We start from the raw sequence: 57,215 nt of genomic DNA, 5'->3' as shown, positions 1-57,215 counted from the left end.
GGGCGCAAAACGAACCCACTGTAGAGCCGAGCCTATGCTCGGCTCCGGGAAGCCACCGCAGCCGAGCGCGGGCTCGGCTCTACAAAAGTGGAGCACCCACCAAAGTAAAGCCCCTTACAACGGCTTCGGCGAGAACGTCAGGGTGGCGATCACGCCGCGCTCGCCGCCGGGGCGGACGCTCACCTGCCAGCCATACAGATCGCACAGGCGGCTGACGATCGACAGGCCGATGCCACCACCCTGCGAATGGCCGGCGTGCGTGCCGCGGTAGCCGCGCTGGAACAGTTTGGCCGCATCCTCTTCGCTCAGGCCAGGGCCGCTGTCGGTCACGGACACCGAATTGCTACCGACAAAGACGCGCACTTCGCCATCCTGCGAGTACTTCACCGCGTTGCCGATCAGGTTGCCCAGCGCCACCGACAAGGCCGCCTCCGGCGCATCGATCACCAGGTTGCGCTCGCCTTCCAGTACCAGCTCCAGCGGCTTGCCGCCCAGCTGTGCGCGGTGGGCGTCCAGCAGCTGTTCGGCCACGCGGGCGACGTTGCTGGTGCCCTGCCCGCGTTCGTTGCGCGACAGCAGCAGCAGCGCGCCGATCAGGTCGCTGCACTGCTGTTCGGCACGCTGGATGCGCTGCAGGCGCTGCAGCACCTTCTCATCCAGGCCGGGCCGGGTCAGCAGCAGTTCGGTGGCGCCACGGATCACCGCCAGCGGCGTTCGCAGCTCGTGGCTGACGTCAGCATTGAACTCACGGTCGCGCTGCACCACTTCGGTCAGCCGCGACGAATAATCATCCAGCGCCTGCGCCAGCTGCCCCACTTCGTCATCGGGGAAACGTGGCGCCAGCGGCTCGGGCTCGCTCGTGCCGCCGCGATAGGCGCGCAACCGCGCGGCCAGGTCCGAGACCGGCTTCATCACCTTCGAGGCCGACCACCAGCCCAGCACCAGCGACAGCAGGCTGAACACCAGCACGGACAGCACCAGCGCGCGGTTGAGCTGCTGCCCGCCGCGCACGCTGTCGGTCATGTCGTAGGCCAGGAATGCCCAGGCGTCGGGCGTCTTGCGCACGGCCAACTTGTAGGAATAGCGCTGGCCGCGCTCGTCCACGCCGCCCATGTTGTACAGGCCATCCTTGAACTCGTACCAGTCCGGCTCTTCCTCGCGCAGCGCCTCGAACTTGTCAGGCTTGATCAGGCGCGCACGCATCTGCTGCACGGGCAGGTCGGGGTTGCGATCCGGGCTCTCGTAGAACCGCCGCACGTACTCGTTGATGTTGCGGTTCATCACGTCTTCCACCAGCTGGTTTTCCACGCGCATGCGGGCCCAGTTGGTCGCGAACGCGAACAGTGTCGTCAGGCAGAAGCCCAACAACACGAACGAGACGATGATGCGGCTGCGCAGGCGCCGCCGATACGGCGAACGCCGGCGCTCCCCCTTGGTTGCCACGGAATCAGGCTTCCGGGGTGGCGATGCGGTATCCGATGCCATGGCGGGTCTGGATCAGCGGCACTTCAAACGGCTTGTCGACCACCGCACGCAGGCCGTGGATGTGGACACGCAGCGAATCCGAGTCGGGCAGCTCTTCGCCCCAGACGCGGGTTTCCAGCTCCTGGCGGGTGACCACGGCCGGCGCGGCTTCCATCAGGGCCTGCAGGATCTTCAGCGCGGTCGGATTGAGCTGCAGCAGCTTGCCCTGGCGACGCACTTCCAGCGTGTCCAGGTTGTATTCCAGATCGCCGGTTTCCAGCACGCGGGTCTGCACGCCCTTGCCGCGGCGCGACAAAGCGTTCAAGCGCACTTCCACTTCCTGCAGCGCGAACGGCTTGATCAGGTAGTCGTCGGCGCCGGAGTCGAAACCGGCCAGCTTGTTATCCAGCGAGTCGCGGGCGGTCAGCATCAGTACGGGAGTCTGCTTGCGCGCTTCGTTGCGCAGCTTGCGGCAGACTTCAATGCCGTCCATGCCCGGCAGGTTCAGGTCCAGAACGATGGCGTCGAACTCGTGGACCACCGCCAGGTGCAGGCCGGTCACGCCGTCGGCGGCGAAGTCCACGGTGTGGCCACGATCCTCAAGGTAGTCGCCAAGGTTGGCGGCGATGTCGCTGTTGTCTTCGATTACGAGAATGCGCACTGGGACCTCTGGTTCTTGAAGGGTCGTCGGGGGGCCAGGCCCACCCGCTCAGGATGCCCCTGTGCGGGTGGACGCGACGTCTACCTGCTGAACGATACAGGTTCCATTCTTAACATTTCGTACCGACGGGGCGACACCGGCAAATGCCCCCGGAGCGAGCGATCAGCGGCTGATGCGCTGCTGGTCGGTCAACGCCTGGCGGCTGTCTTCCTGGGCCTTGCGACGCTGGGCCACGGTCAGGCAGACGCTGGTCGGCATGTTGCTGCCGGTCAGGCGCTCGCGACGGCAGATCATGCGGCTGTCGGCCTGGGCGCGGGTCATGATGGTGTTGACGATCTCCTGCTCGTTGAACAGGTCGTTGCGCTCCTGCGCCGCCAGCTCATCCACCTTCTCGCGGCCATTCATCTTGATCCGGATCCGGTTCAGCGCCTGCTGCACGCGGCTCTTGTCCTCCAGCCCGATCTCGCTGTAGTCCTCGCTGCCCATGGCCGTTTCAACGCGGCGGATCTGTTCGGATACCGGGGTGAAGGAATCCATCTGCACGGTGTCCTTCTGCGCCTTGGCCTGCACGGTGGCCACCAGGCCGAGCGACAGCATCAGGGCGAGCGTAGTGGTGCGGTACATGACGAGCTCCATGTTCGTCCATGAATAGGGTCTCGACTTTACGGTTCCGCCGATGCGTCCACAAGGGACGCACGGCAGGGTGACCGATGGCGACCTGCGACCGGTCCAACCACGGTTACGGCTTGTAGTTGTTGAAGCGCTGGTTGTCGTTGAGCGTCTTGCGGCTGTCTTCCTGCGCCTTGCGGCGCTGGGCCACGGTCAGGCAGACGCTCTGCGGCATGTTGCTGCCGGTGGTGCGCTCGCGGCGGCAGACCATGCGGCTGTCGGCATGGGCGCGGGTCATGATCGTGTTGATCACTTCCTGGTCGTTGAAGATCTGGGTGCGATCCTGCGGGCTGACCTGTTCGATGCGTTCGTGGTCGGCCATCTTGATCTTGATGCGGCCCAGCGCCTGCTGCACGCGGCTCTTGTCTTCCAGCCCGATCTCGCTGTAGTCCTCGCTGTTGATGGCCGCCTCAACGCTGCGGATCTGTTCGGCCACCGGTGCATTGGCGTCGAACTTCACCTGTGCCTTCTCGGGCTTGGCGTGTCCGGTGGTGGCCAGTGCCAGGCCCAGCATCAGGGCGACGGGAATCATGCGCTGCATCGTTACCTCCAGGTTCTTCCATGAGTGGAACATCGATCCTGCGCTGCCGCCGATGCGCCGTCACGGCACGGTCGGCGAGGCCACAGGCCAGTGTGCGCTCAACGCCCGGCGGGCGGTGGGCTGAGCGTGTTGTAGCTGCGCTGGTCGTTGATCAGCGCCTTGCCTTTCTCTTCGATCCGGCGCCGTTCGGCCACGGTCAGGCAGCGGCTCTTGGGCATGTTGCTGCCGGTGGTGCGTTCGTACCTGCAGATCTGGCGGCTGTCGTCATGGCCACGCGCCATCAGGGTGTTGATGCGTTCCTGCTCGTTGAAGACCTCGGCCTGCAACTGCGGCGGCAGTTCCTGCACGGTCTGGCGCTCGCCCAGGTGCTGGCGGATGCGCGACAGCGACTGCTGCACCTGGCCGCGATCCTCGGCAGACAGCTCGGCATAATCGGGGGCGGCCAGGGCGGTTTCCACCTGGCGCATCTGTTCGGCGACCGAGCCCTGCCGGTCCATCTGTACAGCGGCTTTCTCCGGCTTGGCGGCAACAGCGCCAGACAGGCCCAGCAGCAACGCGATCGTCATGATGCGGTACATCGCCAACCTCCCGATCCATCCCGGAACGAAGGGCCAACTCTACGACCGTCACGCGGCCTCCACAAGAGACCTTGGGCACAGAGCCGACAGGCATAAAAAAGGCCCAGACGGTGAACCCGCCTGGGCCTGAAGTCGTATCCCGATACCGATCCTGCTGAGAGGCAGAGCTGCGGTTCGCTGAAGCCTACGCCGACGCCGATTAAAGCCTCGTTAAAGCCGTGGCTCATCCACCCATGAGAATCACAACCCCATGAATAATCAGGGCTTTTTGATCTTCTCTACGTGTTCGATGATGCGTGTGGCCACGTCGACTCCGCAGGCCGCTTCGATGCCTTCCAACCCGGGCGTGGAGTTGACCTCCAGCACCAGCGGGCCGCGCGCGGAGCGGATCAGGTCCACGCCGCACACCGACAGGCCCAGCGCCTTGGCCGAACGCACCGCCACCTGCTGCTCTGCACGGCTGGCCTTGGCCGCCACGGCGGTGCCGCCAGCGTGCAGGTTGGAGCGGAAGTCGCCCTCCGGTGCCTGCCGCTGCATCGACGCCACCACCTGGTCGCCGACCACGAAGCAGCGCAGGTCGGCCCCCTTGGCCTCGCCGATGAATTCCTGCATCAGGAAGTTGGCGTACAGACCGCGCAGGGCCTCGACGATGCCGCGCGAGGCACTGGCCTTTTCGGTCAGGATCACGCCACGCCCCTGGGTGCCTTCATTGAGCTTCACCACATGGGGTGGCGGACCGAGCATGGACAGCAGGTCGACGGTGTCATCGGGGTTGTCGCCGAACACGGTGACCGGCATGTCGATGCCCTTGGCCGCCAGCAGCTGGTGCGCGCGCAGCTTGTCGCGCGAACGCAGGATGGCATCGGACGGATTGGGCGTGCGCGCGCCCATCAGTTCGAACTGGCGCAGCACGGCGGTGCCGTAGCGGGTGATGGAGGCACCGATGCGCGGAATGACCATGTCCACGCCGGTCATCGGCCGGCCCTTGTAGTGCATGGAAAAGCCATCGGCGGCGATGCGCATGTAGCAACGCAACGGGTCGAGGATGCGCACGGTATGGCCGCGCGCGCGTGCCGCCTCGACCAGCCGACGGGTGGAATACAGGGAGCTGTTGCGGGACAGGATGGCGAGCTTCATCGCGGAGGGATCGGTCGGCAGGCGCGCAGCATAGCGCGGGCGTGTGGCGGGCGGATGATGCCCGTCGCCGACGATCTCGAGCGTTGTGGGTGAAGCTTCAGCTGTCCCGTTCAGTACTGACCTGGAAGCCACGGGCGGCCTCGCCCAGCGCCGCCACGCAGGCCATCTGCAGGGCGGAATTGCTGAACGCCTGCTGGTAGATCTGCTCGAGCAGTTCCGCGGCCCTGGGACCACCAGCACGCCCGAGCGCGCGCACGGCCTCAAGCTGCTTGTTCGAGCCGACGCCGGCGGAAAGAAAAATCCTGTGGATGCGCTCGACGACGTCGTCCCGGCAGTTCATGGAAGGCAGCTCCTGATCAATATCCGCTCACGCTAGTCGGTCAGCTCCGGCCTGCCCATGGGAAAAGTTTGAAGCGTTACGCGCCATCTCGGCAGCACCGCTTCCGCTTCGGCTGCCAGGGAGCGGGGAGGTTCTGGTCAGGAAACGCCCGTAGCACCTGCACATACAGTCGCCGTCGGGGACACCTGCCGGGCGCCGAGACCTGGGGCCAGCGCGCTCGCGGCGTAGTGAGGCACCCGCGTGAATGGCTGACATAGCGCTACAAGCCGAACGCCCGCGCCACATGCGCCGCCATCGAAACCCGGCTGGCCCCAGACGTTTGATCAGCGGGCACTGTGGCAATGTTCGGGCACCGCAGGCCCGAACAGTCTGTCCGCACCTCGGTTGGAGATATCCACCGCATGCCGGGCCCTCTCACGCATATCCGACTGGTACTGCGCCAGCGCATTCGAAATGGAGAGCGCGCCACGGTCGGCGTCCAGCATCAGCTCGGCCAGAGCGGCCGCGTCGGCGAGTGCAGTGTTTGCACCCAACCCACCTGCTGGCGTCATCGCGTGGACAGCATCGCCCAGCAGCGTTGCCGGCCCGACCGGCCATGGCACTTCAGGACGCCCACTGCGGATCGGGAGCATCGCGGTGTCCCCGACCTTGCTCTGCTGCAGGATTTCCCGAAGATCGGGGTGCCAGTCATCGGTCGCAGCCACTATCGCCTTGCGGATGTGATCCGGATCCGATCGATGATCCGACGCCACCCCGAAGCGGTCAGCGCGCCCGATCAGGCACCAATAGAGGTAGTCAGGTGTGGGCGTGACGCTGCAGCTGAGGTGAGCGCAGGCATGCTCCAGGAAGTGCCGGTCAAACTGCATCTGATCGAAGATGGCGGCGAATCTGTCTGCAAAGACGATAGTGGTTCCTTCGAGACGTGAATGGTTGCCGCCCAACCGGTCCAGATCTACTTTCCCGTAAATGCAGACTGCGCCGGTATCCACCGGCTGCGCATTCGGCGCCAGCTGGGAGCGGACCCGAGAATTGACACCGTCCGCACCTACCAGCACGTCACATGTCGACGCAGGACCACCGGACCGGAAACGCACTTCGGCCCTGCCATCGCTGGTCAATGCGTAGCGATCGAATGCGCGATCGAAATGGACACGGTCTTCGATCCCGCACATCAGGATCTCGCGCAGGGTGCGTCGATTGACGCTTACGTCCCCGCCCCCCTGTGCGCCATCGTCCACGCTGTCGGCCGAGCGCCAGCTATCGGGCTTGCGGCCCGGTGCAGGCAGCAAACCTGGCGTGAGAAAGCGCCCTGATGTCGCCGTTGTCGAAACGGTTCCGCGGAAGAGATCGTACAGTTCTGGGGGGAGCGTTCGCGCCAGGGCCCGTTGACCCTCGGCGTCGATCCGGATGCGATAGCCCTGTGGCCGCGAGTTGAGCGTCTTGTCCGCCTCGAACACGTCGAATGCAACCCCGCCGCGCTTCAGCGCCTGCGCCAGCGCCAGACCACCCAGACCGGCGCCGATGATGCTCACATGGATTCTGCTCACGGATTCTCCTGATAGTGGCCCCTCGGTTGCAGCTCCATGCCAGAGCCGCGAGGTGATGGCTGAAGGGTTGCACGCGCACCGCATAGCCAAGTAACGTCATTCGGACCACAAATAGTGAAATGCGGCCAGCATGAGCAATGGGGTTACAGGCGGCACGGCAGACTTCAGTGAGATGCCTGACGGCCCGCTTCTCGTTGGCCTCAGGGGAGACGACAGCCCGGCACATGAGTTCCGGCTGGGGACGCGCGAATACGACTGGCACCAGCATGTGCGTGGCCAGTTGTTCTGTGTTGAAACCGGGTTGATCCAGGTCAATACACCGCGGGGCTCCTGGCTTCTTCCTCCCTATCGCGCAGGGTGGATACCACCCGGTGTGCGTCATGAGGTTCGCGTGAGTGGCGCGCTGAGTGGCTGGACGTTGCTGATGGCGCCCTCGTTCTGCAGCAACCTCCCTGCAACACCCTGTTGTCGCAATCAGTGACGTGCTGCGGGCACTGGCGCAGAGGACCACGGAATGGGACAAGCGCGCTTCGTTGACGCCTGAGCAGGAGCGCATCGCCACAGTCATTCAAGACGAAATCCGTCGGGCTCCGCACGAGTCCTTGCATGTGCCGATGCCCAGGGACCCCCGCCTTCTTCGCGTGGCCCGCGCTGTCCTGCGGGATCCGGGAAATCCCCGTACCCTCGAGGCGTGGGCATCGTCCGGGGCAATGTCATCGCGCACCCTGCGCCGCCTGACGCTTGCTGAGACCGGATTGAGTTTCGGCCAGTGGCGGCAACAGGTGAAGCTGATGCACGGTCTGGAGATGCTCGCGCGGGGCGTCCCGGTGGCGGAGGTTTCGGATGTTCTTGGCTATTCTTCGCCGAGCAACTTCATTGCGATGTTCCGCAGAGCCTTTGGCGATTCTCCGGCGCGCTACTTCTCCAGCAGAAATCAGCATGGCGCCTTCCGCTGACGGTATGCGACCCACTGCATAAACGGGTCGTGCCCGGCATGCAATGGGACCTTGCGCTTCAGGAAGAGTGCTGACGTCAGTACCGACGTCACGGCTGCCGACGCTTCAAGGCGTGGCGGGATTGGAGCGGGCGATGGGAATCGAACCCACGTCAGTAGCTTGGGAAGCTACAGCTCTACCATTGAGCTACGCCCGCAGTGCGCGGTGAAAGTCTATGCGGTTGGGCCAGTGTTGCGCAATGGCAGCATGCCGCAATGGGGTCAGAGCCGTTTCCTGGCGGAAACGGATCCGACCCCTGGCGCAACAGGTCAGAGCCCTTTCCTAGGCGGAAAGGGCTCCGACCCCGGCGGTTGCTGCTTAGAACGTGCCGCTGAAGTTGGCGAACAGGGTGGCATCCTGCGCGCGCTTCTGGCCGGTCGACGCGCTCAGGCCGAAGTTGCTCTGCAGGCCGAACAGTTCGGTGCGGGCACCCAGCACGACGGTGGCGTAGTTCTTGTCGAACTTCAGGCCCGGCACGCGGTAGCTGCCCAGTTCCGGCAGGGTCTGCAGCCAGGCGCTGGCCTGCTTGGTGTCCTCGAACTCGTGATCGTAGGTCACCTGGGCGTACGGCTTGAGGGTGCCGCCATCGAAGCGGGCCTGCCAGCCGATGCGACCCACGGTCGAATCGACGTTCTGGCGGTCGTAGCCCAGTGCAGTGGCCAGGGTGCCGGCCGCGGCGCTTTCGGTGTAACCGTCGATCTTCACCTTCTGCCAGATCACCGAGGCGATCGGGCCGTGGCGGAAGCCGCCTTCGGTGCCGAACTCGTAACCGGCGTTCAGGGCCGCGGTCAGGTTGCTGCCGTCCGGCGAACCACCATGCTCGCGGGTGGCCGGGCCCAGCTGGACCTTGCGGTTCACGTCATAGGACAGCCAGGTGTAGCTGACCTGGCCGTTCACCCAGATGCGGTCGCCGTACCAGCCGGCGAACAGACCGGCGGTGGTGTCCTTCTGGGTGAAGTCGCCACGGCTGTTGCCGAAGTCGGCGTTGAGGCGGCCGAAGCCGGCGAAACCGCCGAACACCATGCCATCGCGGGCCCAGTCGATACCGAACAGGCCGGCCGGGGCCAGCCCGTCGTACAGGTCGGCGTGGTCGTAGCGCTGCAGGTCACCGCGCACGCCACCCCACCAGGACAGGCCGTCAGCCGCACGACCACCCAGGTGCATGCTGACCTGGTCGGCGCGCGAGCGGCCGATGGTCTGCGCCGAGTGGCTCAGTACCTGCTGCAGGCGCGGCGCTTCCAGCACCGACACGGCGTACTGGCCCAGCAGCTGATGGCCGGCGGTGGTTGGATGCACGCCATCGGCGAACAGGTAGGTGTTGGCCGCATCCGGGCTGACGTAGCTGGTCGGGTTGCAGGTCAGGATGCTCTGCGTCGAGTTGGCCGGATCGATCCTGCAGGCGGTGCTGGTGACGTTGGTGAAGCCGTACATGCCCGGGTTGGCGGTCACTTCACGCAGGATGCTGAAGGTGTCGAGCGGAATGAACTCGATGCCCGCCTGCTTCAGACCACCGTACAGGGCCCTGTTGTACCCGGCCGACAGTGCAGTGGCGGCGGCGGCGTTGGGGCCACGGAACTGCGGAGTGATGCCCACGTCCGGCAGATTCGGCACGAGCACGTACTGGGCACCGGCCTGCTTCAGGGCGCCCACCAGCGCGATCTGGTCGGTGACCGCGGTGCCGATGATGCCCTGCACCTGTGCCTGCGAGGCACCACCGGCCGCTGCGCGCGTGGCCGCGAACAGATCATTGGCACCGCCCCATACGGTGTACAGGGCATTGGCGTCAGCCTTTCCACCATTCGCAGCAAGGTAACGGGTCGCCTGCGACTTCAGCGACGGAATGGCTCCGAGGCCACCCGCTTCGTCGGCCGATACACGGGCGCCGCCGACGGCGTAGTTGTCACCGTTCTGGCCGTTGCCGTTGGCGGCGCCATTAAGGCCGTAGTAGTTGGCGACCTGCTGCGCCCACACCCAACCCGGGTTGGTGGTGAACTGGCCGGTCACCGGACGCACATCGGCCGGCAGCAGCGGGCGGAAATAGCCGGCGTCGGTCAGGCTGTCGCCGAAGAACACGGCCTTGGAATACGGGGATTCGCCTGCCATGGCCGGAACCGCGGCCAGCGCGATCGCGGCCGCCATCAGGGAGCGGATCGGGCGTTTGCTGAGCAGCATGTAAGAAACTCCTGTGGGGATATCGTTGAGAACCCGGCGCACGTACGCCGGCGCACGGTGAATGGTTTCACTGCGCCGCGTTTTGCTCACGCTGCGCCGCCGCATGGATTGTCGCCCGGCAGCGCCGGACAACGCTGTGCCGGGGCTGGCGGCCGAGGCAATTTGCAAGGGTTCCGATCCGCGCAGGCCATAGGCGACAATGCGGTGATGAACATCCAGCTCAACGGCGAACCCCGTACCCTGCCCGCCTCGGCGACCCTCCACGACCTGCTGCAGGCCGAGCAGCTGCTGCAACGCCGGGTCGCGGTCGAGGTCAACGGCGAGATCGTCAGCCGCAGCCGCCATGGCGAGCACGTGCTGGCCGAGGGCGACGTGGTGGAGATCGTGCACGCGCTGGGTGGGGGCTGAGACCTATCCGCGCAGTGCTGGCCGCTGGCCGGCAATCCGACGCTGTCAGGCACCCTGCATTTGCCGGCCAGCGGCCGGCACTACCCATACCGATCCGCGGCCGGCACGCCATTGCGTGACCCCATCTTCAGGCGGATAAGCGATAATCGCGCCATGAACGTTCATGTCTCCCCCGATTCGCTGGTAATCGCCGGCAAGACCTATGGCTCGCGGCTGCTGACCGGCACCGGCAAGTTCAAGGACCTGGAAGAAACCCGCCTGGCGACCGAGGCCGCGGGTGCCCAGATCGTCACCGTGGCCATCCGCCGCACCAACATCGGGCAGAACCCGGGCGAGCCGAACCTGCTGGACGTGCTGCCGCCGGAACGCTTCACCATCCTGCCCAACACCGCCGGCTGCTACACCGCCGAAGACGCCGTGCGTACGTGCCGCCTGGCCCGTGAGCTGCTGGACGGCCACAACCTGACCAAGCTGGAAGTGCTGGGCGACCAGAAGACCCTGTACCCGGACGTGATGCAGACCCTCAAGGCTGCCGAGCAGCTGGTCAAGGACGGTTTCGAGGTGATGGTCTATACCTCCGACGACCCGATCCTGGCCAAGCGCCTGGAGGAGATCGGCTGCGCTGCGGTGATGCCGCTGGCCGCGCCGATCGGTTCGGGCCTGGGCATCCAGAACAAGTACAACCTGCTGCAGATCATCGAAGACGCCAAGGTGCCGATCATCGTTGATGCCGGCGTGGGTACCGCGTCGGACGCGGCGATCGCGATGGAGCTGGGCTGCGACGGCGTGCTGATGAACACCGCCATTGCCGGTGCGCGCAGCCCGGTGCTGATGGCCAGCGCGATGCGCAAGGCGGTCGAGGCCGGCCGCGAGGCGTTCCTGGCCGGGCGCATCCCGCGCAAGCGCTACGCCAGCGCTTCTTCGCCAGTGGACGGGCTGATCGGCTGATGACCAATCCTTTCGACAGCGCCGGTTCCAAGGCCCCGCCCAAGCCCTTCACCGTGAACGAGGGTCGCCGCGAGGTGCGCAGCTTCGTGTTGCGCCAAGGCCGTTTCACTCCCGCCCAGCAGCGCGCGTTCGACGAACGCTGGCCGCGCTTCGGCCTCGACTACACCGGCCAGCCGCGTGACCTGGACGCCACCTTCGGCCGCCCGGCACACAAGGTGTTGGAGATCGGCTTCGGCAATGGTGCTGCGCTGCGCTTCGCTGCCCAGCACGACCCATCGCGCGACTACATCGGCATCGAGGTGCACGCGCCGGGCGTGGGCCGGCTGTTGAACGCGCTGGCCGACGACAACGCCGACCACGTGCGCCTGTACCACCACGACGCGGTGGAAGTGCTGCAGAACGAGATCGCCGACGGCGCGCTTGATGAAGTGCGCATCTACTTCCCGGACCCGTGGCACAAGAAGCGCCACAACAAGCGCCGCCTGCTGCAGCCGGCATTCGCCGAACTGCTGGTGCGCAAGCTGCGCCCGGGGGGCCGCCTGCACTGTGCGACCGACTGGGAAGACTACGCCGAGCAGATGTGGGACGTGCTCGACGCCACCGCCGGCCTGGTCAACCGCGCCGGCCCGCGGGGCAGCGTGCCGCGCCCGGACTGGCGCCCGCAGACCCACTTCGAGACCCGCGGCCAGAAACTCGGCCATGGCGTCTGGGACCTGCTGTACGACCGCACCTGACGATCGCCTGAGGACGCCGCGCCCCACATGGATACCGCGCTGACGCTGACCAACGACATGAAGCTCGTGCTCGGGCTGGTCGGCTTCACGATGGCGATGTTCCTGTTCGAGCGCATCCGCGCCGACGTGGTCGCGCTGGTGGTGCTGGTGGTGCTCGGTGTCACCGGCCTGATCGCGCCGGAGGAGATCTTCGGCGGTTTCTCCGGTAACGCGGTGATGAGCATCATCGCCACCACCATCCTCGGTGCGGGCCTGGACCGCACCGGGGCGCTGAACCGGTTGGCGGCCTGGCTGCTGCGGCGCGGCCACGGCGTCGAACAACGGCTGCTGATGATGACTACCGCCATCGCCGGCCTGAATTCGTCCTTCATGCAGAACCCGTCGGTGATGGCGCTGTACCTGCCGGTCGCCTCGCGGCTGGCGGCGCGCACGGGCCTGACGATGCAGCGCCTGCTGCTGCCGATCTCGGCGGCGATCGTGATGGGCGGCGCGCTGACCATGGTCGGCAATTCGCCGCTGATCCTGCTGAACGATCTGCTGGCCTCGGCCAACAACAACCTGCCTTCCGGCCTGGCCACCATCGAGCCGCTGCGCATGTTCGCGCCGCTGCCGATCGGCGTGGCGTTGCTGATCGCTTCGTTGCTGTACTTCCGCTACTACGGCGACCGCAAGCTGATCGAAGAGGAAAGCCTGGTCAATGACGGGGTCACCCCGGCACGCACCGAGAGCTACTTCGCCAAGACCTATGGCATCGAAGGCGATGTATTCGAGCTGGTGGTGACCGCCGAGAGCCCGCTGGTGGGCATGACCCTGGGCGAGGCCGAGACCCTGCACGATGCGCCGCTGCTGCTGGCGCTGAAGACTGGCAACGACACCCGCCTGGCGCCGCCGGCGGAGATGCGCATCTGGGTCGGCAGCGTGCTTGGTGCGATGGGACCGCGCCAGCAGATCAGCGACTTCGCGCAGAACCAGTTCCTGCGCATGTCCTCGCGCCTGAAGCACCTGGGTGACCTGTTCAACCCCAGCCGCGCCGGCATTTCCGAGGCAGTGGTGCCACCGACCTCGAACGTGATCGGCAAGAGTGCGGCCGATCTGCGCCTGCGCAAGGAGCGCGGCATCAGCCTGCTGGCGATCAACCGCGACAAGCAGGTGATCCGCGAAGACGTGCGCGACGTGCAGCTGCGCGCCGGCGACATGCTGGTGTTCCACAGCATCTGGACCGACCTGGCGCAGGCCGCTCGCAGCCGCGACTTCGTGGTGGTGACCGACTACCCGACCGGCGAGCAGCGCCCGCACAAGTTCAAGATTGCGATGGCGATCTTCGCGCTGACCATCCTGATCGCGCTGACCAGCAAGCTGCCGGTGGCGCTGACGCTGATGACCGGCGTGGCCGGCATGCTGCTGACCGGCGTGCTGCGCATGGACGAGGCGTATGCCTCGATCAACTGGAAGACGGTGTTCATGATGGCCGGGCTGATTCCGCTTGGCTGGGCGATGGACTCCAGCGGCGCGGCCGCGTGGGTGGCCGGCCATACCATCGACAAGCTGCCGACCGGCATTCCGGTGTGGGTACTGGAGGTGGCGCTGGCGCTGCTGACCACGGCGTTCTCGCTGGTGATCAGCCATGTGGGTGCGACCATCGTGATGGTGCCGATCGCGGTGAACCTGGCGCTGGCGGCGGGGGGCAACCCGACCGCGTTCGCGCTGATCGTGGCGCTGTCGGCGTCCAACAACCTGATGACGGCCTCCAACCCGGTGATCTCGATGATCACTGGCCCGGCCAACTACACCCCGCGCGAGATGTGGCGGGTCGGCGGCCCACTGTCGCTGATCTACACCTGCGTGGTGGTGCTGATGATCAACCTGATGTTCTGAGGTTGGGGTTTGTTGGCAGGGCTGCGCCCTGCACCCCGGTAGTGCCGGCCGCTGGCCGGCAACCTCAACAGCAAAAGCCTGCATTGCGCGGGATGGATTTCTGAGATCCTCCAGAACGGCGTCGTGCATCGCTTTGGTAGGTGTCGACCTTGGTCGACACGGCTTTTGTAGAGTCGAGCCGTGCTCGACTGCTTCTGGCTTCAAGCCAGATAGACCTGCCCGTCGCGTACGTCCACCGGCACCGCACGCAGGCGGTCGCCCTTGCACGGGCCGGCGATGCAATCGCCGCCATCCAGCGTGAACGAGGCGCCGTGCGCGGCGCATACCAGGTGGCCCTCGCGGCTCTTGAGGAACTGCCCCGGCGCCCAGTCCAGGCGGCGGCCGGCGTGCGGGCAGATGTTCAGGAACGCACGCACCTGCGCGCCGTCGCGGTACAGCACCAGCGATTCGGCATCGCCATCGACCACCGCTTCGACCTCGGCAAACGCGCCATCGGCAATGGCATCAAGGGCGATCAGGGCAGCAGCGATAGTCATGGCGGAGGCTCGGACGGTAAACCGGAATTGTCGCATGCCTGCTCAGGTGACTGGCTGCGACATGAACACAAGTCATTGATCCGTAATAAGCACAGGCTATATTTAACGAGTTTTTCACTCAATGACAGTGGCGCGTCCCGATACTCTGGTTTCGCTGATCCCAGCCTATCGAGCCGCCATGTTCAATCGCGCATCCGCCTTCAACCAGTTCCGCACCCTGTTCGCGCCGCGCAAGCCGCGTCACCCGCTGGTGCGCGTTGCCGTGGGCCTGCTCGGCCTGGCGATCCTGGCCGCGATGGTGTTCATCGGCGTCTTTGTTGGTGCGGCGATGATCCTGGTCGGCCTGGCGTGGAAGCTGCTGGCTTCGCGCAAGCCGGGCGTTGCGCGTCCGGTTGACCCGACCGTGGTTGAAGGCGAGTACCGCGTGGTGCGCAAGCCGGTGTTGCCGGCCTCGCGCTGATCCAGGCCTTCCGCGCCCGCTGACGGCGGGCGCCATGCGTTCTAGACTGCGGGCACGCCCTTCCTGGATGCCCGCATGTCCGATGTCTCCGATGTGATCCCTGCCGTAGCCCAGCCGCGTGTGCCGGTAGCCGGTGGTGGCAGTTTCCCCGTGCACCGCATCTACTGCGTCGGCCGCAATTTCGCCGACCACGCCCGCGAAATGGGTGCCGCGGTGCCGGCGGCCGATGACCGTGGCCGCCCGATGTTCTTCAGCAAGCCGGCCGACGCCATCGTGGTCGGCCACGACGATGCCATCCCCTATCCGCCAGCAACCGCCAACCTGCATCACGAAGTGGAACTGGTGGTGGCGATCGGACGCGATGCGCCCGCAGGCGAGCTGGCCGTGGCCGACGCCGATGCGCTGGTCTATGGCTACGCCGTCGGCCTGGACCTGACCCGCCGCGACCTGCAGGCCGCGGCCAAGGACAAGGGCCACCCGTGGGACGCGGCCAAGGGCTTCGATGCCTCCGCGCCGATCAGCGAAATCGTCCACGCCGAGGAAGTCGGCGACCTGGCCGCGCTGAACCTGTCGCTGGAGGTCAATGGCGAAGTGCGCCAGCAGGCACTGCTCGACCAGATGATCTGGAACGTGCCGGAGATCCTGCATGAGCTGTCCAAGCTGTGGCAGCTGCGTGCCGGCGACCTGGTGTTCATGGGCACCCCGTCCGGGGTGGCTGCGTTGAAGCCCGGCGACCGTTTCAGTGCCCGCCTGGAAAACGTGGCAGAGCGCCACGGCGTGATCGCCGGCTGACATCACCTGCGCTACCCTGCGCGCTGTCCACTTCCCCACCGGAGAAAAACAACAATGGGAATGCTCACCGAGTTCAAGGAATTTGCCATGCGCGGCAACGTCATCGACCTCGCCGTCGGCGTGGTGATCGGCGCAGCCTTCGGCAAGATCGTGACGGCGCTGGTCGAGAAGATCATCATGCCGCCGCTGGGCTACCTGATCGGGCGCGTGGATTTCTCCAGCCTGGCCTGGACGTTGTCGCCAGCCCGGCTCGGACCGGATGGCAAGGAGATCCCGGCGGTGGTGGTTGGCTACGGCGACTTCATCAACACCGTCATCCAGTTCGTGATCGTGGCTTTCGCGATCTTCATCGTGGTCAAGGCGATCAACCGACTGTCGCGGAAGAAGGAAGCTGCCCCGGCGGCGCCGGCCGAAGAAGTGGTGCTGCTGCGCGAGATCCGCGACAGCCTGAAGAAATAAGGCCGCAAAACGGTAGTGCCGGCCGCTGGCCGGCAACATCGGGACATGCGGGAGCCGGCCAGCGGCCGGCATTACCGCGACCGCACGAAAGCCCCGCCCCGGCGGGGCTTTCGCTTTGCCGGTTATGGCGGAAAACAGCATCCGCGCCAGCCATGACCTCCCGCCCATGCGCCGGGCTGAACGACTGTTAAGCTCCAAGGCTTAGGTCCATTCCCGGAGTTGTCCATGCGTCGCCGCGTCCTTGCCATCGCATCCTCCCTCGCCCTGCTGGCCGCCCCGGCCTTCGCGGCGCCGCACACCACTACCCTGCCCCCGGCGTCGCTGGCCACCGCCGCACAGCTGCGCGACCAGGCGCTGGCCGATGACACCGGCTGGAAGGTGGTCGAATCGCTCACCACCGAGATCGGCCCGCGCATCGCCGGCAGCGAGGCCGACGCCCGCGCCGTGGCCTGGGCCGAAGCCAAGTTCAAGGCCCTGGGCTTCGACAAGGTGTGGAAGGAGCCGGTGACATTCCCGAAGTGGGAGCGGCGCAGTGAACACGCTGCGGTGACCGGCAAGAACCCGCAGCCGCTGCAGATCACCGCACTGGGCGGCAGCCCGGGTGGCACCGTGGAAGCCGAGGTGGTGCGCTTCGCCGACCTGGCCGCGCTGCAGGCCGCACCAGCGGGCTCGCTGAAAGGCAAGATCGCCTTCGTCGATTACCAGATGCTGCCCTTCCGCGATGGCCGCGATTACGGCCGCGGCGGAGCGATCCGCAGCAAGGGCCCGTCCGAAGCGATCCGCAAGGGCGCGGTCGGTTTCCTGATGCGCTCGGCCGGTACCGACTCGCACCGCGTGCCCCACACCGGCATCACCCGTTTCGATGAGGGCCTGACCCCAGTGCCGTCGGCCGCGCTGTCGGTGCCCGATGCCGACCAGCTGGCCCGCCTGCTGGCGCGTGGCAGCACCACGGTGAAGGTGGCACTGGATTGCGGTTGGGACGGCACCGCCACCTCCTACAACGTGATCGGCGAGATCACCGGCCGCAGCCTGCCGAAGGAAGTGGTGGTGATCGGTGGTCACCTGGATTCGTGGGACCTGGGCACCGGCGCGGTGGATGACGGCGCGGGCGTGGGCATCACCATGGCCGCCGGCCACCTGATCGGCCAGCTCAAGCAGGCACCGAAGCGCACCATCCGCGTGATCGCCTTCGCCAACGAGGAACAGGGCCTGTACGGCGGCAAGGCCTACGCCGAAGCGCACGCGAAGGACGTAGCCCTGCACCAGCTGGCCGCCGAGAGCGACTTCGGCGCGGGCCGCATCTACGCCTTCAATACCGGTTCGCCGAATCCGGAAGGCTCGCGCGAAGCGACGAAGCAGATTGCCGAAGTGATGAAGCCGCTGGGCATCGAGTACCAGGCCGACAAGGGTGGCCCGGGCCCGGACGTCGGCCCACTGGCCGCCAAGGGTGGTGCGTGGGCGTGGCTGGCGCAGGATGGCTCGGATTACTTCCACCTGCACCACACCGCCGACGACACGCTGGACAAGATCGATCCGAAGGCCCTGGCGCAGAACGTGGCCGCGTACACCGTGTTCGCGTATCTGGCGGCGGAAGCCGATGGCAGTTTCGGTAGCGAGGCCAAGGCGACCACGCCGCCGAACGAATGATGCGGTGACGAAGGGAGGTCAGCCCCCGCGCCCTTGGCGAGGGCGCTGACCCCTGATCGGGTCAGCTCTCCCAGACCCGCGTATTGCGCATGCCGATCGTCTGCGGGTTGAACAGCGGATCACGCTTGCTGTGCCTCTGCTGCTCATAATCACGCAGCGCCGCCAAGGCCGGTTTCTGCAGCAGAAGGATGGCGATGATGTTCAACCAGCTCATCATGCCCACGCCGATATCGCCCAGGGCCCAGGCCACCGTCGCGGTGTTGATTGCCGAGTAGCCTGTGGCAGCCAGGAACAGCAGCTGGAAGGCGGTGATCGTCACCCGTCCGGGACGATCCCGGCACAGGTAGCTGACATTGGTTTCGGCCATGTAGTACAGCGCCAGGATGGTGGTGAATGCGAACGGCAGGATAGCGAGCGCAACGAACGACCTGCCGAAGCCCGGGAGCGCCGATTCCACCGCGTGCTGCACAAAGCGTGGACCGGCCTCGACCCCCGGCAGATTGCCCAGCAGCAGGCGCGCTTCATCGGGAACCCCCTTCACCGCTGGGTCGTAGACGTTGTACAGCCCGGTGGACAGGATCAGGAAAGCCGTTGCGCTGCACACCACCATGGTGTCGATGTAAACCGAGAATGACTGCACCAGGCCTTGCTTGACCGGATGCGACACTTCCGCGGCGGCGGCCGGATGCGCTCCACTGCCCATGCCGGCTTCGTTGGATAGCACGCCGCGTCGCACGCCCCACTGGATGGCGGTACCGATCATCGCGCCGAACGCCGCATCCACGCCGAATGCACTGCGCAGCACCAGCATGATCACCTCCGGCACCTTGTCCGCGTTGAACACCATCACCAGCGCCGCGACCAGCAGATAGGCCACGGCCATGAGCGGCACCACCCATTCAGCCACGCGCGCAATGCGCCGCACACCGCCGACAAGGATGGCGCCGAGCACCACCAGCAGGACCGTGGTGGTGGTGGCCACCGGCACATCCCAGGCCTCGTTCACCGCACTGGTGATCGCATTGGACTGGGTGCCGGCCAGCATCGCGCCCGCCAACACCGTCACCAGTGCGAACAGCACGGCATACCAGCGTTGGCCCAGGCCTTTTTCGATGTAGTACGCCGGGCCGCCCCGGTACTGTCCCTTGCCGTCGCGGTCCTTGTAGATCTGCGCGAGCGTGGACTCGATGAAGGCACTGGATGCGCCAAGGAAGGCAACGATCCACATCCAGAAGATCGCGCCGGGGCCGCCGAAGGCGATGGCCATGGCGACGCCGGCGATGTTGCCGACGCCCACGCGGCTGGACAGCGAAAGGGACAACGCCTGGAAAGGCGACACCCCGGCATCGGAACGCTCATGGCGGAACATCAGGCGCAGCATGTCCGGCAATGCACGCAACTGGATGAAGCGTGTGCGCACGCTGAAGTACAGGCCGGCGAGCAGGCACAGCACCACCAGGTAGGGGCTCCAGACGACGCCGAGGATCGTGTTGACGATGGATTCGATGTTCATCGGCGGCCCCTCAGAAGAACATGCCCAGGGCAACCTGGGGGCTGACGATTCGACTGGTGTTGCGGCCCGCCACGCTGAACTCCACGCCGGCGATCAGGCCCAGCGTCGGGCTGAAGTGGTACTCGACCGCCGGCGCCAGGGTGACGCTGCGGCTGGCCGGGCGATGTTCGTCGATACGCTCGAAGGCACCGCTGGCGTTGCGCGAGAATCCACTCAGGCGCTGTCCGGTCTCACGGCTGGCGGCTACTTCCATCACACCTACCCAGCGCGGATTGAAGCTGTACTCGGCACCCACCGACAGGCCCAGCACCGAGCCGCGGGAGATGTGCCCCTGGAAGCTGTCATCGGTACCGTAGACGCTGGCCCCGGAAATCGCCGTGCGCGACGGCGCCGGCCCGGCGCTGAGCTGCGCACGCCAGCGCAGCGGACGATCGTTGCCCAGCCACACCACCTGCTGCATGCCCAGCGCCGCGGTGGTGCGCTGCACGCCGTCGCCCTGCGCATCGAGCGGATTGCTGGTGATGCGGTCATGGCTGCCGGTGCTGAAGCGCTGCACCAGCGCGACCGAGATGGCCGGGCGCGTGCCATCGGCGTTGGGCGCCTGCAGCAGGTACTGCAGGCGCGCGGTGGTATCGCCAGCGCGGAAACCGCTGCTGCGTGCGCTGCCCTGTTCGGCACGCGAAGCACTGAGATTGACCTGGCCCATCACCCGGTCGCTGAAACCGTAGATGATCGGCACCACCGTGGCCCATGCACCGCTACGCTGCCCACTGCGGCGGCGATGGCCGCCATCGTCGTAGTGATCGCGACTGTCGACCCGCACCAGATAGGGTTCGATGTACCAGTTGCCCTGCGGCAGGCCGGCCGGATTGGGGGTGATCAGCGGCCCGGTGAAGTTGACGCCGTCCAGGCTGCGTTCGCCGGCTGCGGCACGGCCGCTGGCAAGGACACTGGTCAGTACCAGCAATGCGATGAGGATACGGCGTGGGTGATGCATGGCAGCCTCTTCTGGACAACGTGGGATGGAGTTCCACCCTGCGTTGCCGGAAGCGGCTGACCAATAAGGAAACTTTCAAAACGTCATGCGCGCTTGACGCGTTTACCACCCCTGGAAGGGGTCAGAGCCCTCGCCTGCGGCGAGGGATCCGACCCGGGATACCGGATCAGCCGCGACGGCTCGCCCATTGCGCCAGCAGCACGGCCGTGGCCGAGGCCACATTCAGGCTCTCCACCGCGCCGCTGCCGGGAATCGAGACCTGCAGGTCGCACGCACCCGCCAGGCTGCGGTCCATGCCCTCGCCTTCGGCGCCCATCACGTACACCAGCCGCTCCGGCAGGGACGCGCGGAACACGTCATCACCGCCCTCGACCAGGGTCGCGGCCAGGCCGAAACCGGCTGCGCGCAGTTGCGCCATTGCCTGAGCGGTCTCCGGCAGCTGCACCAGCGGCACCGCTTCGGCACCGCCTTCGGCCACGCGCGCGGCGGCGCCGGACAGGGCGAGCGTGCTGCCGGCCGGCAACAGCAGCGCCTTGGCACCGAAGTGTGCGGCCGAGCGCAGGATCGCGCCGAGATTGTGCGGGTTGCCCACGCCATCCAGCCACAACGCCAGCGCCGGGCCGTCACCGACCTGCTGCAGCCACTGCGCCAGCGGCAGCGACGGTGCGCGCAGCATGTCGGCCACCACGCCTTCGTGATGGGTGGTGCCGGCGAGCTTGTTCAGGTCGCCATCCTCGACCACGCGGTAGCCCACGCGGTTGGCCACGCACCACTTCAACAGCGGCTGCAAGCGCGGGATGCGTGCTTCCAGCAGGTACAACTTGCGCAGCGCCTGCGGCCGCGCTTCGAACGCAGCCAGCACGGCATTCAGGCCGTACAGACGCAGCTCATCGCTGCCACCGCGCCCACCACCGCCCGTGGCCGGCACCTCCGGGCGCGGCAACGGCGTTGCGCGCGGCGGACGGGCGGACGGGCGGCGGTTGTTCCAAGGGTTGTTCACTTACACACTCTCCTGCTTGCGCTGGCGCCAGAAATCGGCGTTCTTGATGCCCAGGGCATCAGGGTCGAACACCGGATCCAGGCCCAGCTTCTTCTGTCGTTCGTAGTCACGCAGGGCCAGCATCGCCGGCTTCTGGATGATGAGGATGGCAATGATGTTCAGCCAGGCCATCAGGCCGACGCCGATGTCGCCCAGCGCCCAGGCCAGGGTGGCATTGTGGAACGCGCCGAACACCACCATGCCGATGATGCCCAGGCGCAGCAGCAGCACGGTCAGCGGCCGCTTCCTGTTGTGGTTCACATAGCTGAGGTTGGTCTCGGCCATGTAGTAGTACGCCATGATGGTGGTGAAGGCGAAGAAGAAGATGGCCACCGATACGAACGCCGAACCCCAGCCCGGCAGCACCGCTTCCACGCCGGCCTGGGCGTAACCGGCGCCTTCGGGAATACCGGCCAGGCCCTGGAAGATCGGCGCGGCACCCTCCACCGGCGAGTACACGTTGTAGGTGCCGCTGGCCAGGATCAGGAACGCGGTGGCGGTGCACACCATCATGGTGTCGAAGTAGATCGCGAAGGCCTGCACGTAGCCCTGCTTGGCCGGGTGCGAGACTTCCGAAGCGGCCGCCGCGTGCGGGCCAGAGCCCTGGCCGGCTTCGTTGGCGTAGATGCCGCGCTTGATGCCCCACTCCACGGCCAGGCCCATCATGGCGCCGAATGCGGCATGCGTGCCGAAGGCACTCTTGAAGATGATGCCGAACATTTCCGGCACGCGGTCGTAGTTGATGATCATGATGATGATGGCCATCAGGATGAAACCGGCGGCCATGAACGGCACCACCACTTCGGCGAAGTTGGCGATGCGCTTGACGCCGCCGAAGATCACCACGCCCAGCAGCAGCGCCACCACGATGCCGATCCCCAGCTTCAGCGCCTGCACCGATTCCATGCCGAAGGCCTGGCCATCGAGCGGACCGCACAGCGCGGTGCCACGGCAGGCGTTGATGATGCTGTCGGCGATGGCGTTGGCCTGCACGCCCGGCATCAGGAAGCCTGCGGCGATGATCGTGGCGATGGCGAAGGCCAGCGCATACCACTTCAGGCCCATGGCCTTTTCGATGTAGTACGCCGGGCCACCGCGGTAGCGGCCTTCGGCGTCCTTGGTCTTGTAGATCTGCGCCAGGGTGCATTCGACGTACGAAGTGGATGCGCCAAGGAAGCCCATCACCCACATCCAGAAGATCGCACCGGGGCCGCCGAAGGCGATGGCGGTGGCCACGCCGGCGATGTTGCCGATGCCCATGCGGCCGGCCATCGACATGGCCAACGCCTGGAACGAGGACACACCGGCGTCGGATTTCTCACCCCTGACGGTGAGGCGGCACATCTCGAAGAAGCCACGGATCTGCATGAAGCGGGTGCGCAGGCTGAAGAACAGGCCGGCGCCCAGGCACACGAAGATCAGTGCCTTGCTCCAGATGATGCTGTTGATGAAGTGTACGGTTGCTTCCACGCGCGCTCTCTCCAGTCGGCGGGTTGTAAGGACGTCCCGTCGGCTGGAGGGGACCGGTCGATTCTCCCTGATCGAAGGCCGCTGCGGTAGCGCTGTTTTGCAGAGCCGAGCCCATGCTCGGCTTGGGCCCCCGAGGGCAGCCGAGCATGGGCTCGGCTCTACAGCGGCCAGCCCGCGTGTTCAGGGCAGCTGCGTGCGCACCCGGGCGAAACGGCGCAGGTCGTGCAACACGCCGCGCTTGTAGACCGCGCAACGCTCCACGCCCTCTTCCCGGAAGCCGTTCTTCTCCAGCACCCGGGCCGAGCCGAGGTTGAAGTCGACCACGGTGGCCTGCAGCCTGAACAGGCGCAGCTCATCCATCACCCACGGTGCGAACAGGCCGACCACCCGGGTCATCAGGCCCTGCCCCCAGTAAGCCTGGCCCAGCCAGTAGCCCAGTTCGGCGGTATGCCCACGCTCGGCCACGCCCTGCTGGGCGCTGATACTGCCGCAGGCCTGGCCGTCGATCTCGATGGCCAGGTTCAGGGTGCCGGCGGCCAGCACGCGGCCGGCGAGGAAGGCCTCGCCATCCCCGCGCGTGTACGGGTACGGGAAACGGTCGCGCAGGCCGCGCGACACCTCGGCGTCGTTGGCATGGCGCAGCAGCGACTCCAGATCATCCGGGCGCCAGGGGCGCAGCTGGAAGCCGTCACCTCGAAGTGGGGTCAGAGCCCTTTCCCTTGGGGAAAGGGGTCCGACCCCGTCAGCGAGCGACCCGCCCCCGCCGGCGTGCCGGTCAGGCATGACCGCCCACCGACGGCGATTCCGCTTCCTGCTTCTCCAGCTCGCGCTTCACCGCTTCCGGCGAACGGGTGTACGGCGCCAGCCGCGCGTAGAACGCCGGCACCACGAACAGCGACAGGAAGGTCGAGAGGGTCACACCGAAGATGATCACGATGCCGATCGTGCCACGGCTGGCCGAACCAGGACCACCGGCGACCACCAGCGGGATCGCGCCAACCACGGTGGCGATCGAGGTCATCAGGATCGGGCGCAGACGCACCATCGCCGACTCGATGATCGCCTCGCGCACGCTGCGCCCGTCGTCGCGCAGCTGGTTGGCGAATTCGACGATGAGGATGCCGTTCTTCGCGGCCAGGCCGACCAGCATCACGATGCCGATCTGGCTGAACAGGTTCACGGTACCACCACTCACCCACAACCCGACCAGCGCGCCGAGTACGCCCAGCGGCACGGTCAGCATGATGGTGAGCGGATGGATGAAGCTCTCGAACTGCGCCGCCAGCACCAGGTACACCACCAGCAGCGCCATCGCGAAGGTCAGCAGCACTGCGCCGCCGGCGCTCTGGTACTCGCGCGATTCGCCCTTCCAGTTCACCTGCGCGTACTGCGGCAGCTCTTCCTGGGCTACGTTCTGTGCCCAGGCGATGGCCTCGCCCAGCGGATAGCCCGGCGCCAGGCCGGCACTGATGGTGATCGAGCGCAGTCGGTTGAAGCGGTTCAGGGTGCCGGCCTCGGCCACTTCACTGAGCGTGACCAGGTTGGACAGCGGCACCAGCTCGCCGGAGTTGGCGCGCACGCGGATCGCGGCCAGGTCGGCCGGGCTGGCGCGACCATCGCGACCGGCCTGCACCAGTACGTCGTACTCCTCGCCGTTGTCGACGAAGGTGGTGACCCGACGCGAGCCCATCATGGTTTCCAGCGCCGAACCGATCGCGGTGACCGGCACGCCGAGATCGGCCGCACGCTGGCGATCGATGTTGACCCGCATCTGCGGCCGGGTTTCCTTGTAGTCCGAGTCCGGGCCGACCAGGCCGGGATTGTCGGCCATGCGCAGCATGATGCGGTCGCGCCACTGCGCGATCTCGGCATATTCCGGGCCGCCCAGCACGATCTGGAACGGCTGCCCGCCGCTGCGCACCAGGCCGCCGCCCACCTGGGTGCGTACGCGCACGCCGCGGATGGTATCCAGTTCCTTCTGCAGTTCGTTGGCGACTTCAGGCGTACCCTCGCTGCGCTGGCGCCACGGCTGCAGGAAGATGCTGACGCGGCCGGTATGCATTTCCTCGCTGGCGCCCCAACCGCCCGGCACGCGGGGGTTGGCACGCACGATCGGCTTGTCCGGGCCGACATGCGGTGCCAGCAGCGCTTCCACCTGCTGCACCTGCTGCACGGTGTAGTCGTAGCCGGCGCCTTCCGGGCCGTCGATCATGATCTGGAACGAACCGCGGTCTTCGGCTGGTGCCAGTTCCGACGGCAGCAGTTTGAGCAGGCCCCAGCTGGCGGCCAGCGCAGCCACCATCACCAGCAGGTAAATCCAGGTGCGGTCGACATGGTGATCGAGCACCCGCCCGTAGGCACCCGCGAGGCGTTCCAGGTTGCGGTTGATGAAGCCGTGCAGGCCTCGCGGGGCCTGCCCGGTGTGCGGCTTGAGCAGCTTGGAGGCCATCATCGGCGTCAGTGTGAGCGCAACGAACGCGGACAATGCCACGGCAGCGGCCAGCGCCACGGCCAGTTCGCGGAACAGGCGCCCGGTGTTGCCTTCCAGGAAGCCGACCGGCAGGAACACCGCCACCAGTACAGCGGTGGTGGCGATCACCGCAAAGGCGACCTGCGCGGTACCGCGCTTGGACGCCACCAGCGGTGGCTCGCCCAGGTCGATGCGGCGCTGCACGTTTTCCACCACCACGATCGCATCGTCCACCACCAGGCCGATGCACAGCACCAGCGCCAGCAGGGTCAGCAGGTTGATCGAGAAGTCGAACGCATACAGCGCGATGAACGCCGCCACCAGGCAGACCGGTACCGTCACCGCCGGAATCAGCGCGGCGCGGAAGCTGCCCAGGAACAGCCAGATCACCGCCAGCACCAGGATCATTGCTTCCACCAGCGTGGCGTAGACGCGGTCCACCGCCGCTTCGATGAAGGTGGTGTTGTCGAAGGCGACGAAGATCTGCGTGCCCTTGGGCAGGGTCAGCGCCACCCGCTCGGCCTCGGCGCGCGCAGTGCGTGCCACGTCCAGCGAGTTGGCGGTGGAGGTCTTGACGATGCCCAGGCCGATGCCGGGCTCGCCGTTGCTGCGGTAGTACGCGCGGCGTTCGGCCGAGGCCAGCTCGATCTTCGCCACGTCGCCCATGCGCACCACGTAACCGTCGCGGCCCTTGCCCAGCGGGATGGTCGCGAAGTCTTCGGGCTTGATGTAGTTGCGCTCCACGCGCAGGGTGAAATCACGGTCGGTCGACTCGATGCGGCCGGCCGGCAGCTCCACGTTCTCGTTGCGCAGTGCGGTTTCCACGTCGCCGGTGGTCAGCCCGCGCGCGGCCAGCTGGTCGCGGTCCAGCCAGATCCGCATCGCATAGCGCTGGCGGCCGCCGATGCGGACCTGGGCCACGCCATCGAGGCTGGAGAAACGATCGACCACGTAGCGGTCGGCGTAGTCGCTCAGCTCCAGCGTGTCCATGGTCGAGGACACCATGTTGAACCAGATGATCGGGTCGGCATCGCTTTCGACCTTGGCGATTTCCGGCGGACGTGCTTCTTCCGGCATGCGGTCGGCGACACGGCTGACCGCATCGCGCACGTCGTTGGCCGCTGCTTCGATATCACGGTTGGAGGTGAACTCGATGCTGACCTGCGAGCGGCCGTTGGTGCTGCGCGCGTTGATCGTATCGATGCCTTCGATGCCAGCCAGCGCGTCTTCCAGCACCTGGGTGATGCGGCTTTCGATGACCGCCGCGGACGCGCCGGTGTAGTCCACCGACACCGAGACGATCGGAGGGTCGATGGCGGGCAGCTCGCGCAGGGTCAGGCGGGTGAAGGACATCACGCCCAGCACCAGCAACAACAGGCTCATCACCACGGCGAACACCGGCCGCTGGATGGAAACGTCGGACAGCTTCATCCGCCGTGGCCCTCGGCCGCGACCGGCGCCGGCGCGTCAGCCGGTTGGGCGCCAGAGGCCGGTGCGGCGTCCTTCGCAGCGACCTTCAGGCCCGGACGCAGCTTGCCGGTGCCATCGACCACGATGCGCTGGCCCGCTTCCAGGCCTTGCCGGATCTCGACCACGCCGGCACGGCGCGCGCCGGTGACCACGTCCACCCGCTCGACGCTGTCGTCAGCCTTGATGCGGTACACGAAGGTATCGCGGCCGACCTGCACCACGGCGATTTCCGGGACCACCAGCGCCGGGCGCTCGGGGCGGAACAGGCGCACGTCCAGCAGCATGCCCGGGCGCAATGCGTGGTCGCCATTGGCGAAATCGGCGCGCACGGTCACCGCACGGGTAGCCGGATCGATGCGCGCATCGATGGTGCTGACCACGCCCTCGAAGGTGCGGCCCGGCCAGGCCACACTGGTGGCACTGACCTTGTCACCAACGCCCAGCGCAGCCAGTTCCACTTCCGGCACCTGGAAATCGACATGCATGTGCTCGATGTCGTCGAGCGTGGCGATGACCGTGGTCGGGGTCAGCAGCGATCCCGGACTGACCTGGCGGATGCCGAGCACACCGGCAAAGGGCGCACGCACGCGTCGGTCACCAATGTCTGCCTGCATCTGCATCACGCGTGCCTCGGCGGCGTCGCGGATCGACTTCTGCGTATCCAGCGTGGCGCTGGACACCAGCCGCTGGGCGGCCAGTTCGCGCTGGCGCTTGTACAGCTGATCGGCTTCATGGAAGGTGGCCTGCGCCTGCACCAGTGCGGCTTCCTGGGCCTGCCCGCGCAGCGTCACGATCGGCGCACCGGCGGCAATGTGCTGGCCGCTCTCGAAGTGCACTTTCTCGACGATCTCGCTCACTTTGGCAGTGACGCTGATCGACTCGCGCGCCTTGGCCGTGCCCAGGGCCTGCAGGGTGTCGTTCCACTGCGTGGGCTGCACGACCTGCGCGGTGACCGGCACCGCTTCGCCCTGCCGACGTGCGGCGGCCTCCTGTTTGCCTGCGCACCCGGCCAGCACGGCCAGGCTGAGGCCGAGGGCCAGGGTCGAAGCGATACGAGCCAACATGAACGGTCCTGATTGATCCACGGCCGCCGAGTGTAGGCAAGTGCCCATAAAAGCGGTATGTGCCAAGCGTTTACCGGCGTGGAACCAAGGCTGCGATAGCGCCTTGAACCCGTTCCGTGCAAGCCTGCCATGGGCAGTGTCGGCGTGTGTCGGGGTGTATCCAGTGGTGCACCACCGCGGCCGTCATCGTAGAGTCGAACCTGCCCGACCGAGGGCGTCGGGCGGGGACGGATCCTGGCGGGGATCCGGCCCCGTTTTTTTATGCCCGGCGGATCAGTACCGGTAGTTCAACTTCATCCACACGCTGCGCCCCGGCTCGTTGATCCGCACCGGGTCGGCCGGGAAGCCGAAGTCGGCGCTGCCGGCCAGGTTCAGGTGCTCGCTGTAGGCGCGGTCGAACAGGTTGTCGACGCCGGCGCTGAGCTGCAGCTGCGAACTGAAACGGTACGCCGCATTGAGCGCGAAGGTGGCAAATCCAGCGCTCGGCCCGAGGTCCTGCGCGACCACGTTGCCCTGTCCATCTGCGACACGATGCTGGTGGGTCACCGCACGCAGCAGCGCACCGGCGCTCCAGCGCTGGCCCTCCCAGTTCGCGCTCAGGCGTGCTTCCAGCGGCGGCATCTGCGGCAGCGGACGCCGCTGGTCGCGGTTCTCTCCCCAGGCATAGGCCAGCGTGCCGCCCAGCTTCCACTGCTCGGCCAGGCTCACTTCCAACCCGGCCTCGGCACCGGCAATGCGCGCCTCGACGTTGCTGGCCTGGCTCATGCCCATCATGCCGCTGCCGTGATAGGTGAACAGGATGTAGTCCTGGATCTGCCCGGCATAGGCCGAGACCCAGGCCTGCACGCGCGGTCCCTTGTACTGCAGGCCCACGTCGAGCTGGGTGGTGCGTTCCGGCTGCACGCCAATGAACGCGTTCACTGCGCCGGCCGGGCCGTGGTTGGGCGAGAACAGCTCCCAGTAGTCGGGCATGCGCTCGCTGTGGCCGAGGCCGGCGTACCAGGTCAGGCCGTCGGCCAGGTCCTGCTCGTAGCGCAGGAAGCCACTGCCGAGCCATTCCTTGCGACGCTCGCCGGCGGTGGGATTGGGCATGTTCCCCATCATCCCGCGGATCGACTGCCGCTCGTCGCGAGCGCTGGCGCGATCGATGCGCAGGCCGCTGATCCAGCGCTGATCGGTGCCGGCGCCGAGGGTCAATTCGGTGAACACGCCATAGCGGCGGAAGCTGGCATCGGTCTGCCACGCCGCCTGGCGGTAGGTGCCGCGGCCCATGCCCATTCGCCCACGATGGCGGCTGTCTTCGCCATCCATGCCCGCCACCAGCTGCACGTCCTGCCAGCGCCACTCGGCACTGACCCGGCCGCCCTGGGTGCGTCGGTCCACGTTCGATGCCATCGGCATCGGCATCATGCTGTGCGGGTTCGGCGTTCGCAGCGTGTAGTTGTCCATCACGTGGTCGGCCTCGTTGTAGTACACGTTGGCCTGCACCGTGTCCCACGCACCCGGCAGGTTGCGCTTCTCGAAGCGCGCGGCGTAGCTGGTGCGTTCGAACGCGGCACCGTCCATGCCGCGCCCCGCGTAGCGTGCGATCGCATCGCCGGCACCGGCGGAAATTTCCAGCAGCGTATCGGCCTCCGGCGTCCAGCCGATCGCCACGTCACCGTTCCATTTGCGCCACTTCGATGGCACCACATCGCCGTGGCCGTCCTTGTAGTCATCGGCTTCGGAACGGTTGCCGCTGGCGCGCACATAGCCGGTCGGGTTGCCCAGGGTCAGGTCCAGCACCTGGTCGTTGCGGTTGCGCGAACCGACCAGCGCACTGGCATCGGTACGCAGGCCCGGTTCCTCGAAGCGCGGTGTATCGCGTTCGAAGCGCACGGTGCCGGCCGAGGCACCTGCCCCCCAGCGCACGCTCTGCGGGCCCTTGATGATGGTCAGCCGGTCGAAGCTCTCCGGTGCGATGTAGGACAGCGGGTTGTCCATGCGCGAGGGGCAGGCGCCGATCAGGTTGCCGTCATTGCTGAGGATGTTCAGGCGTGAACCAAACATGCCGCGCAGCACCGGATCACCGTTGGTGCCGCCGTTGCGGATGGCGGAGAAGCCAGGAACGGTCTTCAGGTAATCGGCGCCGTCACTGGCAGGGACCGGCTGCCGCGGCAGGCGTGGATCGGTCACCCAGTGCAATGGTGACGAAGGCGCGGCGGCGGTGACCACCAGCGTGTCGAGAGTACGCGCCTCTTCGGCAGGCGCGGCGTGGACCAGCGTTGCAGCCACGGCAAGGCCAAGGGCAACCGGCAGGCGCACGCAGGCACCCGCGGGACGGGAAGTCATTTTCATCGGAACAGCTCCAAGGTACGCACGCGCACACGGCGCCCGGTCAGGCGTCGTGCGGCGGATTCAATAGGAAAATCAGCGGACGATGGAGGACCGCGGTGGCCCACGCGCGGCGTGTGCCGGCCAGCGCAGCGCGGGCAGTACCTGCTGCGACCACGGGAATACCAACCGCGGCCGCCACAGCAGTGGCAACAGCAGCACCAGTACCGCCAGCCACGGCAGCAGGCGCATCGCCAGCACGCAGTATTCGCAGGCTTCGCCGTGCATGGCGTGGGGATCGGCCGGGCGGCTGGGTGCTGCCGGCGAAGCGCCATGCAGGTCGTGCCCGGCCAGGGTCATGTCGTGCATGTCATGTCCCATGGCAGCGTGGTCCATGCCCGCCATCGCGGTGTGGTCCATCGGCGGCGCCTGCAGCGCGCGGCTGACCAGTGGCGCAAGCACCATCAGCAGCGTCGCCAGGACGGCGAGCTGGAGCAGGAGGCGCTGCGGGCGGGACAGGCGGGTCACCCCGCTAGTGTAGAGATGGGTCCAGGGTTGCCTGTGCGACGAACCGTCGCAGGAGGGGGTTTATCGGCAGGGCTGCGCCCTGCACCTGCAGAGACCACGTCCACGGCAAGAGCCGAAGCAACAGCAAAAGCGGGTTCCTGTGGGTAGGCGGAGTGGGTCCGGTTGCGGGGGACGCCGTAAATACGTCCATGTAGGCTCGGTCGCCGCATCCATGCGGCTCACGCCCCCGCAACCGGCCCCACCCCGCCTTCGACAGTTTCCTGCGGTCTGTTGGAACGGCTTTGGGGTCAGATCCGTTTTCCGACGGAAAACGGATCTGAGCCCAGATGTACTTCGATATCTGACAGCTTTCATCCACGCATGGCGTGGATCTACCGTGTCGACCAAGGTCGACACCTACCAACGGCCGTCGGAATCTGTCAGAGGTGGGGCGGTGTGGGCAGACAGGACCGTTGGCGCCATGGATGGCGCCATCGAGCCCCCAAGGATGGGTTTACGGCGTGTCCTGCCTGCCCACACCGCCCCGCCTCCCACGGAAGCCAGCTGTTGCTTCGGCTGTTGCTGTTGCTTCGGCTGTTGCTGTTGCTTCGGCTGTTGCTGTTGCTTCGGCTGTTGCCATTGATTCGGCAGGTGCAGGGCTGCAAGCCCTGCCCGCCCCAACCTCACACCGTGATGGTCTGGGTCAGCGACTCCCAGGTCGGTGGCAGCGGCCACGCTGCGGCCTGGTTGCCATCCAGCACCCGCCGCAGGTCGCGCGGATCAATCTGTGGGGCCAGCACGTGCACCAGTTCCAGCGCGTAATCACGCAGCACGCGGTCGCGCGGCAGCACCGCCCAGGCGATGCACTCGCTGATCGGATCCGGCGCCGGCCACGACCTCAGGTCTTCGTCATTGGAACTGACCGCCATCTCGGCCAGCAGGCCTACGCCCAGACCCGTGCGCACGTAGGTCTTGATCAGGTCGGCATCGAGCGCGGTCAGCGCCAGATCGGGCACCAGCCCATTGGCGGCGAAGGCGCGTTGCAGGGACGAGTTAGGGCGGGTCGAGGATTCGTAGCTGATCAACGGCTGCCGGGCCAGCGCGGCCAGGTCCGGTGCGCGGCCGGCGCGATCCAGCGGATGGCCCTTGGGTACCACCACCAGGCGTCGCCAGCGGAACAGCGGCACCGCGATGCCATCGGTGGGCTCGCCGCCTGCGGTGCTGATGATGGCGATATCGGCGTCGCCCTGGTTCAAGCGGTCCAGCGCGTCGGTTTCACCGGCCTGCTGCAGGTGCACGCTGACCTGCGGGTAGGCCTGCTTGATCGCTGCCACTGCCGGCGGCAACACGAAGCGCGCCTGGGTGTGCGTGGTGGTCAGGATCAGCTGGCCCTGGCTTTCGCGCCGCTGGTTCGCCGCGTACGTACGGATGTTGTTGGCTTCGGCCAGCACCGCGCGGGCACGCGCGATGACTTCGGTTCCGGCCGGGGTAACCGACTCCAGGCTGCGCCCCTTGCGCACGAACAACAGGAAGCCGAGCTCGTCCTCCAGCTGCTTGAGCTGCTTGGACAGGCCGGGCTGGGTGGCATGCACGCGCGAGGCGGCCAGCGTGATGTTCAGCTCGGCGTCGGCGATGGCTACCAGGTAGCGCAGCTGGGTCAGCGTCATGGGCAGGCAGGCGGCATGGGGCGGAAGTCCACTCTAGGGTCAATTGCCGTCACCAGCTTATAACCAAAGGTTGTTTAAGAAAGGCATCTGGTCATTTCCGGGCGTCATATGCCGGCGCTACGGTCAGCCGGCAGCCGCTGGCCTGAACGGCCAGCCCTCTCCTCCTTTGCCCGCCGTAACCCGGTGCGGCCCCGTTTCCGGAGCGCTCCCATGGCCCTGTATGACTCCATCCTCGATACCGTCGGCAACACCCCCATCGTCAGGCTGCAGCGCCTGGCGCCGCCACAGGTCAGCGTCTACGCCAAGGTCGAGTCGTTCAACCCGGGCGGCTCGGTGAAGGACCGCCTGGCGCTGGCGATCATCCTCGATGCCGAAGCACGCGGCCTGCTCAAGCCGGGCGACACGATCGTGGAGGCCACCTCGGGCAACACCGGCGTGGCACTGGCGATGGTCGCCGCCGCGCGCGGCTACAAGTTCGTGGCCACCATGGTCGAAACCTTCTCGGTCGAGCGCCGCAAGCTGATGCGTGCCTATGGCGCCAAGGTGATCCTGACCCCGGCCGCCGAACGCGGCAGCGGCATGGTGCGCAGGGCGGCCGAGCTGGCCGAGCAGCACGGCTGGTTCCTGGCCAGCCAGTTCGCCAACCCGGCCAACCCGGCGTACCACCGCAACACCACCGCTGCCGAGATCCTGCGCGACTTCGCCGGCAAGCGGCTGGATTACTTCGTCAGCGGCTGGGGCACCGGCGGCACGCTCACCGGTGTCGGCGAAGTGCTGAAGGTGGCGCGTCCGCAGACCCGCATCATCGCTACCGAACCGGCCGGCGCTGCCCTGCTCAAGGGCGATGACTGGAAGCCGCACAAGATCCAGGGCTGGACCCCGGATTTCGTGCCGGACGTGCTCAACCGCGACGTGGTGGATGAACTGGTCTCGGTCGAAGATGATCGCGCGATCGCCACCGCGCGTCGCCTGGCCGCCGAGGAAGGCATCTTCGTCGGCATCTCCGCCGGCGCCACCGTGGCCAGCGCGCTGGACATCGCTGCCCGCGCTGAACCGGGCTCGGTGATCCTTGCGATGCTGCCGGACACCGGTGAACGTTACTTCTCCACGCCGCTGTTCGCCGATGTGAACGAAGGATCCGACGACGACTGGCTGGCCGGCCTGCCGTAACAGCCGGGGTCAGAGCCTTTTCCGTTCGGAAAAGGATCCGACCCCTTCCCGCTTCAGCCTGTGTGAAGGCGTCGCCCGCCATCGTGCGCGAAGGCCGTTGGATCGCAGCGCGTGAGACGGTCATGACGCAGTATCGATGCCCTGTCCCCTACCGTGGGAACAGCCGGCGCAGATGCTGCGCGGATCACCTCACAGGCAGGAGACGGACGCATGAAGATCGAGGTTTGGCAGGGCGACATCACGACCCTGGCGGTGGATGCGATCGTCAACGCGGCCAATGAAACGCTGCTCGGTGGCGGCGGTGTCGATGGCGCGATCCATCGTGCGGCCGGCCCCGCCTTGCGGGCCGAGTGCGAGCGCTTGCCGGAGCTGCGCCCGGGCGTGCGTTGCCCGACGGGTGAAGTGCGCGCCACCGGTGCCCATGCGTTGCCGGCGCGCCATGTACTGCACACGGTGGGCCCGGTCTGGCACGACGGCCAGCGCGATGAACCGGCGTTGCTGGCCAACTGCTACTGGAAGTCACTGCAGCTGGCCGAATCACTGGGCGTGCAGTCGATCGCGTTTCCGGCCATCAGTTGCGGTGTGTACGGCTATCCGCTGTACCAGGCCGCGCAGATCGCGGTGACCGAAACACTGGCGTGGCAGCGCAGCCATGCGCAGCCGATGCGCATCGTGCTGGTGGCGTTCAATACCGCGACGGCCAAGGCCTACCAGCAGGCGCTGAGCGCCGCCGGGCAAAGCGCTGACAGCGAACCGCGCGGCTCGCTGCTGCCGCCGCTGGGCGATGCGGGCTTCGCCGCCGCGCACTGAATCCGGCGGCCAGCGTCAAGCAAAAGGCCGGGCATTGCCCGGCCTTTCCTGTAGCACCGTTGTCCACACTCCCACGGAGTGTGGAACACGTTCAACGGCTGGCAGCTTCCACCGCGGCGGCATCATCGGCCACAGCAGCGGCGGCGTCGGCAGCGGCACTTGCCGCCGAGGCCGCAGCCTCGTCGGCGCTGGCGCCGTCCACCTGCACGCGTACTTCCACCATGCCCGCGCCGTTGCTCAGGCTGGACACCTCGACGGTGTAATGACCAGCCGGCAACGCTTCTTCCAGGCGTGCGTTGGTATCGTTGCCACCGTCATCGTCGGTCAGTTCGACATCGCCGCCAACCACGCGCAGCACGGTATCGAGCTGGCCGGAGATCGCATCCAACCGCACATTGGTCGGACGGTCCAACGTCAGCAGGAAGCGGCGGACGCCATCGTTGTCGAGCATCGTGTACACGCTGCCGGACTTCGGCAATGCGGTGCCGTCGCGGTCGACCAGGTTGCCCGGCACCTCGATGCGCTTGGCCGACAAGGTGAACATGCCACTGACGCCGTCGCCCAGGCCGCGCGCGGTCAGCGTGTACTTGCCCGGCTTCAGTGACAGGGTCAGGCGCGAGTTGGTGCTGTCCCCGCCATCATCGTTCTCGGCATCCACGCCCTGGCCCGACAGCTTCAGCACAGGATCGAAGACATCCGACACCAGGCGGATCTCGTACAGGCCGGCCTTGTCCACCTGCAGGGTGTAGTCCTGGGGACCACCGGCCAGCATGTCGACGATCTCGCCGCTGCCCGCCAGCGGCTTGCCGTCGTACGGCACCAGCTTCTCGGCACGCAGGCGGTACGGGCCGTAGTCGGTCGAGCCGTTGGCGTTGACCGCCACCTGGTAGGTGCCGCCACCGTTGGCACGGAAGGCCAGCGAGACGTCGCCTTCGCGCTCGTAGCCGGTGTTGCTGCTGGCCACCAGGCTGCCGTCGTTGAACACGGCAATCGAGCCGCTCAGCGAACCGGTCAGCTTCAGTCCGACCAGTTGCTTGTCTTCCAGCTTGATCTGGTAGAGCTGGTGGTGGCTGCCGTCGTTGTAGTTGATGCCGCTGCGCGAGGTGATCTCGCCGGATACCGGCTTGTCGAAATCAAGCGACGCGGCCTTGCCCGCATCCGCGCCGCCGCCGATGCGGTTGCAACCGCCGGCGACCAGGACCGTGGCGACGGCCAGTGTGATTGCTGCCAAACGCATGTTGTTTCTCCTTGGCCTTCCATGTGGTTCCCACGCACCGGCCGGGCGCATGGGGGCGGAAAAGATACCCGCAAAAGCAAACGCCGGCGTGATGCCGGCGCTGCCTTGTTCATCCAGCAATGGGACGGATCAACCGTTCCACTTGCCCAGCGCTGCCAGGCCATTGTCCCTGGCGCGCTCGTACACGGTCTTCTGGGCAGCAGCGTAGTTGCCCTTCATGTCCTTGGCCCACAGCTTCAGCGCGGCCTGCTGCATGGCGCGGCCGTAGGAGAAGCTCAGCGGCCACGGCAGGTTGCCCAGCTGGTTCATCGCGTTCAAGTGCTCGGTGGACTGCTCGTCGCTCTGGCCACCGGACAGGAACACCACGCCCGGCAGGATCGCCGGCACGGTGCTCTTCAGGCACATCACGGTCGACTCGGCCACTTCCTCGACGTCGGCCTGCTCATCGCAGCCCTTGCCGGAGATGACCATCGACGCCTTCAGGATGGTGCCTTCCAGCAGCACGTTCTGCTGGTACAGGGCGTCGAACAGCGAACGCAGGGTGGCTTCGGTGACTTCGTAGCAGGTCTCGATGTCGTGATCGCCGTCCATGATCACTTCCGGCTCGACCATCGGCACCAGGCCGCATTCCTGGCACAGCGCTGCATAGCGGGCCAGCGCATGGGCGTTGGATTCGATGCAGGTACCCGACGGGATGCTCTCGCCGATGTTGATGACCGCACGCCACTTGGCGAAGCGCGCGCCCAGCTTGTAGTACTCCTGCAGGCGCTCACGCAGGCCATCGAGGCCTTCGGTCACCAGCTCGCCCGGGCAGCCGGCCAGCGGGTGCGCACCCTTGTCCACCTTGATGCCCGGAATCATGCCGTGGTCGGCCATGTACTTGGCGAACGGCACGCCGTCCTTGGTCGACTGGCGAATGGTTTCGTCAAACAGGATGGCGCCGGAAATGTGCTCGTTGAGCTTCGGCGTGGTCAGCAGCAGCTCGCGGTAGGCGCGACGGTTCTCCTCGGTATTCTCGATACCGACGCCGGCGAAACGCTTGGCGATGGTAGCGGTGGATTCGTCGATCGCGATGATGCCCTTGCCCGGGGCGACCATGGCCTGGGCGGTTTCAGCCAGCTGTTCGATGCTCATGTATTTCCTGTGGCGGGTGCGGGAAAAACACAAGTATAGCCCCGCGGCCCGTTGCCTCGCCGTGGAGGACAGGATGGAAACGCTTCCAATGTCCGCAGCGGACACGCCGTGTCCTGCCGTCGGGGGTCAGGGCCCCCGCGGGGATCTGCCCCCGGGGTCGGATCCGCAACGCGGCGCCGGCCCCAGGGCAGCATCACTTACAGGTCGCCCAGGCCGATGGCGCGGCCGTCCTCACCCACTTCCAGCAGGCGCAGGGTATTGGTGGCACCGTGGGTTTCCATGTGCTCGCCACTGGTGAATACGACGCGATCACCGGCCTGCAGCAGTTCCGATTCCACCAGCAGGCGGATGCTGCCGCGTGCGGCTTCGCGCGGGGTCAGGCCGCGGCTGTCGAAGTTGATCGGGAACACATCGCGCATCAGCGCCATCTGGCGACGCGCGCCGTCATGGCGGGTCACCGCGAACACCGGCGCCTTGGCGCGGAAACGCGACAGGTAACGTGCGGTGCCACCGGATTCGGTCATCGCCACGATCGCGCGCACGCCCACGTGCTGCGACAGGAACATGGTGGCCATGGCAATCGCCTGGTCGGCACGTTCCAGGTTGCGCGGCGACGCGTTGAAGTCGGTCTCGGTCTGGAACTGGCGCTCGGCACCCAGGCAGATGCGTGCCATCGCCTCCACGGCCTTGACCGGATAGGCGCCAGCGGCGGTTTCCGCCGACAGCATCACTGCGTCGGTGCCGTCGATGACCGAGTTGGCCACGTCCAGCACTTCGGCGCGGGTCGGGATCGGGCTTTCCACCATCGACTGCAGCATCTGCGTGGCGGTGATCACCACCTTGTTCTGCGCCAGAGAGGCCTTGATGATCTTCTTCTGCAGGCCCGGCAGCTCGGCATCGCCGATTTCCACGCCCAGGTCGCCACGGGCGACCATCACCACGTCGCTGGCCTCGACGATTTCTTCCAGGTTCTCGATTGCCTCGGTGCGCTCGATCTTCGACACCAGCGCGGCATCACAGCCGTGCGAACGGGCGATGTCGCGCGCATCGTTCATGTCCTGCGCATTGCGGCAGAACGACACGGCGATGAAGTCCACGCCGATCTTGGCAACGATGCCGATCAGTTCCTTGTCGCGCTCGGTCAGCGCACCCAGCGAGAGGCCGCCCCCCTGCTTGTTCAGGCCCTTGCGGTCGGACAACACACCATCGTTGAGCACGGTGTTGACGATACGGTCGCCCTGCACTTCCACCACCTGCAACTGCATCAGGCCGTCGTCGAGCAGCAGCACATCACCCGGGCCGACGTCCTGCGGCAGGCCAAGGTAGCTCACGCCCACCTCGCTGGCAGTGCCCGGGCCGGCGTTCTCGCTGGCGATCAGGTCGAAGCGGTCGCCCGCCTTCAACTGCACCTTGCCTTCGGCGAAGCGCTCGATGCGGATCTTCGGGCCCGGCAGGTCGGCCAGGATGCCCACTTCCACGCCCACGCGCGCCGCAGCGGCACGCACTTCGGCGGCACGCTTGGCCTGGCCGGACGGATCGCCATGGCTGAAGTTCAGGCGCACCACGTTGACGCCGGCGCGGAACAGATCCTCCAGCACGCCCGGCGGGTCAGTGGCCGGACCGAGGGTGGCAAGGATCTTGGTGCGACGCTGACGCTCGAACATGGTGGATGGGCCTCTCCCGATAAAGAACGGAAATTAGCACATCCTTCACGCCGCATGTATACGGTTACAGCCTTGTGCCGCCTGACTTCGCGGGTCATGGAGCGGACATCGCCCGGACATACGCTGGCGCAGGGGGGCGGTTCTGTGGAGCCGAGCATGGGCTCGGCTCCACAGGAGGCTAGGCCAGCAGCGTTTCCAGCTGCGCCGGCTCACGTGCCAGCTGGCTGGCGCCGGCTTCCGTCAATTCCGCCTCTCCGCCGAAGCCCCACAGCACGCCGACACTACGCAGGCCGTGGTGGCGCGCGCCTTCGATGTCCATGCCCCGGTCGCCGATCATCCAGCACTGTGCAGGCTGCACCTGCAGCCGGCGCAGTGCTTCGCCGACCAGTTCCGGCTTGTGGCTGCGCGAGCCATCCAGGGTTGAACCGACGATCTCCTCGAACAGCCCACCAAACGGCAGGTGGGCGAGGATGCGGCGCGCGTGCGGCTCGTTCTTGGCGGTGACCACCGCCAGCCGGTGTCCACGGCCATGCAGCGTGCGCAGCGTGCCTTCCACCTGCGGGTACACCGTGTGCTCGCGCCAGCCTTCGACGTCGAAGCGCTCCCGGTAGTAGCCCACCGCCTGTTCCACCCGCGCCGGTTCGACGAACAACGGCGCGAAGGTGGTGCGCAGCGACGGACCGATCCAGCCCAGCAGGGTTTCCTGCGGCGGCACCGGATGGTCCATCTTCTGCAGGGCATAGGCGATGCAGGCGGTGATGCCCACCTGCGAATCGATCAGCGTGCCGTCGAGATCGAAGAACAGCACATCCTTGCCGCGCTCGGCACTCATGCGCCGCGCGCGTCGAGTGCGGCGACAGCCGGCAAGGTCTTGCCTTCCAGGAATTCCAGGAACGCACCACCACCGGTGGAGATGTAGCTGACGTCGCCGGCGATATCGAACTTGTCGACCGCGGCCAGGGTGTCGCCACCGCCGGCGATGGAGAACGCCTTCGAGCTGGCGATCGCGCGGGCCAGCGCTTCGGTGCCCTTGCTGAAGGCCTCGAACTCGAACACGCCGACCGGGCCGTTCCAGACCACGGTGCCGGCCTTCTCGATCAGCTGCGCGTACTGCGCGGCGGTCTGCGGGCCGATGTCCAGGATCAGGTCGTCTTCGGCAACGGCATCGACCGCCTTCACTTCGGCAACGGCGTCGGGCAGGAACTGCTTGGCGGTGACCACGTCAACCGGCAGCGGAATGTCGGCGCCGCGTGCCTTGGCATCGGCCACGATCTTCTTCGCGGTGTCCAGCAGGTCCGGCTCGTACAGGGACTTGCCGACGTTGTAGCCAGCGGCGGCGATGAAGGTGTTGGCGATGCCGCCACCGACGATCAGCTGGTCGACCTTGCCAACCAGATTGGCCAGCAACTCCAGCTTGGTGCTGACCTTGCTGCCGGCGACGATGGCCAGCAGCGGCTTGGCCGGTGCATCCAGCGCCTGCGCCAGCGCGTCCAGCTCGGCCATCAGCAGCGGGCCACCGGCCGCGACCGGTGCGAAGCGGATGACACCATGGGTGGAAGCCTGCGCACGGTGCGCAGTACCGAAGGCATCCATCACGAACACGTCGCACAGGGCCGCGTACTTCTTCGACAGGGCCTCGTCGTCCTTGCCCTCGCCGACGTTCATGCGGCAATTTTCCAGCAGCACCAGCTGGCCCGGCTGCACGTCGACGCCGTCGACCCAGTCGCGCACCAGCGGAACTTCGCGGCCCAGCAGCTCGGACAGGCGCTGGGCGACCGGTGCCAGCGAATCGGCCTCGCTCCACACGCCTTCCTTCGGGCGCCCCAGGTGCGAGGTGACCATCACCGCCGCGCCCTGCTCCAGCGCGCGCTTGAGCGTCGGCAGCGAAGCGGTGATGCGCTGTTCGGAGGTGATGCGGCCATTCTCGATCGGCACGTTCAGATCCTGGCGGATCAGCACGCGCTTGCCGGAGAGGTCGAGGTCGGTCATGCGGACAATGGACATGGGCAACTCTTTGGCTCGGGGACGGGATGCCGGTCTGCGGCAGACGGCCATTGTATCGGGTGGCGATGCCTGCGGCAGGCAGAGGCGTACGGCAACAGCGAACTGCAACAGCCAAAGCGCTGGCGCTTCTTGGGGCTGAGGGTGAGCCGGGGTGCTGTGGGGTGGCAGGGGGCCAGATCAGTCAGCCGCATGGATGCGGCTGCCAAGCCTCCATGGACGGATTCACGGCGTCCCCCACGAACCCACCCCGCCCGGCCAAGCGCGGCTTTTGCTTTTGCTTTGCACGACCAACCCCACCCACGAGGGGCTGCGCCGTTCGCCGGAACCTACGCCGAAGGCGCCGGCTTCTGCCGCAGCAGGCTGACCGCCAGGCCGCCAACGACCAACACACCCAGGCCCAGCAACGCCCACAGCAACCACGATTTCCAATCGCGCTGCGGCTTCAGTGCTGCATCGCCGGCCAGCGGCTCCGGGCTGCCTTCCAGTCGCGCCAGTGTCGGCTGCCACGATGGATCGTTGCGCTGCCGAAGTTCCTCGATCAGCACCCCGATCGGCGCGTCCGTGCGGCGCGCGGTCGCGCTGCCCACCGCCAGTGCGTAGGGCGCCGCACCCTGGCTCAGGAACACCAGCACTTCCGGCTGGTAGCCCAGGCGCAGCGTCGGCGCGGTGGCAGATTCCGCCGGATTCGCCACCAGCTTCCAGTAGCGGTCGCGGTGCACGCTGCCCAGCGGCTGTGCCGCCGACTGCTGGCGCTGGCCCTGCGTGCCCTGTTGCACCTGGTAGGCGATCCACGGCGCGCTGCGACGTTGCCATTCCGCACTCTCGTCATCGCGGCTGAACAGCGTCCATTGCACCAGGCTGTTATCGGTGCTGGCGACATCGGCACGCGCCACCGGGAACCGGCCATCCATCTCGAAGGTGTACTCGCCCTTGCCCGTCGACGTCGGCTCCAGCGACAGCCACTCCCAGGGCAGCGTGGCCGGTGCTGGCGGCAGTTCCGCCAGTACGCCGCGCAGGGTCGGCAGGCGCGAATCGCCCTGCGCCAGGATGCGCAGGTAGCGTGCAGCGCCGTCCACCTGCAGGCGGCGCTGCAGCAGGCGCTTGCCGGCGCGCTGCAGATCCACCAGCGGCACGTCGCGGCCAATCGATCGCCAGTGCTGCAGGTCGTCACTGGCATCCAGCTGCACCTGCACCTGCAGCGGCTGGCCGCTGTCGGTCCAGTCCAGCACCAGTGCCGCCAGCGGCTGCTGATCGAGCATGCTGGCGTCGATCAGCCAGCCGCCCTGCCCGCTCGCCGCTGCCCCGCCACCCACCCGCGCTTCGACCCGGCGCACGCGCCCATCGGTATCGCGCTCGGTCAGCAGCTGCAGGTCGTTGCGCTGTGCATCGGCCAGCGGCGGCAGCACGAACCACGGCAGTTCACGCTGCACCGGCGACTGCGCCAGCGGCTGGTCCGGCGCCAGCAGTGCCGACGGCAACAACTGGCTGGCCGCGTTGAACACCTGCAGATCGCTGAGATCGGCGGTTACGGCACGGCGATAGATCGCCGGCTCCAGCACGATACGGTAGGCACCGGACTGCGCACTGGACAATGTAAGCGGCCATTGCTCGGCATACTGCGTGCGGTAATCAGCCGCCTGTACCGCGACGGCGGCCAGCATGCCGAACATCGCCGGCAGCAGCGCCCTGCTCCACTTCCTCATTGCTTTTCCTCCACGGTCGGCGCCGCGCTTGGCGGTGCCGGTGCCAGATAACCCACGACCGTGCACAGCAGGCCGTAGGCGATGAACGATGCGATGCCCAGCAGGTTGCCCAGATGCTGGCGATCGACAATAACCAGCTTGGCCAGCACCACGCCCATCAGCACGGCACCGACCATCCACAACACACGCTGGCCGCGACGCGAACCCCACACCCAGGCAATCACACCCAGCACGCTCCACAACACGGTCAGGCTGGTCTGCGCCAGGCTGAAGCGCATCATCGACGCATTCCACGCCAGTCCACCCCATTGGTGTACGCCATGCAGCACCAGGCTGGTCAACGCGAGGAAGGCCGCCAGTGCCAGCAGCGGCATGCGGATGTTCAGCAATGCCTGCGGTGCCTCACTGCCGTACAGCCAGCGCGCCAGCAGTAGCAGGCTCAGCCACTGGCCGATCTCGGCCGGATTCAGCACCGGCAGCCACAGCAGCGGTGCGGCGTCGCCCGGCAGCAGCTGACCCAACAGCCAGCCGATCGCCAGCAGGCCGAACAGCACGCACTGCAGCGGGACGCGCACGCTGTCGAAGGCCGTGCCCAGCGGCCAGCGCAATGCGTTCCAGCGCCACAGCGACAGCCCCGCCATCAGCAGCCACGGCAAGGTCACCAGCAGGGTTGTCCAACCCTGCGCCAGGCCGGCCTCGCCACCACCCCACAAGGCCAGCAGCAAAAGCAGCGACGGCCACAGCAGCCACCACAGGAACTGCGCGATGCGGGCCACGGTATCGCCGCCCTGGCGCAGGCACAGCAGGGTACGCACGCCCAGTACCGCGAACACCGCCCAGGCCAGCGCGCCATGGCCCGCGAACGGCTGGTGGTGTGCATCGCTCTGCATCAGGGCCAGCGGGAAGCCCAGCGCGAGCATCGCCAGCGCAGTAATGCCGAGTGCACGCGCCGGCTGGCGACGCTGCACTTCGGCCGCCAGCCAGGCAGTGACCGCGGCCAGCACCAGCAACGCGTCCACTTCGGTGCGGTACGGGAAGAAGCGGGTGATCTCATGGACCAGACCGCCCAGCCACCACAGCAGGCCCCACAGGTAATACACCAGTGCGACCTCATGACGCGGCCTGCGCTGGTAGCTCCACGCCGACGCAAAGCCGGCCAGGGCCAGCAACAGCGCGCCGATGGCGGTCGGGTTGATCAGGAAGCGCAGGTCTTCGTGCCAGTGGTCGCCGCCGGCAACGAAGGCGAATGCGGCGCCGATCTGCAGCAACGCGCCGGAGACCTGCGGTAGCCAGCGCTTCTGGCGCAGCCCCAACCACGCCAGGCCAGCACCTTCCAGTGCAAACACGGCGCCGGTGGCGCGCGCCGACAATGCCAGCGGCACCGCCAGCGTGGCAAACCCCACCGCGAGCACGGCATGCGACTGCGCCAGCACGGTGTACGACGCACGTGCGATCAGCGCCCGGGCCAATACCGCGTAGATCGCCGCCAGGCCCAGCGCGCACAGTGCCAGCGTCATCGGTTGCGCGTGCAGCATGCCTGCCTGCAGCGAGAACGCGACCAGCGGCGTGCCGAACACCAGGCTGCCATCGATCAGGTCACGGCGGCCGGCCGGCTGGCGACGCGCGTACAGCAGCGGTATCAGCAGGTAGAACACGAAGAACAGCGCCAGGAACGGCTCGGTGCTGCTGAACTTGTCCGGCGCGTACTGCAGCACGCCCCAGAAGGTGCCAATGCCGAAGGTGAAGGCGAAACCCAACAGGTTCAGCGCGCGCCAAGGCCGGAACCAGGCGATGGCGAAGATGCCCGCGTTGAGCACGGCGTAATAGCTGAACAGCCCCACGTGGTTGCCACTGCCGGTGGACAGCCACAGCGGTGCCATGAAGCCGGCCAGGATGCCCAGCACGGCCAGCGTGCGCGAGTTCTGCACCACCGCCAGCACGCACAGCCCGGCCACCAGTGCGATCGAACTGGCAAAGGCAAAGGCCGGCGGAATCAGGTCGAAGCGCTTGAACGCCGCGAAGATGGTCAGCAGCAGTACGCCGATGGCACCGCCCTGCAGCGCCAGCGCAAACAGCCGCCGGCGTTCGCGCTGGTGCCAACCGAAGGCCAGCAGGCCCAGCGCAGCCACGGTGATGCCGGCCAGGCGCAGTTCGATCGGCAGCACCAGCCAGCCCTGGTCGCTGACGTACTTCAGCAGCGCAGCGACACCGGCCAGCAGCACCAGCATGCCGATCTTGACCGGCACGTTGCCTTCGGTGAACCAGCGTTTGACCGCACCGATGCCACGCTCGATCACGTTGGGCAGTGTCGGTTCGGAAGGCAACGGCGGCTGCACCGGCACCGGCGGCACCGGCGGTGGCGCAGCAGGACGGGGGAGAGGCACCCCGGTGGGCGTGGCTTCGCGCACCGGTGGCTGCGTGGGCTGAGGCGCAGCAGCCGCGGCCGGCCGCAGGAACGGTGGATCGGCGCTGGCAGCAGGTGCGGCCACAGGCCGTTCAGGCGCGGGTGCGGTGGCGGCCGGCCTGACGGCGGCCGGCGCGGCGGCCATCGCGCTTTCCAGCGCAGCGACGCGGCGACGCAGGCCGGCAATCATCACCAGCGCGACCACCAGCAACAGCGGGATGGCCAGAAGAACCAGTACGACCAGGGCTATCAGTGCTTCCATTGCGTGCTTCCAATGCGATCCCGCGCCCCAGCGGCGGCGGTCGACCGCCCCATGCTACGACAGGGTGGGTCCCATAAACGACGAACCCCGGCCAGGCCGGGGTCCGTTTTCGATCTACGCCGGCCTTACTTGGCGGCGATGACCTTGGCCATTTCCAGGCACTTGTTGGAGTAGCCCCACTCGTTGTCGTACCAGGTCACCAGCTTGACGAAGGTGCCGTCCAGGGCGATACCGGCATCGGCGTCGAACACCGAGGTGCAGGTTTCGCCGCGGAAATCGGTGGCCACCACCTTGTCTTCGGTGTAGCCGAGGATGCCCTTCAGCGCGCCTTCGCTCTGTGCCTTCACTTCAGCGCAGATCTCGGCGTAGGTGGCTTCCTTCTCCAGCTCGACGGTCAGGTCGACCACCGACACATCCGAGGTCGGGACGCGGAAGCTCATGCCGGTCAGCTTCTTGTTCAGTTCCGGGATGACCACGCCGACGGCCTTGGCCGCACCGGTGGACGACGGAATGATGTTCTCCAGGATGCCACGGCCACCGCGCCAGTCCTTGTTGGACGGGCCATCGACGGTCTTCTGGGTGGCGGTTGCCGCATGCACGGTGGTCATCAGGCCGCGCTTGATGCCCCACTTGTCGTTGATGACCTTGGCCAGCGGGGCCAGACAGTTGGTGGTGCACGAAGCGTTGGAGATGATCGCCTGGCCGGCGTAGGTCTTGTCGTTCACGCCGTACACGAACATCGGCGTGTCGTCCTTCGACGGGGCCGACATGATGACCTTCCTGGCGCCGGCATCGATGTGCTTCTGCGCGGTTTCCTTGGTCAGGAACAGGCCGGTGGCTTCCAGCACCACGTCGGCGCCGACTTCGTCCCACTTCAGGTTGGCCGGGTCGCGCTCCTGGGTCAGGCGGATCTTCTTGCCGTTGACCAGCAGGTCGTTGCCCTGCACCGCCACGTCGGCCTTGAAGCGGCCGTGCACGGAGTCGTACTTGAGCATGTAGGCCAGGTAATCCGGCTCCAGCAGATCGTTGATGGCCACGATTTCGATGTCGTCGCCGAAGTTCAGCACCGCCGAGCGCAGGACGTTACGCCCGATGCGACCGAAACCGTTGATACCAACCTTGATTGCCATTTCTCAAGCTCCTGCGGCCGCGACAGGTGCGGCGGGATGGATAGGGCCCACAAGTCTAGCAAACCGCCGCTGGCCACCGTGGGCCAGCCGGGCCCCGCGGCGGGCTGCCGGACAGGATTTGATCCGGATCAAAGCGTTAGCGCGGCGTGAGGCCGAGACTGTCGCCATCCACCCAGCAACGAGATCACCCCCATGCGCAAGACCTCCCCCCTGATCGTGGCCAGCCTGGCCGCCGCCCTGTCCCTCGCCGCCGCCCCGGCCATGGCCCAGTCCAAGGGCGACTGGACCGTCTCGGCCGGCATCCACCAGGTGGCACCGAAGTCGAACAACGGCTGGCTGGCGGGCCACACCCTGAAGGTCGACGTCGACAACGACGTCAAGCCGACCATCACCGGCGAGTACTTCATTGCCGACAACCTGGGCATCGAAGTGCTGGCCGCGCTGCCGTTCAAGCACGACATCAACATCAACGGCCTGGGCCGCGTCGGCAGCACCAAGCAGCTGCCGCCGGTGGTGACCCTGCAGTACCACTTCAACAGCAAGGGCAAGGTGTCGCCGTTCGTCGGTGCGGGCGTGAACTACACCACCTTCTTCAGCGAAGACACCACCGGTGCATTGGCCGGCAGCAAGCTGAAGCTGCAGGATTCGTGGGGCCTGGCCGCGCATGCGGGCGTGGACTTCGCGATCGGCGAGAAGGGTGCCCTGCGCGTGGACATGCGCTGGATCGACATCGACAGCAAGGTGAAGTTGAACGGCGAGAAGATCGGCACCGTCAACATCGATCCGCTGGTCTACGGCGCTTCGTACGTCTTCAAGTTCTAAGCGGTGTGTTGCACGCGGGGGCGTCGCCCCCGCTCCCCCGCGCACGCAAAACCCTCGCAGCATGTTGCCCCGGTGATTGCCGGGGCTTTTTTGTTGCGCGAAAAGCACCGGCTTCTGCAATTGGGTGGAGCGGGTGGGCTGATCGGGACACGCCGTAAATACGTCCCTGTAGGCTCGATCGCCGCATCCATGCGGCGAACGGTCCCGATCAGCCCACCCGCTCCACCCTTCCTATCTGCGCGCGCGTGCCAGCTCAAGCAAAGGCAAGAGCAGAACCCGTGCATCCGAGGCGCAATGATTGCCTGTAATTGCAGGAGGCCGATTTTGATCCTGCATTTGTTTTTGATGTTGCCTTTGACGTTTGCGTCCGCCTTCGCGGCCATGTTGGATGGGGGCTGCAGGGGCAGGCGCTGCGGGACCGTCCGCGGCATGGATGCCGCGGCCGAGCTTACAGGGATGTACTTGCAGCGTGTCCCGCAGCGCCTGCCCCTGCAGCCAGCCCTAAGCAGACAGGAACGCGCCGCTCTCCAATCCATCTCCCCCCGCTAGAATGTGTGCATGAAAGCCCTGCACTCCCTGTTCCTCGCCGCCGCCCTGGCGCCGGCCCTGCTGTCCGTCTCCGCCCCCGCCCATGCCTGGGGCGCGCAAGGCCACCGCCTGGTTGCCGAAGTCGCCGACGCCCGCCTCAACCCCGCCGCCCGCGCCGAAGTGGACCGCCTGCTGGCCACCGAAGCGGACGCCACCCTGGCAAGCATCGCGCCGTGGGCCGACCAGCTGCGCGCCAAGGACCCCGGCCTGGGCCGTCGTTCGGCCGGCTGGCACTACGTCAACATCGCCGAAGACGACTGCCACTACGAAGCACCGAAGCACTGCAGGAACGGCAACTGCATTGTCGAGGCCCTGAAGGCACAGAGCGCCATCCTGGGCGACCGCAGCCTGACCGATGGCGAGCGCCTGCAGGCACTGAAGTTCGTCGTGCATCTGGTCGGCGACATCCACCAGCCGATGCATGCCGGTTACGCTCACGACAAGGGCGGCAACGATTTCCAGCTGCAGTTCGGCAACCGCGGTACCAACCTGCACTCGCTGTGGGACAGCGGCATGCTCAACACCCGCAAGCTGGACGATGCCGGCTACCTGCCGGTGCTGCAGGGCCAGCGCGCGCCAAAGCTGGCGCGCCAGTCCAACCCGCAGCGCGACCCGCAGCCCTGGGCTGAAGCCAGCTGCCGCATCTCCATGCAAGCTGGCGTTTATCCGGCGTCGCATAAAATCGGTGACGAATACACCGAGCGCTACCGGCCGCTGGCTGAAGCGCAGCTGCGACTGGCCGGTGAAAACCTGGCGCAGTTGCTGAACCGCGTGCTCGGCACGCGCTGAGGAGAGTTCCGATGCCGGTCCAGGTGCAGTCGTTCTTCCACCGTGACAGCAATACCTTCAGCTACTTGGTCAGCGACCCGGCCAGCGGTGAGGCGGCGCTGATCGACCCGGTCCTGGACTACGACCCGGACACCGACGCCAGCAGCGAATCACCGCTGCGTGCGGCATTGCAGGCCATCGAACGGGAGGGCCTGCAGCTGCGCTGGCTGCTGGAAACCCATGCCCATGCGGACCATGTGTCGGCCGGGCGCCGGCTCAAGCAGCGCTTCCCGCAGGCCACGCTGGCCATCGGTGAAGGCATCCGCGCAGTGCAGGCCACGTTCGCGCCGCGCTATGGCCTGCAGCTTCCGGCCGCCGATGAGATCTTCGATCACCTGTTCAGCGACGGCGAAACCTTTGCCATTGGCGAGCTGCAAGGACAGGTGATCGCCGTGCCCGGCCACACCAGCGACAGCATCGCCTACCTGATCGGCGATGCGCTGTTCACCGGCGACTCGCTGTTCATGCCCGACGGCGGCACCGCCCGCTGCGACTTCCCGGGCGGTGACGCCGCACAGCTGTACCGCTCAATCCAGCGCCTGCTGGCCCTGCCCGATGCCACCCGCGTGTTCGTCTGCCACGACTACGGCCCGGGCGGCCGTGACTTCGCCAACGAAACCACCATCGGCGAACAGCGCGCGCACAACATCCACGTGCACGACGGCGTGGCCGAGGCGGAGTTCGTCAGCGTGCGCCAGGCCCGCGATGCCACACTGGAAGAACCGAAGCTGATGCAGCCGGCGGTGAAGGCCAACATCCAGGGCGGAGCCTGACGTACGCCGGGCAGAGCCCGGCGCCATCGGTTTCCATCACGGACCGCGAGCGTTCATTTTCCCTGCGTGCGCACCACATGCTGGCCCTTCACGATCTCGAAGGTGAAGGCGTACTGCAGGGTGACCGCCACCGGCTCGACCCGTTCGGCGCCCCGGCAGTCACCGCGGTCGGCAGGCACCTTGCCAGCCGCGAAGTGGCAGACCGCTGCGGACGCGTACTTCCACATCGCCACGGCCTCCTGCGCAGCCTCAATCAGGGGCGCATTCTCGCGTGCGGCTCCTGCGGCGCAGTCCTGGCGATCAGTCAGCGGCATGCTGCGTTCGACACCGCCCTGCGCATCCACCACTACCTGCAGGCAGATGGTGGTCGGCGCCAGTTCCGCACGCGGGTCACGATCGCCGACCTCCGGGTCCGGTGCCGCGTACAACTGCGGCATCCGGTAGCCCTCGGTCGCACCCAGCGAATACGCCTGCAACTGCCCACTGCCACCGCCCGCCTGCGGCTGCAGTCGCTGGTGGCCGACATTCTCGCTGCGGGTGTGCACGGTGGCCAGCCGTTCCTGGCTCGCACACCCCATCATCAGCGCCGCCACCACGAGCAGCGGCGCGGACTTCACTGGGCGTCCTCGCTGTTGTCCATCGCAAAGGTGATCGGAATCTTCACTGCGCCTGCCACCGGCTTGCCGTTCTTCATCGCCGGCCGATAGGTCCAGCTGCGTGCCGCAGCGATCGACACCGCGTCGAACACGCCCGGATTGGTGGCACTGAGCACGCGGACATCGCTGGGACGCCCCTGCGCATCCACCTCCACGCGCAGGTTCACCACGCCTACCTGGCGCTGCTCGAACGCGGATTTTGGATAGGACGGCGGTGGCATCCTGTCGACCTGGATCGGACGGTCCAGCCCAGCCTTGGCCGCATCTTCCTCAGCGTGCTCGAACTGCTCGACACCGATCCCCGGGCTCCCGGCCGCGCCGCCCTGGCTGGCCCATGCCACCGCCCCCATGCCCACACACAACCCGACCACCAGCACCTGCCCGGACACCCACGGCAATGCCTTCCGCTTGGACTGCTTCAACATGGCGATACGCTCCTTCAACACGGGTTGGCTGCGCCAATGGCAGACCGCGGGCGCAACCGGGTGGACCAGCTGCGCCTTCAGCAGCGTGCTGGCGTAGAGGCCGCGCAGCGTCGGCTGCGGGGCCATGGTGCGGGCGTCGCAGGCCAGTTCCTGGTCGCGCAGGAAGCGGCCCGCGGCCCACGGCTGAAGCGGGTGGAACCAGAACACCGCGCGCACCAGCAGCAGCGCACCGTTGGCCCAGTGATCGCCATGACGGTGATGGCTGCGCTCGTGCTGCAGGATCAAGCTCTGTTCCTGCGCGGTGAACTGCTGGTCGAAGTCCGGGCCAACCACGATACGCGGCCGCCACAGGCCAACCAGCGCTGGCAGGCCTGGGTCGCCACTGGCCTGCCAGCTGCCATCGGCGCGCGGCTTCAGCGGGCCCATGCGCCGTTCGAAACGACGCTGTGCGCGCAGGTCGCGCAGCAGGCAGATGCCCATGCCCAGCGCCCAGGCCAGCAGCAACAGCGGTGCCCATGGCAGCGACGGCCCTGCCAGTCCGTTCACCGCCCCTGGCTCGACTTTCAGCGGCACTGTCGGCACGTGCTGCAGCAGCGCAGCCTGCGGCAATGGCAGCAGCAAGGTCACCAGCAGCATCGGCAACAACCACCAGCTGCGATAGGCCAGCCCAGCGCCCCCCATCCACACCAGCAGCGGTCGCAGCACGGCCAGCAGGATCACCCCCATGGCCAGCCACACGCTGGCCTGCCACAGTCCACCGAGCAGCTCAGTCATGATCCAGCTCCTGGATCAGCTTCTTCAAGTCGGCGATGTCCTGTGCGCTCAGCTGGCCGCGTTCGCTGAAGTGCGCGACCAGCGGCGCCACGCGCCCTTCGAAGACACGGCCGATGAAGTCCTGGCTCTGTGCCTCCACCCACGCCTGGCGCTGCAACAGCGGGCGGTACAGATAGCGCCGGCCATCGCGCTCGGCGGCGATCGCGCCCTTGGTCAGCAGGCGGTTGAGCAGGGTCTTGATGGTCGGCTCGGCCCAGTCGCGGTGGGCCAGCGCGGCCACCACGTCATCGGCGCTACGCGGTGCCTGCTGCCACAGCACCTCCATCACAACGGCTTCGGCTTCGCTGATCGGGCTCATGATTTACATCCGTAATCGATGGTCTGATTACGCGCGTAATCGAATCTCCTGTCAAGCCCCTCGACTCCGGATTCATCGGCTGTGCGCCAGCATCGAGCCCTCCCGGTCGAGGCTTCGGATGAAAGCGCTTCCCAAGAAGGAATTCCCGGTCGAGCAGGCTCGCCGCTTCCTCGAACCCGGCCCGATCGTGCTGGTCAGCACCGCCTGGGGTGGCCAGCGCAACCTGATGACGATGGGCTGGCACATGGTGATGGGCTTCTCGCCGTCGCTGGTCGCCACCTACCTGTGGGACGCAAACCACAGCCACGCGTTGGCGCGCGGCAGCGGCGAGTGCGTGATCAACGTGCCCGGCGTGGAACTGCTCGATACCGTGGTGGACATCGGCAACTGCAGCGGCCGTGAGGTCGACAAGTTCGCCCGTTTCGGGCTCGATGCCCTGCCCGCGCGCGAGGTCGGCGCGCCGCTGGTGGGGCAATGCCATTCGTGCTTCGAATGCCGCTTGTACGACGACAGCCAGGTGGCGTCGAGCAATCTGTTCATCTGGGAGATCGTGCGCGCCCATGTTGCGCCCCGGCCGAAACTGCCGCGCACGGTGCATTACCGCGGCGATGGGCAGTTCATGGTGTCCGGCGCAGAAGTCTCGCGTCGACGGCGGTTCAAGCCCGACATGCTGTAATGCCCGCACTCCCCCACACGCAGGACCGCCGCGCATGACCGAACACCTCACCGACCTGGACGCCGCCGTCGACTGGCTGTTTGCGCGCGTGGACGGGCCGCTGCGGATCGGGGCACCGCTGGCACTGGGCAAGCCGCATCGACTGCTCAACGCCCTGTATGCGCGCGTCGAGCACGATCCCTCACGGCCGCTGCAGCTGTATACCGCGCTGTCGTTGAACCCGCCGAAGGCGCGTGGCAACGGCCTGGAGGCACGCTTCCTGGCGCCGTTCGCGCAGCGCCACTTCGGCGACGATTTCCCGCGCCTGGCCTATGCCGATGCGATCGCGCGCGACGCGTTGCCAGCGCACGTGCAGGTGGAAGAGTTCTACATGCAGTCCGGCGCCCTGCTCGGTTCGCGGCAGGCGCAATCCAGCTATACCAGCCTGAACTACACCCACGCCGCCGATGCGGTCGCTCAGCGCGCACCGCAGGTGATCGTGCAGAAGGTGGCGATGCGGCCGAATGACCGTCGGCTTTCGCTGTCGTGCAACAACGACATCACCCAGGACACGCTCGATGCGATGACCGCGCGCGGCCTGCCGCGTCCGTTGCTGATCGCCGAGATCGATCCGCAGCTGCCCTACCTGGCCGGCTCGGCTACGGTCGATGTGTCGTTCTTCGATCTGGTGATCACCCCACCGCCACCGTACCCGGCGCTGTTCGGGCTGCCGCGGCAGCCGGTCGGCGATGCCGACTACGCCATCGGCCTGTATGCCAGCACCCTGGTACGCGACGGCGGGACCCTGCAGATCGGCATCGGCACGCTGGCCGATGCCCTCAGCCATGCGCTGGTGCTGCGCCACACCGACAACGCACGCTACCGCCGCGTGCTGCATGCACTTGATCCGCAGCTGGCCAGCCACCCGCTCGTGCAGGAAATCGGCGGTGTGGATCCGTTCGAGGTGGGCCTGTATGGCTGCAGCGAGATGCTCAATGAGGGCTTCCGCCGCCTGGTACAGACCGGGGTGATCAGGCGCAAGGTGCACGACGACCTGGCGCTGATGCAGCGCATCGAGAACGGCAGCACGCTGTCGATCGACCACGCCACCCTCGCCGCAGAAGGCGAGTACCTGCACGGCGCGTTCTACCTGGGCTCGCCGGAGTTCTACGAGTGGCTGCGCACGCTGCCGGAAGACGAATGCCGTGCGATCGGCATGCGCCGCATCAGCGAGATCAACCAGCTGTATGGCGGTAACGAGGCACTGGAGCGCCTGCAGCGCCGCCATGCGCGCTTCTTCAATTCCTGCATGATGGCTACCGCGCTCGGCGCGGCGGTATCGGATGCGCTGGACGATGGACGCGTGGTGTCCGGCGTGGGCGGCCAGTACAACTTCGTGGCGATGGCACATGCCCTGCCGGAAGCGCGCAGCGTGCTGATGTTCCGTGCCGCACGCGATGACAAGGGCCGCAGGGAATCGAACGTGCGCTGGAACTACGGCCACACCACCATCCCTCGCCACCTGCGTGACATCTACCTCAACGAGTACGGCATCGCCGATCTGCGCGGCTTGACCGACGAAGACTGCGTGCATGCGATGACCGCAATTACCGAAGCGCCGTTCCAGGGCGATCTGCTGCAGCAGGCACAGGCCTCGCGCAAGCTGCTGGCGGCCACGCAACCGGATCCGGAGCGCCAGCAGCGCAACACGCCACAGGCGCTGGCGGCGGCACTGGCACCATTCCGCGCCGATGGCAGCCTGCCGGACTACCCGCTGGGCAGCGATTTCAACGAGATCGAGCAGGTGCTGGTCAAAGCGCTGGCCTGGCTGAAGGCCAACACGCAGACCCGCAGCGACAAGCTGCGCACCGTCTGGGCAGCGCTGCGGCAACCGGCCGGCGACGGCGATGCCGTGTACCTGCAGCGCATGGGCCTGCAGGCACCGAAAGATGTCGCCGAACGCCTGGACGCGCGACTGCTGCGCCTGGCGTTGGCACGCACCGCCTGAAAAAAGGGGACGGAGGGGATTAAGTCGTTTGTGCACAAACGACTTAATCCCCTCCGTCCCCTTTTTTGACGCGGTATCCTGTAGCGATGAAAGACGACTCCCGTTTCCTGCGTGACCTGCAGCAGCGCCAGGCTGCAGGCGAAGACCTGCGTTACCTCTGCTTCTGGGGCCACCAACCGCCGCGTAGCGGGGTTTCCGCGTCCTGTTTCAGCCAGTGGTATGACGCCGGCTTCGAGATCGATGGCGTGCACTACCGCACTGCCGAGCACTACATGATGGCCGGAAAGGCACGTCTGTTCGGCGCCACCGAACTGCTTGAGATGATCATCGCCAGCACTACGCCGGACAAGGCCAAGGCTTTCGGCCGCCAGATCGAGGGCTTCGATGAAGCGCGCTGGACGCAGTCCCGCTACGACCTGGTGGTGGAAGGCAACAAGGCCAAGTTCGCGCAGAACCCGGAACTGGGAGCGTTCCTGCGCGCGACCGCAGGCTGGGTGCTGGTCGAAGCCAGCCCGGTGGATTTCATCTGGGGCATCGGCCTGGCCAAGGATCACGCCGACGCGCACAACCCGGCGCAATGGCGCGGATTGAACCTGCTGGGGTTCGCGTTGATGGACGTGCGCGACGCGATGTAACGCTCATCCACGCATGGCGTGGATCCACTGGCACGGCGGCCGATTCGTTTCGCCCCACAGAAAAAGGGAAAGGCCGGCTTGCGCCGGCCTTTCCTTCATCACTCCATGTCGCTGCTTACAGCGCCTTGGCAGCTTCCACCACGTGCGCCGTGGTGATGCCGAAGTGCTTGTACAGCTGGTCGGCCGGGGCCGAGGCACCAAAGGTGTCGATACCGATCACCGCGCCGTCCAGGCCGACGAACTGGCGCCAGAAACCGGTGACGCCAGCTTCCACGGCCACGCGCTTGCGCACCGCATTCGGCAGCACCGATTCACGGTAGGCCGCATCCTGGCGCAGGAATACGTCGGTGGACGGCATCGAGACCACGCGGGTCTTGATACCGGCCGCGTCCAGCTGGGCCTTGGCTTCGGTGGCCAGCGAGACTTCCGAGCCCGTGGCGATCAGGATCACGTCCGGGGCACCGGCGGCATCGGCCAGCACGTAACCGCCGCGCTCGATCTGGGCGATCTGCTCGGCGCTGCGCGGCTGGTGCGGCAGGTTCTGGCGGCTGAACACCAGGCAGCTCGGGCCGTCCTGACGGGTGATCGCCGCCTTCCAGCTCACGGCCGACTCGACCGCATCGCACGGGCGCCACACGTCGTTGTTCGGGATATAGCGCAGCGAGGCCAGGTGCTCCACCGGCTGGTGGGTCGGGCCGTCTTCGCCCAGGCCGATCGAGTCGTGGGTATAGACGTGGATGGCGTGGGCCGGGATCAGCGCGCTCATGCGCACGCCATTGCGGGCGTAATCGCTGAACACCAGGAAGGTGGCGTCGAACGGAATGAAGCCACCGTGCAGGGCCAGGCCGTTGGCGATGGCGGTCATGCCGAACTCGCGCACGCCGTAATACACGTAGTTGGCGTTGGCGTCGTCGCTGGCAACCGATTTGCTGCCCTTCCACAGGGTCAGGTTGGAGTGCGCCAGGTCGGCCGAGCCGCCGACGATTTCCGGCAGCAGCGGGGCGTAGGCTTCGATGGCCAGCTGCGAGGCCTTGCGCGAGGCGATCGTCGGGCCCTCAGCGGCCACCTGGCCGATGTAGGCATCGGCCTTGGCAACGAAGTCGGCCGGCAGCTCGCCGTGCGAGCGGCGGGTCAGCTCAGCCGCCTCCGCCGGATACTGGCTGGCGTACTTGTCGAACAGCTGTTCCCACTCGGCCTGGCGCAGGGTGCCGGCGCCATTGGCGCGCCAGCCGTCGTAGATCGCCTGCGGGATCTCGAACGGGCCGTATTCCCAGCCCAGCTGCTTGCGGGTGGCTTCCAGCTCGTCCTTGCCCAGCGGTGCGCCGTGGCTGGATTCCTTGCCCGCCTTGTTCGGCGAACCAAAACCAATGGTGGTGCGGCAGCAGATCAGGGTCGGCTTGTCGCTCTGCGACAGCGCGGCCTCGATGCCGGCCTTGATGCTGTCCGGGTCGTGGCCGTCAACATCGCGGATCACGTTCCAGCCATAGGCCTCGAAACGTTCCGGGGTGTTGTCGGTGAACCAGCCCTCGACGTTGCCGTCGATGGAGATGTGGTTGTTGTCCCAGAAGCAGACCAGCTTGTGCAGGCCCCAGGTGCCGGCCAGCGAGGCGGCTTCGTGCGACACGCCTTCCATCAGGCAGCCATCACCCATGAACACCCAGGTGCGGTGGTCGACCACTTCCAGCTCCGGGCGGTTGAAGCGCTGTGCCAGCAGCTTCTCGGCCAGGGCGAAGCCCACGGCATTGGCGAAACCCTGGCCCAGCGGACCGGTGGTGGTTTCCACGCCCGGGGTCTCATGACGCTCCGGATGGCCTGCGGTGTGGCTGCCCAGCTGGCGGAACAGCTTGAGCTGCTCGATCGGCAGGTCGTAACCGCTCAGGTGCAGCAGCGCGTACTGCAGCATCGAACCGTGGCCGTTGGACAGCACGAAACGGTCGCGGTTGAACCAGTGCGGGTTGCTCGGGTTATGGCGGAGGTAGTCGTTCCAGAGGACTTCGGCGATGTCGGCCATGCCCATGGGCATGCCGGGGTGGCCGGACTTTGCGGTTTCAACCGCATCGGCGGCAAGGAAGCGGATGGCGTTGGCCAACTGGCGACGGGTAGGCTGCGTCATGGTTCTGTCGGAATCGGGAGGCGGCCGCGGACGTGCGGGCGGCCTATTGTCCCACAGACCCGGGGCCGGGTTCAGGCGTAGGACCAGATCCCTTGCCAGTGAAAGGGATCTGGTCCCGCCAACCCCTTACTTGGGCGCGGCGGCCTCGATCACGCCACACATCGACTTCTTCTGGAAGTCCTCGCCAGTGGCGTAGGTGGCCGGGGTGGTCTTGGTCACGGTGATCTTGGAACCCTTGCCCTCGGCTTCAACCAGCACGTTCCACGGCAGGGTGGTCTGGCCACCATTGAACTGGACGTTCTGTTCCAGGGTCAGCATGCCCAGGTCCTTGTCCACGCTGGCCACCTTCAGGCCAGACTTCACGCCCTCGATCTGGATACGCTTGAGAGCGTCGGCCGGGGTAACGGTGGGTACCACGTCCCAGGTGGTGAAGGTGCGCCCGGAGAAGAAGCTGCCGGTCTTGGTGTAGTTGGTTTCACAGGCCTTCTGGGCACTGGCGTCGAAAGCCAGCAGGCCCAGGGCGGCGACCATCACGTACGAAATCCTCATTTCTGCTCCCTTTCGCACGGCGCCAATCCCGACGCCTTCC

The 57,215-nt window shown here is 66.8% G+C and carries 50 protein-coding genes and 1 tRNA gene; 17 read left to right on the top strand and 34 right to left on the bottom strand.

The annotated features are described in order from the left end of the window. Positions 1–114: 114 nt before the first annotated feature. The 8 genes from AC5P66_RS05890 to AC5P66_RS05855 all read right to left on the bottom strand — a co-directional run bounded on the left by AC5P66_RS05890 (position 115) and on the right by AC5P66_RS05855 (position 6,937). Entirely contained in the window at positions 115–1,485 is a 1,371-nt protein-coding gene (locus AC5P66_RS05890; protein ID WP_065196693.1) for a sensor histidine kinase, read from the bottom strand. Then, positions 1,448–2,125: a response regulator transcription factor gene (locus AC5P66_RS05885; RefSeq protein WP_005410804.1), complete on the bottom strand. Its 678-nt coding sequence runs from the start codon at positions 2,123–2,125 to the stop codon at positions 1,448–1,450. Before AC5P66_RS05885 ends, AC5P66_RS05890 begins: the two co-directional genes overlap by 38 nt. A 162-nt stretch (positions 2,126–2,287) precedes the next feature. Further along, the gene (locus AC5P66_RS05880) at positions 2,288–2,749 is read right to left on the bottom strand and encodes a hypothetical protein (protein WP_049438355.1); all 462 of its coding nucleotides are present in this window, start codon (positions 2,747–2,749) and stop codon (positions 2,288–2,290) included. Positions 2,750–2,864: 115 nt separating this feature from the next. Beyond that, the gene (locus tag AC5P66_RS05875) at positions 2,865–3,335 is read right to left on the bottom strand and encodes a hypothetical protein (protein WP_099495940.1); all 471 of its coding nucleotides are present in this window, start codon (positions 3,333–3,335) and stop codon (positions 2,865–2,867) included. Between the two features lie 98 nt (positions 3,336–3,433). Further along, positions 3,434–3,913, bottom strand: a complete 480-nt coding sequence (locus tag AC5P66_RS05870) for a hypothetical protein (protein ID WP_049412685.1) — start codon at positions 3,911–3,913, stop codon at positions 3,434–3,436. A 258-nt stretch (positions 3,914–4,171) separates the two neighbouring features. Then, a complete protein-coding gene (gene rimK, locus AC5P66_RS05865) occupies positions 4,172–5,050 on the bottom strand; it encodes a 30S ribosomal protein S6--L-glutamate ligase (protein WP_005418651.1) in 879 nt (292 codons plus the stop codon). A 97-nt stretch (positions 5,051–5,147) separates the two neighbouring features. Beyond that, the gene (locus tag AC5P66_RS05860; protein WP_099495941.1) at positions 5,148–5,390 is read right to left on the bottom strand and encodes a hypothetical protein; all 243 of its coding nucleotides are present in this window, start codon (positions 5,388–5,390) and stop codon (positions 5,148–5,150) included. 323 nt (positions 5,391–5,713) lie between these two features. After that, the gene (locus tag AC5P66_RS05855; protein WP_099495942.1) at positions 5,714–6,937 is read right to left on the bottom strand and encodes an FAD-dependent oxidoreductase; all 1,224 of its coding nucleotides are present in this window, start codon (positions 6,935–6,937) and stop codon (positions 5,714–5,716) included. Positions 6,938–7,647: 710 nt separating this feature from the next. On the opposite strand from AC5P66_RS05855, the gene AC5P66_RS05850 reads away from it, so the two are divergent. Further along, positions 7,648–7,893: a helix-turn-helix domain-containing protein gene (locus tag AC5P66_RS05850; RefSeq protein WP_495216125.1), complete on the top strand. Its 246-nt coding sequence runs from the start codon at positions 7,648–7,650 to the stop codon at positions 7,891–7,893. Positions 7,894–8,015: 122 nt separating this feature from the next. Here the strand turns inward: AC5P66_RS05850 and AC5P66_RS05845 are convergent. Both AC5P66_RS05845 and AC5P66_RS05840 read right to left on the bottom strand, forming a co-directional pair. Further along, a tRNA-Gly gene (locus AC5P66_RS05845) sits at positions 8,016–8,089 on the bottom strand. 161 nt (positions 8,090–8,250) lie between these two features. Next, a complete protein-coding gene (locus AC5P66_RS05840; protein WP_049439042.1) occupies positions 8,251–10,104 on the bottom strand; it encodes an autotransporter domain-containing esterase in 1,854 nt (617 codons plus the stop codon). Between the two features lie 207 nt (positions 10,105–10,311). Here AC5P66_RS05840 and thiS point away from each other — a divergent pair, with 207 nt between their 5' ends. The 4 genes from thiS to AC5P66_RS05820 all read left to right on the top strand — a co-directional run bounded on the left by thiS (position 10,312) and on the right by AC5P66_RS05820 (position 14,069). Continuing rightward, positions 10,312–10,512 (top strand): sulfur carrier protein ThiS, encoded by a 201-nt coding sequence (gene thiS, locus AC5P66_RS05835; protein WP_005418796.1) that lies wholly within the window; start codon positions 10,312–10,314, stop codon positions 10,510–10,512. A gap of 153 nt (positions 10,513–10,665) precedes the next feature. Beyond that, positions 10,666–11,460: a thiazole synthase gene (locus AC5P66_RS05830; protein ID WP_005418798.1), complete on the top strand. Its 795-nt coding sequence runs from the start codon at positions 10,666–10,668 to the stop codon at positions 11,458–11,460. Further along, complete coding sequence (gene trmB, locus AC5P66_RS05825) at positions 11,460–12,194, top strand: tRNA (guanosine(46)-N7)-methyltransferase TrmB (RefSeq protein WP_053461245.1); 735 nt, start codon at positions 11,460–11,462, stop codon at positions 12,192–12,194. Before AC5P66_RS05830 ends, trmB begins: the two co-directional genes overlap by 1 nt. 27 nt (positions 12,195–12,221) lie before the next feature. Then, positions 12,222–14,069, top strand: a complete 1,848-nt coding sequence (locus tag AC5P66_RS05820) for an SLC13 family permease (RefSeq protein ID WP_005418803.1) — start codon at positions 12,222–12,224, stop codon at positions 14,067–14,069. A 200-nt stretch (positions 14,070–14,269) separates the two neighbouring features. Here AC5P66_RS05820 and AC5P66_RS05815 read toward each other — a convergent pair whose 3' ends face one another. Further along, complete coding sequence (locus AC5P66_RS05815) at positions 14,270–14,605, bottom strand: Rieske (2Fe-2S) protein (protein WP_049412696.1); 336 nt, start codon at positions 14,603–14,605, stop codon at positions 14,270–14,272. Between the two features lie 178 nt (positions 14,606–14,783). Between AC5P66_RS05815 and AC5P66_RS05810 the strand changes: the two genes are divergently transcribed. The 4 genes from AC5P66_RS05810 to AC5P66_RS05795 all read left to right on the top strand — a co-directional run bounded on the left by AC5P66_RS05810 (position 14,784) and on the right by AC5P66_RS05795 (position 17,963). After that, positions 14,784–15,065 (top strand): hypothetical protein, encoded by a 282-nt coding sequence (locus tag AC5P66_RS05810; RefSeq protein WP_005410817.1) that lies wholly within the window; start codon positions 14,784–14,786, stop codon positions 15,063–15,065. Between the two features lie 75 nt (positions 15,066–15,140). Continuing rightward, entirely contained in the window at positions 15,141–15,857 is a 717-nt protein-coding gene (locus AC5P66_RS05805) for a fumarylacetoacetate hydrolase family protein (RefSeq protein WP_049412698.1), read from the top strand. A gap of 54 nt (positions 15,858–15,911) precedes the next feature. Continuing rightward, complete coding sequence (gene mscL, locus AC5P66_RS05800; protein ID WP_005418809.1) at positions 15,912–16,316, top strand: large-conductance mechanosensitive channel protein MscL; 405 nt, start codon at positions 15,912–15,914, stop codon at positions 16,314–16,316. 225 nt (positions 16,317–16,541) lie between these two features. Next, positions 16,542–17,963, top strand: coding sequence for a M28 family peptidase (locus AC5P66_RS05795; RefSeq protein WP_049438453.1), 1,422 nt, complete (start codon positions 16,542–16,544; stop codon positions 17,961–17,963). A 61-nt stretch (positions 17,964–18,024) separates the two neighbouring features. Here AC5P66_RS05795 and AC5P66_RS05790 read toward each other — a convergent pair whose 3' ends face one another. From AC5P66_RS05790 to AC5P66_RS05745, 10 genes are all read right to left on the bottom strand, one after another. Then, positions 18,025–19,476 (bottom strand): alanine/glycine:cation symporter family protein, encoded by a 1,452-nt coding sequence (locus AC5P66_RS05790; protein ID WP_049412703.1) that lies wholly within the window; start codon positions 19,474–19,476, stop codon positions 18,025–18,027. Between the two features lie 10 nt (positions 19,477–19,486). Then, positions 19,487–20,473: a transporter family protein gene (locus AC5P66_RS05785; protein WP_049412705.1), complete on the bottom strand. Its 987-nt coding sequence runs from the start codon at positions 20,471–20,473 to the stop codon at positions 19,487–19,489. A gap of 166 nt (positions 20,474–20,639) precedes the next feature. After that, entirely contained in the window at positions 20,640–21,473 is an 834-nt protein-coding gene (locus AC5P66_RS05780) for a TrmH family RNA methyltransferase (protein WP_072167628.1), read from the bottom strand. Further along, positions 21,474–22,982, bottom strand: coding sequence for an alanine/glycine:cation symporter family protein (locus AC5P66_RS05775; protein WP_049438457.1), 1,509 nt, complete (start codon positions 22,980–22,982; stop codon positions 21,474–21,476). Positions 22,983–23,162: 180 nt separating this feature from the next. Next, positions 23,163–23,765 carry a GNAT family N-acetyltransferase gene (locus AC5P66_RS05770; RefSeq protein WP_099495944.1) on the bottom strand — a complete coding sequence of 201 codons (603 nt, stop codon included), beginning with the start codon at positions 23,763–23,765 and terminating at the stop codon, positions 23,163–23,165. Beyond that, a complete protein-coding gene (locus tag AC5P66_RS05765; protein WP_099487595.1) occupies positions 23,758–26,883 on the bottom strand; it encodes an efflux RND transporter permease subunit in 3,126 nt (1,041 codons plus the stop codon). Before AC5P66_RS05765 ends, AC5P66_RS05770 begins: the two co-directional genes overlap by 8 nt. After that, positions 26,880–27,986 (bottom strand): efflux RND transporter periplasmic adaptor subunit, encoded by a 1,107-nt coding sequence (locus tag AC5P66_RS05760; protein WP_099487597.1) that lies wholly within the window; start codon positions 27,984–27,986, stop codon positions 26,880–26,882. The genes AC5P66_RS05765 and AC5P66_RS05760 overlap by 4 nt, the downstream gene beginning before the upstream one ends. Before the next feature lie 273 nt (positions 27,987–28,259). After that, positions 28,260–30,323 carry a TonB-dependent copper receptor gene (locus AC5P66_RS05755; RefSeq protein ID WP_495216124.1) on the bottom strand — a complete coding sequence of 688 codons (2,064 nt, stop codon included), beginning with the start codon at positions 30,321–30,323 and terminating at the stop codon, positions 28,260–28,262. Positions 30,324–30,395: 72 nt separating this feature from the next. Then, positions 30,396–30,827: a DUF2946 domain-containing protein gene (locus AC5P66_RS05750; protein ID WP_049412718.1), complete on the bottom strand. Its 432-nt coding sequence runs from the start codon at positions 30,825–30,827 to the stop codon at positions 30,396–30,398. 662 nt (positions 30,828–31,489) lie between these two features. After that, the gene (locus AC5P66_RS05745) at positions 31,490–32,473 is read right to left on the bottom strand and encodes a LysR family transcriptional regulator (RefSeq protein WP_049413159.1); all 984 of its coding nucleotides are present in this window, start codon (positions 32,471–32,473) and stop codon (positions 31,490–31,492) included. A gap of 210 nt (positions 32,474–32,683) precedes the next feature. Here AC5P66_RS05745 and cysK point away from each other — a divergent pair, with 210 nt between their 5' ends. Both cysK and AC5P66_RS05735 read left to right on the top strand, forming a co-directional pair. Then, positions 32,684–33,643, top strand: a complete 960-nt coding sequence (gene cysK, locus AC5P66_RS05740; RefSeq protein WP_061479314.1) for a cysteine synthase A — start codon at positions 32,684–32,686, stop codon at positions 33,641–33,643. A gap of 210 nt (positions 33,644–33,853) precedes the next feature. After that, complete coding sequence (locus AC5P66_RS05735; RefSeq protein WP_049413164.1) at positions 33,854–34,453, top strand: O-acetyl-ADP-ribose deacetylase; 600 nt, start codon at positions 33,854–33,856, stop codon at positions 34,451–34,453. A gap of 91 nt (positions 34,454–34,544) precedes the next feature. Here AC5P66_RS05735 and AC5P66_RS05730 read toward each other — a convergent pair whose 3' ends face one another. From AC5P66_RS05730 to gap, 8 genes are all read right to left on the bottom strand, one after another. After that, a complete protein-coding gene (locus AC5P66_RS05730) occupies positions 34,545–35,690 on the bottom strand; it encodes a hypothetical protein (RefSeq protein ID WP_049413166.1) in 1,146 nt (381 codons plus the stop codon). Between the two features lie 129 nt (positions 35,691–35,819). Continuing rightward, on the bottom strand, positions 35,820–36,824 hold the full coding sequence (locus AC5P66_RS05725; protein ID WP_005418861.1) for a class I fructose-bisphosphate aldolase: 1,005 nt from the start codon (positions 36,822–36,824) through the stop codon (positions 35,820–35,822). A 197-nt stretch (positions 36,825–37,021) separates the two neighbouring features. Beyond that, positions 37,022–38,488: a pyruvate kinase gene (gene pyk, locus AC5P66_RS05720; RefSeq protein ID WP_005418863.1), complete on the bottom strand. Its 1,467-nt coding sequence runs from the start codon at positions 38,486–38,488 to the stop codon at positions 37,022–37,024. Positions 38,489–38,666: 178 nt separating this feature from the next. Next, positions 38,667–39,320 (bottom strand): HAD hydrolase-like protein, encoded by a 654-nt coding sequence (locus AC5P66_RS05715; RefSeq protein WP_099495948.1) that lies wholly within the window; start codon positions 39,318–39,320, stop codon positions 38,667–38,669. After that, entirely contained in the window at positions 39,317–40,492 is a 1,176-nt protein-coding gene (locus AC5P66_RS05710) for a phosphoglycerate kinase (protein WP_049413170.1), read from the bottom strand. Before AC5P66_RS05710 ends, AC5P66_RS05715 begins: the two co-directional genes overlap by 4 nt. A 326-nt stretch (positions 40,493–40,818) precedes the next feature. Continuing rightward, positions 40,819–42,195, bottom strand: coding sequence for a DUF3999 domain-containing protein (locus AC5P66_RS05705; protein WP_049410587.1), 1,377 nt, complete (start codon positions 42,193–42,195; stop codon positions 40,819–40,821). Next, on the bottom strand, positions 42,192–44,861 hold the full coding sequence (locus AC5P66_RS05700) for a DUF2339 domain-containing protein (protein ID WP_495216123.1): 2,670 nt from the start codon (positions 44,859–44,861) through the stop codon (positions 42,192–42,194). Before AC5P66_RS05700 ends, AC5P66_RS05705 begins: the two co-directional genes overlap by 4 nt. Positions 44,862–44,986: 125 nt before the next feature. Continuing rightward, positions 44,987–45,991 (bottom strand): type I glyceraldehyde-3-phosphate dehydrogenase, encoded by a 1,005-nt coding sequence (gene gap, locus AC5P66_RS05695; protein ID WP_099494640.1) that lies wholly within the window; start codon positions 45,989–45,991, stop codon positions 44,987–44,989. Positions 45,992–46,183: 192 nt separating this feature from the next. Here gap and AC5P66_RS05690 point away from each other — a divergent pair, with 192 nt between their 5' ends. From AC5P66_RS05690 to AC5P66_RS05680, 3 genes are all read left to right on the top strand, one after another. Next, the gene (locus AC5P66_RS05690; protein ID WP_057499646.1) at positions 46,184–46,813 is read left to right on the top strand and encodes an OmpW/AlkL family protein; all 630 of its coding nucleotides are present in this window, start codon (positions 46,184–46,186) and stop codon (positions 46,811–46,813) included. A 558-nt stretch (positions 46,814–47,371) separates the two neighbouring features. Beyond that, entirely contained in the window at positions 47,372–48,190 is an 819-nt protein-coding gene (locus AC5P66_RS05685; RefSeq protein WP_099494639.1) for a S1/P1 nuclease, read from the top strand. Positions 48,191–48,201: 11 nt separating this feature from the next. Then, a complete protein-coding gene (locus AC5P66_RS05680) occupies positions 48,202–49,002 on the top strand; it encodes an MBL fold metallo-hydrolase (protein ID WP_099486089.1) in 801 nt (266 codons plus the stop codon). Positions 49,003–49,055: 53 nt separating this feature from the next. Here AC5P66_RS05680 and AC5P66_RS05675 read toward each other — a convergent pair whose 3' ends face one another. The 3 genes from AC5P66_RS05675 to AC5P66_RS05665 are packed head-to-tail and all read right to left on the bottom strand — an operon-like array spanning position 49,056 to position 51,215. Then, positions 49,056–49,619, bottom strand: a complete 564-nt coding sequence (locus AC5P66_RS05675; protein ID WP_099494638.1) for a hypothetical protein — start codon at positions 49,617–49,619, stop codon at positions 49,056–49,058. Further along, positions 49,616–50,857 carry a M56 family metallopeptidase gene (locus AC5P66_RS05670; RefSeq protein WP_099494637.1) on the bottom strand — a complete coding sequence of 414 codons (1,242 nt, stop codon included), beginning with the start codon at positions 50,855–50,857 and terminating at the stop codon, positions 49,616–49,618. Before AC5P66_RS05670 ends, AC5P66_RS05675 begins: the two co-directional genes overlap by 4 nt. Beyond that, a complete protein-coding gene (locus AC5P66_RS05665; protein ID WP_099494636.1) occupies positions 50,850–51,215 on the bottom strand; it encodes a BlaI/MecI/CopY family transcriptional regulator in 366 nt (121 codons plus the stop codon). The genes AC5P66_RS05670 and AC5P66_RS05665 overlap by 8 nt, the downstream gene beginning before the upstream one ends. Positions 51,216–51,333: 118 nt before the next feature. Here AC5P66_RS05665 and AC5P66_RS05660 point away from each other — a divergent pair, with 118 nt between their 5' ends. The 3 genes from AC5P66_RS05660 to ybiA all read left to right on the top strand — a co-directional run bounded on the left by AC5P66_RS05660 (position 51,334) and on the right by ybiA (position 54,513). Then, positions 51,334–51,891 (top strand): flavin reductase family protein, encoded by a 558-nt coding sequence (locus AC5P66_RS05660; protein ID WP_099494635.1) that lies wholly within the window; start codon positions 51,334–51,336, stop codon positions 51,889–51,891. A gap of 34 nt (positions 51,892–51,925) precedes the next feature. Then, positions 51,926–53,878 carry an acetyl-CoA hydrolase/transferase C-terminal domain-containing protein gene (locus AC5P66_RS05655; RefSeq protein ID WP_099486095.1) on the top strand — a complete coding sequence of 651 codons (1,953 nt, stop codon included), beginning with the start codon at positions 51,926–51,928 and terminating at the stop codon, positions 53,876–53,878. 86 nt (positions 53,879–53,964) lie between these two features. Continuing rightward, positions 53,965–54,513, top strand: coding sequence for a riboflavin biosynthesis intermediates N-glycosidase (ybiA, locus tag AC5P66_RS05650; RefSeq protein WP_099494634.1), 549 nt, complete (start codon positions 53,965–53,967; stop codon positions 54,511–54,513). Between the two features lie 115 nt (positions 54,514–54,628). Here ybiA and tkt read toward each other — a convergent pair whose 3' ends face one another. Continuing rightward, entirely contained in the window at positions 54,629–56,626 is a 1,998-nt protein-coding gene (gene tkt / locus AC5P66_RS05645; RefSeq protein WP_099494633.1) for a transketolase, read from the bottom strand. Between the two features lie 126 nt (positions 56,627–56,752). Continuing rightward, the gene (locus tag AC5P66_RS05640; protein WP_238378513.1) at positions 56,753–57,175 is read right to left on the bottom strand and encodes a hypothetical protein; all 423 of its coding nucleotides are present in this window, start codon (positions 57,173–57,175) and stop codon (positions 56,753–56,755) included. Positions 57,176–57,215 lie beyond the last annotated feature (40 nt).

The organism is Stenotrophomonas sp. YJH_SMC_122, assembly GCF_059369535.1.
The sequence above is the reverse complement of the archived record's forward strand: the minus strand, read 5'-3'. Positions and strand labels throughout refer to the sequence as shown.

Coding starts and splice junctions, on each gene's coding strand:
- cysK (WP_061479314.1), top strand. CDS start 32,684: ATGGCCCTGTATGACTCCATCCTCGATACCGTCGGCAACACCCCCATC.
- rimK (WP_005418651.1), bottom strand. CDS start 5,050: ATGAAGCTCGCCATCCTGTCCCGCAACAGCTCCCTGTATTCCACCCGT.
- AC5P66_RS05820 (WP_005418803.1), top strand. CDS start 12,222: ATGGATACCGCGCTGACGCTGACCAACGACATGAAGCTCGTGCTCGGG.
- pyk (WP_005418863.1), bottom strand. CDS start 38,488: ATGTTCGAGCGTCAGCGTCGCACCAAGATCCTTGCCACCCTCGGTCCG.
- AC5P66_RS05860 (WP_099495941.1), bottom strand. CDS start 5,390: ATGAACTGCCGGGACGACGTCGTCGAGCGCATCCACAGGATTTTTCTT.
- AC5P66_RS05770 (WP_099495944.1), bottom strand. CDS start 23,765: ATGCCTGACCGGCACGCCGGCGGGGGCGGGTCGCTCGCTGACGGGGTC.
- gap (WP_099494640.1), bottom strand. CDS start 45,991: ATGGCAATCAAGGTTGGTATCAACGGTTTCGGTCGCATCGGGCGTAAC.
- AC5P66_RS05685 (WP_099494639.1), top strand. CDS start 47,372: ATGAAAGCCCTGCACTCCCTGTTCCTCGCCGCCGCCCTGGCGCCGGCC.
- AC5P66_RS05850 (WP_495216125.1), top strand. CDS start 7,648: ATGTCATCGCGCACCCTGCGCCGCCTGACGCTTGCTGAGACCGGATTG.
- AC5P66_RS05760 (WP_099487597.1), bottom strand. CDS start 27,986: ATGTTGGCTCGTATCGCTTCGACCCTGGCCCTCGGCCTCAGCCTGGCC.
- AC5P66_RS05735 (WP_049413164.1), top strand. CDS start 33,854: ATGAAGATCGAGGTTTGGCAGGGCGACATCACGACCCTGGCGGTGGAT.
- AC5P66_RS05880 (WP_049438355.1), bottom strand. CDS start 2,749: ATGTACCGCACCACTACGCTCGCCCTGATGCTGTCGCTCGGCCTGGTG.
- AC5P66_RS05710 (WP_049413170.1), bottom strand. CDS start 40,492: ATGTCCATTGTCCGCATGACCGACCTCGACCTCTCCGGCAAGCGCGTG.
- AC5P66_RS05670 (WP_099494637.1), bottom strand. CDS start 50,857: ATGACTGAGCTGCTCGGTGGACTGTGGCAGGCCAGCGTGTGGCTGGCC.
- AC5P66_RS05745 (WP_049413159.1), bottom strand. CDS start 32,473: ATGACGCTGACCCAGCTGCGCTACCTGGTAGCCATCGCCGACGCCGAG.
- trmB (WP_053461245.1), top strand. CDS start 11,460: ATGACCAATCCTTTCGACAGCGCCGGTTCCAAGGCCCCGCCCAAGCCC.
- thiS (WP_005418796.1), top strand. CDS start 10,312: ATGAACATCCAGCTCAACGGCGAACCCCGTACCCTGCCCGCCTCGGCG.
- AC5P66_RS05840 (WP_049439042.1), bottom strand. CDS start 10,104: ATGCTGCTCAGCAAACGCCCGATCCGCTCCCTGATGGCGGCCGCGATC.
- AC5P66_RS05790 (WP_049412703.1), bottom strand. CDS start 19,476: ATGAACATCGAATCCATCGTCAACACGATCCTCGGCGTCGTCTGGAGC.
- AC5P66_RS05715 (WP_099495948.1), bottom strand. CDS start 39,320: ATGAGTGCCGAGCGCGGCAAGGATGTGCTGTTCTTCGATCTCGACGGC.
- AC5P66_RS05690 (WP_057499646.1), top strand. CDS start 46,184: ATGCGCAAGACCTCCCCCCTGATCGTGGCCAGCCTGGCCGCCGCCCTG.
- AC5P66_RS05655 (WP_099486095.1), top strand. CDS start 51,926: ATGACCGAACACCTCACCGACCTGGACGCCGCCGTCGACTGGCTGTTT.
- AC5P66_RS05830 (WP_005418798.1), top strand. CDS start 10,666: ATGAACGTTCATGTCTCCCCCGATTCGCTGGTAATCGCCGGCAAGACC.
- AC5P66_RS05700 (WP_495216123.1), bottom strand. CDS start 44,861: ATGGAAGCACTGATAGCCCTGGTCGTACTGGTTCTTCTGGCCATCCCG.
- AC5P66_RS05785 (WP_049412705.1), bottom strand. CDS start 20,473: ATGCATCACCCACGCCGTATCCTCATCGCATTGCTGGTACTGACCAGT.
- AC5P66_RS05660 (WP_099494635.1), top strand. CDS start 51,334: ATGAAAGCGCTTCCCAAGAAGGAATTCCCGGTCGAGCAGGCTCGCCGC.
- AC5P66_RS05665 (WP_099494636.1), bottom strand. CDS start 51,215: ATGAGCCCGATCAGCGAAGCCGAAGCCGTTGTGATGGAGGTGCTGTGG.
- AC5P66_RS05870 (WP_049412685.1), bottom strand. CDS start 3,913: ATGTACCGCATCATGACGATCGCGTTGCTGCTGGGCCTGTCTGGCGCT.
- mscL (WP_005418809.1), top strand. CDS start 15,912: ATGGGAATGCTCACCGAGTTCAAGGAATTTGCCATGCGCGGCAACGTC.
- AC5P66_RS05730 (WP_049413166.1), bottom strand. CDS start 35,690: ATGCGTTTGGCAGCAATCACACTGGCCGTCGCCACGGTCCTGGTCGCC.
- AC5P66_RS05755 (WP_495216124.1), bottom strand. CDS start 30,323: ATGAAAATGACTTCCCGTCCCGCGGGTGCCTGCGTGCGCCTGCCGGTT.
- AC5P66_RS05680 (WP_099486089.1), top strand. CDS start 48,202: ATGCCGGTCCAGGTGCAGTCGTTCTTCCACCGTGACAGCAATACCTTC.
- AC5P66_RS05705 (WP_049410587.1), bottom strand. CDS start 42,195: ATGAGGAAGTGGAGCAGGGCGCTGCTGCCGGCGATGTTCGGCATGCTG.
- AC5P66_RS05805 (WP_049412698.1), top strand. CDS start 15,141: ATGTCCGATGTCTCCGATGTGATCCCTGCCGTAGCCCAGCCGCGTGTG.
- AC5P66_RS05725 (WP_005418861.1), bottom strand. CDS start 36,824: ATGAGCATCGAACAGCTGGCTGAAACCGCCCAGGCCATGGTCGCCCCG.
- AC5P66_RS05810 (WP_005410817.1), top strand. CDS start 14,784: ATGTTCAATCGCGCATCCGCCTTCAACCAGTTCCGCACCCTGTTCGCG.
- AC5P66_RS05640 (WP_238378513.1), bottom strand. CDS start 57,175: ATGAGGATTTCGTACGTGATGGTCGCCGCCCTGGGCCTGCTGGCTTTC.
- AC5P66_RS05875 (WP_099495940.1), bottom strand. CDS start 3,335: ATGCAGCGCATGATTCCCGTCGCCCTGATGCTGGGCCTGGCACTGGCC.
- AC5P66_RS05765 (WP_099487595.1), bottom strand. CDS start 26,883: ATGAAGCTGTCCGACGTTTCCATCCAGCGGCCGGTGTTCGCCGTGGTG.
- tkt (WP_099494633.1), bottom strand. CDS start 56,626: ATGACGCAGCCTACCCGTCGCCAGTTGGCCAACGCCATCCGCTTCCTT.
- AC5P66_RS05890 (WP_065196693.1), bottom strand. CDS start 1,485: ATGGCATCGGATACCGCATCGCCACCCCGGAAGCCTGATTCCGTGGCA.
- AC5P66_RS05795 (WP_049438453.1), top strand. CDS start 16,542: ATGCGTCGCCGCGTCCTTGCCATCGCATCCTCCCTCGCCCTGCTGGCC.
- ybiA (WP_099494634.1), top strand. CDS start 53,965: ATGAAAGACGACTCCCGTTTCCTGCGTGACCTGCAGCAGCGCCAGGCT.
- AC5P66_RS05815 (WP_049412696.1), bottom strand. CDS start 14,605: ATGACTATCGCTGCTGCCCTGATCGCCCTTGATGCCATTGCCGATGGC.